54 protein-coding genes (2 of these 54 running past the window's edge) are annotated in these 55,324 nt (G+C 69.3%); 32 read left to right on the top strand and 22 right to left on the bottom strand.

Annotation, left to right across the window (positions count from 1 at the left end):
• A protein-coding gene (locus AC07NB_RS07965; RefSeq protein ID WP_291834778.1) for an NtrZ family periplasmic regulatory protein crosses the window boundary here: on the bottom strand, positions 1–67 show its start. Its footprint begins 329 nt before the window's first position; the window shows 67 of its 396 coding nt (coding positions 1–67); it begins with the start codon at positions 65–67; its stop codon lies off the left edge, out of view.
• Positions 68–404: 337 nt separating this feature from the next.
• Here AC07NB_RS07965 and AC07NB_RS07960 point away from each other — a divergent pair, with 337 nt between their 5' ends.
• The 4 genes from AC07NB_RS07960 (at position 405) to holA (ending at position 5,034) form a co-directional block, all read left to right on the top strand.
• A complete protein-coding gene (locus AC07NB_RS07960; protein WP_492311919.1) occupies positions 405–878 on the top strand; it encodes a DUF3576 domain-containing protein in 474 nt (157 codons plus the stop codon).
• Positions 879–941: 63 nt separating this feature from the next.
• Entirely contained in the window at positions 942–3,494 is a 2,553-nt protein-coding gene (gene leuS, locus AC07NB_RS07955) for a leucine--tRNA ligase (RefSeq protein WP_494570508.1), read from the top strand.
• On the top strand, positions 3,494–3,985 hold the full coding sequence (lptE, locus tag AC07NB_RS07950) for an LPS assembly lipoprotein LptE (protein WP_494570509.1): 492 nt from the start codon (positions 3,494–3,496) through the stop codon (positions 3,983–3,985). The genes leuS and lptE overlap by 1 nt, the downstream gene beginning before the upstream one ends.
• Complete coding sequence (holA, locus tag AC07NB_RS07945) at positions 3,982–5,034, top strand: DNA polymerase III subunit delta (RefSeq protein WP_494570510.1); 1,053 nt, start codon at positions 3,982–3,984, stop codon at positions 5,032–5,034. Before lptE ends, holA begins: the two co-directional genes overlap by 4 nt.
• On the opposite strand, the gene AC07NB_RS07940 is transcribed toward holA, so the two are convergent.
• The 8 genes from AC07NB_RS07940 to AC07NB_RS07905 form a co-directional block, all read right to left on the bottom strand.
• On the bottom strand, positions 5,031–5,216 hold the full coding sequence (locus tag AC07NB_RS07940) for a hypothetical protein (RefSeq protein WP_291834794.1): 186 nt from the start codon (positions 5,214–5,216) through the stop codon (positions 5,031–5,033). The two genes, holA and AC07NB_RS07940, sit on opposite strands and share 4 nt — an antisense overlap.
• 4 nt (positions 5,217–5,220) lie before the next feature.
• Positions 5,221–5,853, bottom strand: a complete 633-nt coding sequence (locus tag AC07NB_RS07935; RefSeq protein WP_492311923.1) for a class I SAM-dependent methyltransferase — start codon at positions 5,851–5,853, stop codon at positions 5,221–5,223.
• 1 nt (position 5,854) lies between these two features.
• Positions 5,855–6,742: a ParB/RepB/Spo0J family partition protein gene (locus AC07NB_RS07930; RefSeq protein WP_492311924.1), complete on the bottom strand. Its 888-nt coding sequence runs from the start codon at positions 6,740–6,742 to the stop codon at positions 5,855–5,857.
• Between the two features lie 26 nt (positions 6,743–6,768).
• A complete protein-coding gene (locus AC07NB_RS07925) occupies positions 6,769–7,584 on the bottom strand; it encodes a ParA family protein (RefSeq protein ID WP_291834803.1) in 816 nt (271 codons plus the stop codon).
• Positions 7,568–8,140: a 16S rRNA (guanine(527)-N(7))-methyltransferase RsmG gene (gene rsmG, locus AC07NB_RS07920; protein WP_494570646.1), complete on the bottom strand. Its 573-nt coding sequence runs from the start codon at positions 8,138–8,140 to the stop codon at positions 7,568–7,570. Before rsmG ends, AC07NB_RS07925 begins: the two co-directional genes overlap by 17 nt.
• Positions 8,141–8,193: 53 nt before the next feature.
• On the bottom strand, positions 8,194–10,062 hold the full coding sequence (gene mnmG / locus AC07NB_RS07915) for a tRNA uridine-5-carboxymethylaminomethyl(34) synthesis enzyme MnmG (RefSeq protein WP_494570511.1): 1,869 nt from the start codon (positions 10,060–10,062) through the stop codon (positions 8,194–8,196).
• 68 nt (positions 10,063–10,130) lie between these two features.
• Positions 10,131–11,438 carry a tRNA uridine-5-carboxymethylaminomethyl(34) synthesis GTPase MnmE gene (gene mnmE / locus AC07NB_RS07910; RefSeq protein ID WP_494570512.1) on the bottom strand — a complete coding sequence of 436 codons (1,308 nt, stop codon included), beginning with the start codon at positions 11,436–11,438 and terminating at the stop codon, positions 10,131–10,133.
• 136 nt (positions 11,439–11,574) lie between these two features.
• Positions 11,575–11,802: a DUF6489 family protein gene (locus AC07NB_RS07905; protein ID WP_494570513.1), complete on the bottom strand. Its 228-nt coding sequence runs from the start codon at positions 11,800–11,802 to the stop codon at positions 11,575–11,577.
• Positions 11,803–11,865: 63 nt separating this feature from the next.
• On the opposite strand from AC07NB_RS07905, the gene AC07NB_RS07900 reads away from it, so the two are divergent.
• A complete protein-coding gene (locus tag AC07NB_RS07900) occupies positions 11,866–12,855 on the top strand; it encodes a quinone oxidoreductase family protein (protein WP_494570514.1) in 990 nt (329 codons plus the stop codon).
• A 58-nt stretch (positions 12,856–12,913) separates the two neighbouring features.
• Here AC07NB_RS07900 and rho read toward each other — a convergent pair whose 3' ends face one another.
• The 4 genes from rho to hemE form a co-directional block, all read right to left on the bottom strand.
• Positions 12,914–14,326 (bottom strand): transcription termination factor Rho, encoded by a 1,413-nt coding sequence (rho, locus tag AC07NB_RS07895; RefSeq protein WP_492311928.1) that lies wholly within the window; start codon positions 14,324–14,326, stop codon positions 12,914–12,916.
• A gap of 216 nt (positions 14,327–14,542) precedes the next feature.
• Complete coding sequence (locus AC07NB_RS07890; RefSeq protein WP_492311929.1) at positions 14,543–15,013, bottom strand: CopD family protein; 471 nt, start codon at positions 15,011–15,013, stop codon at positions 14,543–14,545.
• On the bottom strand, positions 15,010–16,056 hold the full coding sequence (gene hemH / locus AC07NB_RS07885) for a ferrochelatase (protein ID WP_494570515.1): 1,047 nt from the start codon (positions 16,054–16,056) through the stop codon (positions 15,010–15,012). The genes AC07NB_RS07890 and hemH overlap by 4 nt, the downstream gene beginning before the upstream one ends.
• Positions 16,053–17,099, bottom strand: a complete 1,047-nt coding sequence (gene hemE / locus AC07NB_RS07880) for a uroporphyrinogen decarboxylase (RefSeq protein ID WP_494570516.1) — start codon at positions 17,097–17,099, stop codon at positions 16,053–16,055. Before hemE ends, hemH begins: the two co-directional genes overlap by 4 nt.
• 507 nt (positions 17,100–17,606) lie before the next feature.
• On the opposite strand from hemE, the gene AC07NB_RS07875 reads away from it, so the two are divergent.
• The 5 genes from AC07NB_RS07875 to dnaQ are packed head-to-tail and all read left to right on the top strand — an operon-like array spanning position 17,607 to position 21,227.
• The gene (locus AC07NB_RS07875) at positions 17,607–18,476 is read left to right on the top strand and encodes a pyruvate, water dikinase regulatory protein (protein WP_492311932.1); all 870 of its coding nucleotides are present in this window, start codon (positions 17,607–17,609) and stop codon (positions 18,474–18,476) included.
• Positions 18,470–19,066 (top strand): Maf family protein, encoded by a 597-nt coding sequence (locus tag AC07NB_RS07870; RefSeq protein ID WP_494570517.1) that lies wholly within the window; start codon positions 18,470–18,472, stop codon positions 19,064–19,066. The genes AC07NB_RS07875 and AC07NB_RS07870 overlap by 7 nt, the downstream gene beginning before the upstream one ends.
• Positions 19,063–19,860: a shikimate dehydrogenase family protein gene (locus AC07NB_RS07865; protein ID WP_494570518.1), complete on the top strand. Its 798-nt coding sequence runs from the start codon at positions 19,063–19,065 to the stop codon at positions 19,858–19,860. The genes AC07NB_RS07870 and AC07NB_RS07865 overlap by 4 nt, the downstream gene beginning before the upstream one ends.
• Positions 19,857–20,498, top strand: a complete 642-nt coding sequence (gene coaE / locus AC07NB_RS07860; protein ID WP_494570519.1) for a dephospho-CoA kinase — start codon at positions 19,857–19,859, stop codon at positions 20,496–20,498. The genes AC07NB_RS07865 and coaE overlap by 4 nt, the downstream gene beginning before the upstream one ends.
• Before the next feature lie 6 nt (positions 20,499–20,504).
• Positions 20,505–21,227, top strand: a complete 723-nt coding sequence (gene dnaQ / locus AC07NB_RS07855) for a DNA polymerase III subunit epsilon (protein ID WP_494570520.1) — start codon at positions 20,505–20,507, stop codon at positions 21,225–21,227.
• 95 nt (positions 21,228–21,322) lie between these two features.
• Here dnaQ and secB read toward each other — a convergent pair whose 3' ends face one another.
• Positions 21,323–21,832 carry a protein-export chaperone SecB gene (gene secB / locus AC07NB_RS07850; protein ID WP_492311937.1) on the bottom strand — a complete coding sequence of 170 codons (510 nt, stop codon included), beginning with the start codon at positions 21,830–21,832 and terminating at the stop codon, positions 21,323–21,325.
• Positions 21,833–21,981: 149 nt separating this feature from the next.
• On the opposite strand from secB, the gene timA reads away from it, so the two are divergent.
• Both timA and AC07NB_RS07840 read left to right on the top strand, forming a co-directional pair.
• Positions 21,982–22,656, top strand: a complete 675-nt coding sequence (gene timA, locus AC07NB_RS07845) for a TIM44-related membrane protein TimA (protein WP_492311938.1) — start codon at positions 21,982–21,984, stop codon at positions 22,654–22,656.
• A gap of 188 nt (positions 22,657–22,844) precedes the next feature.
• Positions 22,845–23,798: an MltA domain-containing protein gene (locus AC07NB_RS07840; RefSeq protein ID WP_494570521.1), complete on the top strand. Its 954-nt coding sequence runs from the start codon at positions 22,845–22,847 to the stop codon at positions 23,796–23,798.
• Positions 23,799–23,925: 127 nt separating this feature from the next.
• Here the strand turns inward: AC07NB_RS07840 and AC07NB_RS07835 are convergent, their stop codons facing one another.
• Positions 23,926–25,512 carry a helicase HerA-like domain-containing protein gene (locus tag AC07NB_RS07835; protein ID WP_291837977.1) on the bottom strand — a complete coding sequence of 529 codons (1,587 nt, stop codon included), beginning with the start codon at positions 25,510–25,512 and terminating at the stop codon, positions 23,926–23,928.
• Between the two features lie 97 nt (positions 25,513–25,609).
• Here AC07NB_RS07835 and AC07NB_RS07830 point away from each other — a divergent pair, with 97 nt between their 5' ends.
• The 15 genes from AC07NB_RS07830 to AC07NB_RS07760 all read left to right on the top strand — a co-directional run bounded on the left by AC07NB_RS07830 (position 25,610) and on the right by AC07NB_RS07760 (position 42,303).
• Positions 25,610–26,737, top strand: a complete 1,128-nt coding sequence (locus AC07NB_RS07830; RefSeq protein ID WP_492311942.1) for an AI-2E family transporter — start codon at positions 25,610–25,612, stop codon at positions 26,735–26,737.
• Between the two features lie 309 nt (positions 26,738–27,046).
• Positions 27,047–27,886 carry an outer membrane protein gene (locus tag AC07NB_RS07825; RefSeq protein WP_494570522.1) on the top strand — a complete coding sequence of 280 codons (840 nt, stop codon included), beginning with the start codon at positions 27,047–27,049 and terminating at the stop codon, positions 27,884–27,886.
• A 195-nt stretch (positions 27,887–28,081) separates the two neighbouring features.
• Entirely contained in the window at positions 28,082–32,947 is a 4,866-nt protein-coding gene (locus tag AC07NB_RS07820) for an NAD-glutamate dehydrogenase (RefSeq protein ID WP_494570523.1), read from the top strand.
• Between the two features lie 152 nt (positions 32,948–33,099).
• The gene (locus AC07NB_RS07815; RefSeq protein ID WP_291840091.1) at positions 33,100–33,570 is read left to right on the top strand and encodes a universal stress protein; all 471 of its coding nucleotides are present in this window, start codon (positions 33,100–33,102) and stop codon (positions 33,568–33,570) included.
• A 174-nt stretch (positions 33,571–33,744) separates the two neighbouring features.
• Positions 33,745–34,302: a NifU family protein gene (locus AC07NB_RS07810; RefSeq protein WP_291840093.1), complete on the top strand. Its 558-nt coding sequence runs from the start codon at positions 33,745–33,747 to the stop codon at positions 34,300–34,302.
• 92 nt (positions 34,303–34,394) lie between these two features.
• Positions 34,395–34,976, top strand: coding sequence for a helix-turn-helix transcriptional regulator (locus AC07NB_RS07805; RefSeq protein ID WP_494570524.1), 582 nt, complete (start codon positions 34,395–34,397; stop codon positions 34,974–34,976).
• A gap of 66 nt (positions 34,977–35,042) precedes the next feature.
• Positions 35,043–35,423 carry a helix-turn-helix domain-containing protein gene (locus AC07NB_RS07800; protein ID WP_291840097.1) on the top strand — a complete coding sequence of 127 codons (381 nt, stop codon included), beginning with the start codon at positions 35,043–35,045 and terminating at the stop codon, positions 35,421–35,423.
• Between the two features lie 13 nt (positions 35,424–35,436).
• On the top strand, positions 35,437–36,111 hold the full coding sequence (tsaB, locus tag AC07NB_RS07795) for a tRNA (adenosine(37)-N6)-threonylcarbamoyltransferase complex dimerization subunit type 1 TsaB (protein ID WP_494570525.1): 675 nt from the start codon (positions 35,437–35,439) through the stop codon (positions 36,109–36,111).
• A complete protein-coding gene (locus tag AC07NB_RS07790; protein WP_494570526.1) occupies positions 36,108–36,545 on the top strand; it encodes a GNAT family N-acetyltransferase in 438 nt (145 codons plus the stop codon). The genes tsaB and AC07NB_RS07790 overlap by 4 nt, the downstream gene beginning before the upstream one ends.
• 71 nt (positions 36,546–36,616) lie before the next feature.
• Positions 36,617–37,048, top strand: a complete 432-nt coding sequence (locus tag AC07NB_RS07785; protein ID WP_492311948.1) for a Fur family transcriptional regulator — start codon at positions 36,617–36,619, stop codon at positions 37,046–37,048.
• Positions 37,049–37,179: 131 nt separating this feature from the next.
• Positions 37,180–38,682, top strand: coding sequence for a tRNA (N6-isopentenyl adenosine(37)-C2)-methylthiotransferase MiaB (gene miaB, locus AC07NB_RS07780; RefSeq protein WP_492311949.1), 1,503 nt, complete (start codon positions 37,180–37,182; stop codon positions 38,680–38,682).
• Positions 38,672–39,661: a PhoH family protein gene (locus AC07NB_RS07775; protein ID WP_492311950.1), complete on the top strand. Its 990-nt coding sequence runs from the start codon at positions 38,672–38,674 to the stop codon at positions 39,659–39,661. Before miaB ends, AC07NB_RS07775 begins: the two co-directional genes overlap by 11 nt.
• Positions 39,658–40,119, top strand: coding sequence for an rRNA maturation RNase YbeY (ybeY, locus tag AC07NB_RS07770; protein ID WP_494570527.1), 462 nt, complete (start codon positions 39,658–39,660; stop codon positions 40,117–40,119). Before AC07NB_RS07775 ends, ybeY begins: the two co-directional genes overlap by 4 nt.
• Entirely contained in the window at positions 40,094–41,707 is a 1,614-nt protein-coding gene (gene lnt, locus AC07NB_RS07765; protein ID WP_494570528.1) for an apolipoprotein N-acyltransferase, read from the top strand. The genes ybeY and lnt overlap by 26 nt, the downstream gene beginning before the upstream one ends.
• 215 nt (positions 41,708–41,922) lie before the next feature.
• Positions 41,923–42,303 carry a helix-turn-helix domain-containing protein gene (locus AC07NB_RS07760; RefSeq protein ID WP_492311953.1) on the top strand — a complete coding sequence of 127 codons (381 nt, stop codon included), beginning with the start codon at positions 41,923–41,925 and terminating at the stop codon, positions 42,301–42,303.
• Between the two features lie 140 nt (positions 42,304–42,443).
• Here the strand turns inward: AC07NB_RS07760 and AC07NB_RS07755 are convergent, their stop codons facing one another.
• The gene (locus AC07NB_RS07755) at positions 42,444–42,962 is read right to left on the bottom strand and encodes an S-type pyocin family protein (protein WP_291832965.1); all 519 of its coding nucleotides are present in this window, start codon (positions 42,960–42,962) and stop codon (positions 42,444–42,446) included.
• Positions 42,963–43,083: 121 nt separating this feature from the next.
• Here AC07NB_RS07755 and coaBC point away from each other — a divergent pair, with 121 nt between their 5' ends.
• The 3 genes from coaBC to AC07NB_RS07740 all read left to right on the top strand — a co-directional run bounded on the left by coaBC (position 43,084) and on the right by AC07NB_RS07740 (position 45,220).
• On the top strand, positions 43,084–44,310 hold the full coding sequence (coaBC, locus tag AC07NB_RS07750; RefSeq protein ID WP_494570529.1) for a bifunctional phosphopantothenoylcysteine decarboxylase/phosphopantothenate--cysteine ligase CoaBC: 1,227 nt from the start codon (positions 43,084–43,086) through the stop codon (positions 44,308–44,310).
• 14 nt (positions 44,311–44,324) lie between these two features.
• Positions 44,325–44,774 carry a dUTP diphosphatase gene (dut, locus tag AC07NB_RS07745; RefSeq protein WP_494570530.1) on the top strand — a complete coding sequence of 150 codons (450 nt, stop codon included), beginning with the start codon at positions 44,325–44,327 and terminating at the stop codon, positions 44,772–44,774.
• Between the two features lie 83 nt (positions 44,775–44,857).
• Positions 44,858–45,220, top strand: coding sequence for a hypothetical protein (locus tag AC07NB_RS07740; protein ID WP_494570531.1), 363 nt, complete (start codon positions 44,858–44,860; stop codon positions 45,218–45,220).
• A gap of 236 nt (positions 45,221–45,456) precedes the next feature.
• On the opposite strand, the gene dapB is transcribed toward AC07NB_RS07740, so the two are convergent.
• The 3 genes from dapB to dnaK all read right to left on the bottom strand — a co-directional run bounded on the left by dapB (position 45,457) and on the right by dnaK (position 49,561).
• Entirely contained in the window at positions 45,457–46,206 is a 750-nt protein-coding gene (gene dapB / locus AC07NB_RS07735) for a 4-hydroxy-tetrahydrodipicolinate reductase (RefSeq protein WP_291832955.1), read from the bottom strand.
• A 98-nt stretch (positions 46,207–46,304) separates the two neighbouring features.
• On the bottom strand, positions 46,305–47,483 hold the full coding sequence (gene dnaJ, locus AC07NB_RS07730; RefSeq protein WP_492311957.1) for a molecular chaperone DnaJ: 1,179 nt from the start codon (positions 47,481–47,483) through the stop codon (positions 46,305–46,307).
• Positions 47,484–47,650: 167 nt separating this feature from the next.
• On the bottom strand, positions 47,651–49,561 hold the full coding sequence (gene dnaK / locus AC07NB_RS07725; protein ID WP_494570532.1) for a molecular chaperone DnaK: 1,911 nt from the start codon (positions 49,559–49,561) through the stop codon (positions 47,651–47,653).
• A 285-nt stretch (positions 49,562–49,846) separates the two neighbouring features.
• On the opposite strand from dnaK, the gene AC07NB_RS07720 reads away from it, so the two are divergent.
• A complete protein-coding gene (locus AC07NB_RS07720) occupies positions 49,847–50,245 on the top strand; it encodes a hypothetical protein (RefSeq protein ID WP_291832945.1) in 399 nt (132 codons plus the stop codon).
• Positions 50,246–50,305: 60 nt separating this feature from the next.
• Here AC07NB_RS07720 and bioB read toward each other — a convergent pair whose 3' ends face one another.
• Positions 50,306–51,301: a biotin synthase BioB gene (bioB, locus tag AC07NB_RS07715; protein ID WP_291832942.1), complete on the bottom strand. Its 996-nt coding sequence runs from the start codon at positions 51,299–51,301 to the stop codon at positions 50,306–50,308.
• Positions 51,302–51,344: 43 nt separating this feature from the next.
• Positions 51,345–52,679 (bottom strand): metal-dependent hydrolase family protein, encoded by a 1,335-nt coding sequence (locus AC07NB_RS07710; RefSeq protein ID WP_494570533.1) that lies wholly within the window; start codon positions 52,677–52,679, stop codon positions 51,345–51,347.
• Between the two features lie 173 nt (positions 52,680–52,852).
• Here AC07NB_RS07710 and ahcY point away from each other — a divergent pair, with 173 nt between their 5' ends.
• Complete coding sequence (gene ahcY / locus AC07NB_RS07705; RefSeq protein WP_291832937.1) at positions 52,853–54,244, top strand: adenosylhomocysteinase; 1,392 nt, start codon at positions 52,853–52,855, stop codon at positions 54,242–54,244.
• 24 nt (positions 54,245–54,268) lie between these two features.
• On the opposite strand, the gene AC07NB_RS07700 is transcribed toward ahcY, so the two are convergent.
• A protein-coding gene (locus tag AC07NB_RS07700; protein ID WP_291832935.1) for a globin-coupled sensor protein crosses the window boundary here: on the bottom strand, positions 54,269–55,324 show its 3' portion. Its footprint extends 423 nt past the window's final position; only the last 1,056 of its 1,479 coding nucleotides appear in the window; the start codon falls outside the window, past its right edge; it ends in the stop codon at positions 54,269–54,271.

Raw genomic sequence — 55,324 nt, 5'->3', positions numbered from 1 at the left:
CGGCGTCAGCGGCGGCGACGAGGGCGAGCCCCGCGACCAGTCCAGCGATGACGGCGCTCTTGCGCATATCCTGCCCTTCATGTCCCGCCGGGGGTCCCGGCGTGATCTGTATCCGGCAACTAGACACCGCCGGACAGCCCGGTCAACGGAACGGCGACGCTGAACGTCAGTTCCGTACGACTCAGAGGGACTCCTGTGGCGCGAGCGTCACGGCCACCGCCTCCCCCGCCGCGTGCGCGCCGCCTCCCGGACACGATCCGGCGCCGCTTGAAACGTCTTCGCCTTGTCATCGCCCCTTTTCGCCGTGTTATAGAGCCTCGCTTCGGCTCTGACCCGCGTTCGGGCGGCCCGGCGCGTGCGACGGAAGGTCCGGCGTACGCCCTTGATCGAATGGAGAACTCTCGATGGTGCTGGTTCGCGGTGCGACGCTCGCCCTGATCGCCTCGGGCCTGGTGCTGGGCGCCTGCTCTGCCGAACGTCCCTTCGGTCCCACCGTCGGCGACGTCTTCGGCGGCGGAAAGCCCTCGGCCACAGCGGCGCGCGCCGCCCAGACGGGCATCGGCGTGAACGCCTATCTGTGGCGCGCCACCCTGGACACCTTCGCCTTCATGCCGCTGGCCAACGCCGACCCGTGGGGCGGCGTGATCAACTACGACTGGTTCACCGACCCGCAGACGCCGAACGAGCGCTTCAAGGCGACCGTCTTCATCCTCGACACCCGCCTGCGCGCCGACGCCCTGAACGTCACCGTGACCAAGGAAACGCGCGATGCGACGGGCAATTGGGTCGGCGCTCCGGTGGCGGCCCAGACGGAAACCGACCTGGAGAACGCGATCCTGACCAAGGCGCGCCAGCTCAACCTCCAGAACGCCGGCTAACACCCTCTCACGACCACCGCCTCCTTTAGGCCGCGCCCTTCAGGAGCAGCCTCAAGGATTCCCGTGGCCCGCTACGAGCCCAAGACCGCCGAACCCCGCCAGCAGGCCCGCTGGGCGGCCGCCGACGCCTTCCGCACCCCGACCCAAGGCACGGGAAAGCCGAAATACTATGTGCTGGAGATGTTCCCCTATCCGTCGGGGAACATCCACATGGGCCACGCCCGCAACTACGTCATGGGCGACGTGGTCGCGCGCTCCAAACGGGCCCAGGGATTCGACGTCCTGCATCCGATGGGCTGGGACGCCTTCGGCCTGCCCGCCGAGAACGCGGCCATCGAGCGTGGCGTCCATCCCGGCGACTGGACCTGGTCCAACATCGCCGCCATGCGCGAACAGCTGAAGCTGCTGGGCCTCTCGCTGGACTGGTCGCGTGAATTCGCCACCTGCGACCCGGCCTACTACGGCAAGCAGCAGGCCTGGTTCCTGGAGCTGTTCAAGCGCGGCCTGGTCTATCGCAAGGACTCGGTCGTCAACTGGGATCCGGTCGACAACACCGTCCTGGCCAATGAGCAGGTCGTCGACGGCCGCGGCTGGCGCTCGGGCGCGATCGTCGAGAAGCGCAAGCTGAACCAGTGGTTCCTGCGCATCACCGACTACGCCGACGACCTGATCGAGGGCCTGAAGGAACTGGAAGGCCGCTGGCCCGACAAGGTCCGCCTGATGCAGGAGAACTGGATCGGCCGCTCCAAGGGTCTGCAGATGACCTGGGCCTGGGCCGGGGAAGCCCCCGCCGGCGCGCCCGACGGGCTGGAGATCTACACCACCCGCCCGGACACCCTGTTCGGCGCCAGCTTCATGGGCATCGCCGCCGATCATCCGGTCGCCCGCGCCCTGGCCGAGACCAACCCCGACGCCGCCGCCTTCGTCGCCGAATGCCGCAAGGGCGGCTCGACCCAGGCCGAGATCGAACAGGCTGAAAAGATCGGCTTCGACACCGGTCTGAAGGTCCGGCATCCGTTCGACGGCCGCGAGGTCAGCGTCTGGATCGCCAACTTCATCCTGTCCGACTACGGCACCGGCGCCATCTTCGGATGTCCCGCCCATGACCAGCGCGACTTCGAGTTCGCGACCAAATACCGGTTGCCGATCATCCCGGTTGTGAGACCTGATGGCGTCGGTGATGATTTCGTCGTTGGAACAGAGGCTTACACGGGCCCCGGAACCATCTTCCAGTCGGACTTCCTGGACGGCCTGGAAATCGAAGCGGCCAAGGCCGCGGCCATCGCCCGCATTGAGGCGGCCGGCCAGGGCGAGGGCAAGACCATCTATCGCCTGCGCGACTGGGGCGTCAGCCGCCAGCGCTACTGGGGCTGTCCGATCCCCATCGTCCACTGCCCGTCCTGCGGCGCCGTGCCCGCCGCCGACCTGCCCGTGGAGCTGCCCAAGGACGTGACCTTCGACACGCCCGGCAATCCTCTGGACCGCCACCCGACCTGGAAACACGTCAAATGCCCGTCGTGTCACGGTGATGCGACCCGCGAGACAGACACGCTGGACACCTTCGTGGATTCCAGCTGGTATTTCGCCCGCTTCACCGATCCGACGGCGGCCGAGCCGATCTCGCGCAGCGCGGCCGACCACTGGCTGCCGGTCGACCAGTACATCGGCGGCGTCGAGCATGCGGTGCTTCACCTGCTCTACGCCCGCTTCATCAGCCGCGCCCTGAGCGACGCCGGCCTGATGACGGTCAAGGAGCCCTTCGCCGGCCTCTTCACCCAGGGGATGGTGGTCCACGAGACCTACCGCCGCGCCGACGGCGCCTGGGTCGAGCCGACGGACGTCGAGCTGTCCAACGACAACGGGGTCCGCTCGGCCCGCCAGCTCTCGACCGGCGAGACCCTGACCATCGGCGACATCGAGAAGATGTCGAAGTCCAAGAAGAACGTCGTCGCGCCGCAGGAGATCGTCGAGACCTATGGCGTCGACGCCGGACGCCTGTTCGTCCTGTCCGACAGCCCGCCCGAGCGCGACGTGCAATGGACCCCCGGCGGCGTCGAGGGCGCCAGCCGCTTCGTCCAGCGCGTCTGGGCCGAGATCGAGGGCTACGACCCCGCCTTCGCCGGCGAGGCCGGCGCGAACGCCGCCCTGCTGCGCGAGACCCACAAGGCTATCAAGGCCGTGTCGGAAGGCATCACCGGCTTCCGCTTCAACTCGGCCATCGCCAAGCTCTACGCCTTCGTCGCCACCGTGCGCGATCACCAGACGGCGGGCGGCGAGGCCCGGCGCCAGGCCCTGTCCGCCCTGCTGCGTCTGGTCGCTCCGTTCACCCCCCACCTGGCCGAGGAAGGCTGGACGCGGCTGGGCGAAGAGGGGATGATCCTCGACGCGCCCTGGCCGGAATACGATCCGGCGCTGGCGGCCGACGACGAGGTCACCCTGCCCATCCAGGTCAACGGCAAGCGCCGCGGCGAGATCCGCGTCGCCCGTGGACTGGAGCCGGCGGCGGTGGAGGCCATCGTCCTGGCCGATCCGGACGTTCAGGCGCGGCTGGAGGGTCTGACCGTGAGAAAGATCGTCGTGGTCAAGGATCGGATCGTCAACGTGGTGGTCGCCTGATGAGAATGCTCGCACCCCGCGGTTTGGCGTTGGCGCTTGTCGCATCACTGGGACTGGCCGGTTGCGGCTTCACGCCCTTGTATGGCGACGCCGGCGCCGGGACGTCGCTGTCGCGCATCGACGTCACCACCCAGGATGACCGCCTGGGCTACCGCGTCCGCGAGCAGCTCGAGGACGCCCTGGGCCGCGACGGGTCGCAGACGCCCCTGTGGCGTCTCCAGACCACCCTTGAACAGTCGCGCCGCCCCATGGGCCGGCGCATCGACGACACCGCCACCCGCTATGAGCTGACTGTGCGCGGGACCTGGACCCTGACCCCGACGACCGGCGGCGACCCCGTCACCGGCGTCGAGACCGTCACCACCACCTACGCCGCGGCCGACCAGCCCTACGCCGCCATCGCCGCCCAGCAGGACGGTGAGGAGCGTGCGGCGGCCGAACTGGCGCGCCTGATCCGGCTGGACCTCCTCAGGACCCTGTCCGCCCCGTGATCCTGTCGAAGCGGCCCGAGGTCGATCGCTTCCTGAAGTCTCCGGACAAGGGCGTTCGCGCCGCCGTCATCCACGGCAAGGACCGCTCGGGCGTGGCCGAACGGGCCGAGATCCTGTGCAAGGCGATCACCCCGGACCTCAACGACCCCTTCAATGTCACCGTCCTGACGGACAGCGATATCGACGGCGACGAGGTCCGGCTGGATGAGGCCCTGACCGCGCTGAGCATGATCGGCGGCCGCCGGCTGGTGCGGGTGCGTCTGTCGGCCGAGAAGGCCTCGATCGACAAGATGTTGGCGGCGGCGCTGAAATCCCACGCCGCCGGCGATTTCAATCCCGACTGCATGCTGGTCATCGAGGCCGGGGCCCTTGGCCGCGACTCCGCCCTGCGCAAGGCCGCCGAGGCCGATAAGGGCGCCGTGGGCATCGCCTGCTACGAGGACGAGACCGGCGACGTGGCCCGGATGACGCGCGAAGCCCTGGCCGCCGACAAGGTCGGCCTGACCCAGGACGCCCTGGACCGTTTCGTCGCCCGCCTGCCCCGCGAACGCGGCCTGATGCGGCAGGAGATCGAGCGGCTGGTGCTCTACATCGGCCCGGGCAGCGGCCGCAGCATCGACACCGCGGAGCTGGAACTGCATCTGGGAGTCGAACCCGACGCCTCGCTGCAGGACGCCGCCCTGCAGGCCTTCGGCGGACGCCCCGGCCCCGCCCAGTCCGGCCTTCGGCGCGCCCTGGCCGAAGGTGAAAGCCCTGTCATGGCGGTGAGACAAGCGTCGATCCACCTCGGAAAGCTCCGCAGGATCAATGTCTTGCAAACGAACGGGGCGAACGCCAAGGAGGCCGCCAAGGCCGCGGGCGTGTTCTGGAAACAGGAGGCGGAAATGCTCCGCCAGGCCCGCAGCTGGCGTCTGGACGACCTCGACAAGGTCCTGGACAGCGTCAACGCCGCCGACATCGCCACCAAGACCACGGGCTCGCCCGACCAGCTGATCGCCGAACGCCTGCTGCTGGAGATTTCGTCGCGCGCCAGAAGGCTGGGGCTTTAACCCCGCTTCGACGCCTTGCGGAAGGCCGGCTTGTTCGCCGCCGCGCTTTGACGGGCCATGGTCTTTTCGGCGTGCTGGGCGGGTTTGAAACCGCCCGCGGACGGCGCGCCGCCTCCGGCCTTCTTGGCGGCCAGCGCCTTCTTCATCGCTTCAGCGGTCGGATTGGTCGGCTTGTCGGTCATGGCCTCAGTCTGACACGCCGCGCCGCGCCGTCCAAACTCTTGCCCCCTCATCTCGATCAGATGTGAGCGCGACCTCCTCGATCTCGACCAGTCCGGCCTGTTCCAGCCCGGCGCGATACTCCGCAGGCTCCAGACTGGCGTGATACAAGGGCTGATCCATCCATTCTCCCAGGACCACGCCCCGTTCAGGTCCCCCGATGAACATGAGCACGCCGCCGGGCCGCAGGTGTCGGGCGTAGACCGCCGCCATCGCGCCTTGAGCCTCCGCGGTCAGATGAAAGGCGCTGAACCAGGCCAGAACGCCGTCGAACCGGCGGCCCAGGTCCAACCCGCGCATGTCGTCCACCCGCCACTCATGCTCCGGAAAGGCGGCCTGGCAGCGCGCGATCAGACCCGGCGAGGCGTCCACGCCCGTCAGGCGGAAACCGCGCCCGATCAGCCAGTCCGCGATCGGCCGCCCGGAGCCGCACCCCAGATCCAGGACCTCCGCGCCCTCGGGCAGGGCCGCCGCATAGCGTTCCAGATGAGGGCGCTCATCCGCGGTCGGCGGTCCGTCGCGCATCCGGGCCCAGTCGTCGGCGTGCCGGCTGTAGAGGCCGATGATCGCCTCGGCCGCCGCCTCGACCGGATCCGTCATCTCAGCCGCGCATCAGCCGGCGGCACAGGTCGTCCAGCTGTTCCAGCGTGCCGTAGCGGATGGTGATCTCGCCCTTGCCGTCCTTGTCGACCAGCTGGACCTTCAGGCCCAGGGCGTCGGCCAGATCCTGCTCCAGCGCGGCCACGTCGGCCGAGCCTTCGCCCTGGGCGCGTACGGCCTTCGCCTTGACGGGCTTGGGACCCTCGGCGGCGCGGCGCGCCAGCGCCTCGGCCTGACGGACGTTCAGTCCGCCGTTGACGATTTCATTGGCCAGCTCGACCGCATTCGGCGACCCCACCAGGGCCCGGGCGTGGCCGGCGCTCATCTTGCCGTGCCGCACGTACCACAGCACCTCTTCCGGCAGCTGCAGCAGGCGCAGGGTGTTGGCCACATGGCTGCGGCTCTTGCCGACGATACCGGCGACCGCGTCCTGGGTGCGGCCGAAACGCTCCATCAGCTGGCGATAGGCGTCGGCCTCTTCCAGCGGGTTCAGGTCCGCGCGCTGGACGTTCTCGATGATGGCGACCTCGAACACCTCGACGTCGTCCATCTCGCGCACGACGATCGGCACCTCGGTCAGGCGGGCCAGCTGCGAGGCGCGCCAGCGGCGTTCGCCGGCGATGATCTGCCAGACGCCGTCCTCGCCGGGCTGCGAGCGCACCAGGATCGGCTGCAGCACGCCTTTGTCGCGGATCGAGGCGGCCAGTTCCTCGAGGATGTCCGGTGTGAAGATCTTGCGCGGCTGATCCGGATTGGGTTTCAGGCTCTCGATCGGCGCCAGACGCACGCCCGCGGGCGTCGCCGTGCCGTCGACCGGCACGGCTTCGCCGGCCTGTTCTCCCAGAAGGGCCGACAATCCCCGGCCAAGACCGCGCTGACGTTCGCTCAAGATACTGATTCCGTTCTTCTAATTATTCAGGCAGCGACTTGCAGGCGACGTTTGCGCTCGCGCGCCACCACCTCCCGCGCCAGCCGCAGATAGGCCTGACTGCCGGCGCATTTCAGATCGTAGATCAGCGCCGGCTTGCCGAAGGACGGCGCCTCGGCGACCCGCACATTGCGCGGAATGACGGCGTCATAGACCTTTTCGCCGAAGTGGGCGCGCACGTCGTTGGCCACCTGGCCCGACAGCGCGCTGCGGCGGTCGTACATGGTCAGGACCAGCCCCTGGATCTCCAGCGACGGGTTCAGGCTTTGGCGAACCATATCCACCGTCTTCATCAGCTGCGTCAGCCCCTCCAGAGCGAAGAACTCGCACTGCAGCGGCACCAGCACGGCGTCCGCGGCCGCCATAGCGTTCAGCGTCAGCAGGTTCAACGACGGCGGGCAGTCGATCAGGACATAGTCATACCGGGTCTGACCGTCCCTCCCCTGCCCCGCCAGAGCGTCGCGCAGGCGGAAGGAGCGGCGATCGGCCTGGCTCAATTCGATCTCGACGCCCGACATGTCCGCGTCGGCCGGAATGATGTGCAGCCCCGGCACTGAGGTCTGCACGGCGGAATCGTCCACCGAACGGCCGTCTACGATGACGTCGTAGATGGTCACCCGGCGTGTTTCACGTGGAACACCCAGCCCCGTCGACGCATTGCCCTGCGGGTCCATGTCGACGATCAGCACCTTCTCGCCGATCGCGGCCAGGGCCGTACCCAGGTTGATCGCCGTGGTGGTCTTGCCGACGCCGCCCTTCTGGTTGGAAACGGCCAGAACGCGAGTCTTACCAGTTTTTGACACGGCTAATTCCCCGGACGGATACGATACGGCCGCGCGGATCACTGCGCGAGACGGAGAGGTCGCTCTTGAATTGCCAGACCTTGCGGGCCTCGGCCACCTCAACCTCGGCCTTTTCTCCCTTCAGGAACAGCCCACGCGCACCGCGTTGTAGATAAGGCTGTGCATAGCCGAGGAGCTTTTCCATCGGGGCCACCGCGCGAGCCGTGACCACTTCGACGGTGACCGCATTCTCCTCGGCCCGGCCGTTGATCACGGTCGCGCGCAGGGACAGGCCATCGACCACCTCCTGCAGGAAACGGCAGCGTTTGCCGAGACTGTCGATCAGCCAGACGTGGCTCTTCTGCTCAGTCTTCAGCATGATCGCCAGCACCACGCCGGGGAAGCCCGCACCGGCGCCGAGGTCGGCCCACATCTTGGCGCCGGGCGCCAGGTCCAGCAGCTGGGCGGAGTCGCGGATATGCCGGCTCCAGATGTCCGGCAGGGTGTCCGGACCGATCAGGTTCATCACCGTATTGGCCTCGGTCAGCCGATCGATGAACCGCTGCAGATCGCCCATCTGGGCCGGCGTGGCGTTGAACTCCGCCTGGAAGGCGGCCGCATCATAAGTACTCACGCCGCGACTCCGGAAGGCTTCGGCGCCTTCTTCACATGGGACAACAGGGCCGTCAGGGCGCCCGGGGTCATGCCTTCGATCCGGCCCGCCTGCCCGAGGGTGCGCGGCTGGACCATCGACAGCTTCTCGCGGACTTCGTTGGAGAGCCCGCCGATGACGGCGTAGTCGAGGTCCACCGGCAGGGCCAGCGCCTCTTCGCGGCGCAGCGCCTCGGCGTCGGCGGCCTGGCGGTCCAGATAGCCGGCGTAGCCCGCATCGATCTCGATCTGCTCGCGGACCTGCCGGGGCCAGTCGCGGATCTCAGGCCGGACGCCCTCGAAGGTCGCCAGCGTCACATCCGGGAACGACAGCAGGTCGCGGATCGAGCGGCGCTGTCCGTCGGCGTTGACCTTGATCCCCAGCTCCCCCGCTTCCTTGGGCGTGAACCGTGTTTCACGTGAAACAGCCGCCGCCTCGGCCAGCGCCGCCGCCTTCCGCTCGAAGGCCCTCGCCCGGGTCGATCCGACGATCCCCGCCTCGACGCCGATCGGCGTCAGCCGCTGGTCGGCGTTATCGGCGCGCAGGGTCAGCCGATACTCCGCCCGGCTGGTGAACATGCGGTAGGGCTCGGTCACACCCTTGGTGACCAGGTCGTCGATCATCACGCCGATATAGGCCTGATCCCGGCCCAGGATCACCGGATCGGAACCCGCCGCCGCGCGGGCGGCGTTGAGACCGGCGATCAGCCCCTGGGCCCCTGCCTCCTCGTAGCCGGTCGTGCCGTTGATCTGCCCCGCCAGATAAAGGCCGGGTCGCTTCTTGACCTCCAGCGCCGCAGTCAGCTCGCGCGGATCGACATAGTCGTACTCAATGGCGTAGCCGAAGCGGAACACCTCGACCTGCTCCAGCCCGGGAATTGTGCGCAGGAAGGCCAGCTGCGTCGCGTCAGACACCGAGGTCGAGATGCCGTTCGGATAGACGGTCGGATCGTCCAGGCCCTCTGGCTCAAGGAAGATCTGGTGCGAGGTCTTGTCGGCGAAGCGGACCACCTTGTCCTCGATGGACGGGCAATAGCGCGGCCCGCGCCCCGACAGGTGGCCGCCATAGACGGCGCTCTCGCCCAGGTTCTCGGCGATGATCCGGTGGGTTTCCTCGGTCGTGTGGGTCACCCCGCAGGTGATCTGCGGCACGCCGATCCGGTCGGTCAGGAAGCTGAACGGGACAGGGTCTTCATCGGCCGCCTGGCTCTCTAGCCGGTCCCATCCGATGGTCCGGCCGTCCAGGCGCGCCGGGGTGCCGGTCTTCAACCGGCCCATCTGCAAGCCGGCGCCGTACAGGTCCACGGCCAATCCGGTGGACGGCGCCTCGCCGTGGCGGCCCGCCGGAATGCGCTGGTCGCCCTTATGAATCACCCCGTTCAGGAAGGTGCCGGTCGTCAGCACGACCGCGCCCGCCGACAGAACTGCGCCGCCGCCGGTCACCACGCCCGTCACCCGACCGCCGTCAAGGGTCAGACTTTCGGCCGTACCGGCCATCAGGGTCAGGTTCGGGGTCTGGGCCAGCTCGGCCTGCATGGCTTCGCGGTACAGGCGGCGGTCGATCTGGCTGCGGGGCCCCTGCACCGCTGCCCCCTTGGAGCGGTTCAGCAGGCGGAACTGGATGCCGGAGACATCGCCCAGCCGGCCCATGACGCCGTCCAGGGCGTCGATCTCGCGCACCAGGTGGCCCTTGCCCAGACCGCCGATGGCCGGGTTGCACGACATCTCGCCGATGGTCTCGAGCTTCTGGGTCAGCAGCAGGGTCCGCGCGCCGGTGCGCGCGGACGCAGCGGCGGCTTCGCAGCCGGCGTGGCCGCCGCCGATGACGATGACGTCGAAGGAGTTCATCGCGGGGACATAGTCGAAAACGCCCGCTTTCGCCACCGGAGTCGGCGGCGTGTTTCACGTGAAACAGATCACTTCCCGATGCAGAAGGTCGAGAAGACCTCGCCCAGAATGTCCTCGACTCCGATGGCGCCGGTCACCCGGGCCAGGGCGTCCGCCGCCCGGCGCAGGTCGTCGCCCGCCATCTCCGGCGCGATATCCAGGGCGCGTCGCCCGGCCTGCACGTCGGCCAGGGCCTCCTCCAGCCGCCGCCGATGCCGCTCCCGCGTCACCGCCGGGAAGTCCGCGCCGGACAGGTCGCGCGCCAACCGGGCCGCGATCCAGTCGTGCAGCGCCGCCATTCCCTCCCCCGTGGCGGTGCTGACCGCCAGCGCTTCCTGACCGGTGGGGGGAGGCGCGCGCTCGATATCCGCCTTGGTCAGGACCAGCAAATCGCCGGGCCGAACATAGTCCGCCGCCACGCCTGCGGGGTCGCCCGGCGCCCGGACCCACAGTCGCAGCTCGGCCTGTTCCGCCCGCGCCCGCGCCCGGCGCACCCCCTCGGCCTCAACCACGTCCGCGCTGTCGCGTAGTCCGGCCGTATCCGACAGGGTCACGGCGTAGCCGCCGATGATCAGGTCGGCGTCCAGCACGTCGCGCGTGGTCCCGGCGATCGGCGTCACGATCGCCGCCTCGCGCGCCACCAGCGCATTGAACAGCGACGACTTGCCCGCATTGGTCTCGCCGATCAGGACGATGCGATAGCCCTCGCGCACCCGCTCCCCCCGGCCCGAATCCGCCAGGGCGGCCTTCAGGTTAGCGATTAGTCCGTCCAGCACCGGCCCCGCGGTCCGCGCCAGATTGTCCGGCACCTCCTCGTCGGGGAAGTCGATCTCGGCTTCGACCAGGGCCAGGGCTTTCAGCAGATCGCGGCGGAAGCCGGCGTAGGCGGCGCCCAGGGCGCCGTCCAGCTGACCCAACGCCTGCGCCGCCTGGGCCGTGGTCTCGGCGTCGATCAGGTCGGCGACCGCCTCGGCCTGGGCCAGGTCCATCCGCCCGTTCTCGAAGGCCCGGCGGGTGAACTCGCCCGGATCCGCTGGACGCAGACCCAGCGCGACCAGGGCCGCGCTGGCCGCCTCGACCACCGCCCGGCCCCCGTGCAGGTGCAGTTCGGCGCAGTCCTCGCCGGTATAGGAGTTCGGCCCGGGAAAGCGCAGCACCAGCGCCTGATCGATGATCCGCCCCGCGTGCGTCAGCGTCCGCAACGAGGCCATCCGCGCCTTCAGGTCCGGTGCGCCGAGCGCGGCCAGGGCGGCGTCGGTCGCGGGGCCGCTCAACCGCACGATGGCGATGGCGCCCCGTCCCGGCGGGGTGGCTAGGGCGAAGACGGTGTCGGTCATGCCGGAATCTCCTCCCCCTCATGGGGGAGGTGGCGCGGCGCGCGCGCGCCGTGACGGAGGGGGCGACAGCGGCGCGGGACGGACCCCCTCCACCGCTTCGCGGTCCCCCTCCCCCAAGAGGGGGAGGAGACCAGCATCACGGCTTGACCGCGCCTTCCATCAGACGTCGGAACTGGTCCTGGGCCTGCAGGCCGAAGCTGGTCCAGGTCTTCATCAGCTCGTCGGGCTGCATGGCCGAGATGTTGTCGTCCATTCGCTTCTTCATTTCGGCGACCAGATGCTCGTTCAGCGGAGCCACATCCGGCAGCCCCATGAAGGCTCGCGCCTCGGCCGGGGTGCAGTCGATCTCGACATTGATTTTCATGGGATCGCTCCAATCTGAACAGGACCGTTTTAGGCCGATCCGGCCGCGTAAAGGAACCCGCTCATGGCCCTCCCCTCGATCCAGCAGGCCGTCCGCTTCGACCGCACCGGAGGACCGGACGTGCTTGAGCTGGTCGAGGTCCCCGTGCCCTCGCCCGGCCCCGGGGAAATCCTGATCCGCCAAGCCGCCGTGGGATTGAACTTCATCGACATCTATCAGCGCACCGGCCTCTATCCCCTGCCCCTCCCCTCGGGTCTCGGACGGGAGGCGGCGGGCATGGTCGAGGCGGTCGGCGACGGCGTCACCCGCTTCAGGGTGGGCGATCGGGTCGCCACCGCCACCGCCCCGGTCGGCGCCTATGCGCAGTTCCACGTCCTGCCCGAGAGCGCCGCGGTCGCCGTGCCGGATGACGTCAGCCTGGAGACCGCCGCCGCCGTCATGCTCAAGGGGATGACCGCCGAGCTCCTGGTGCGCCGGACGTTTCACGTGAAACAGGGCGACGAGATCCTGCTCCACGCCGCCGCCGGCGGGGTCGGCCTGATCCTGGCCCAATGGGCCAAGTCGCTGGGTGCGACCGTCATCGGTACGGTCGGCTCGGAAGCCAAGGCGGCCCTCGCCCGCACCCACGGCAGCGACCATGTGATCCTTTATGATCGCGAGGACGTCGCCGTTCGGGTAAAGGACCTCACTGACGGTCGGGGCGTCGCCGTCGCCTATGACTCCGTCGGCCAGTCCACCTTTGAGTCTTCCTTGGCCAGCCTGAGGAAGCGCGGGACCCTCGTCCTGTTCGGCAACGCCTCTGGCCCGGTCCCGCCGTTCGACCCCCTGCGCCTGTCGCGCGGCGGCTCGCTCTACGTCACCCGCCCGACCCTGTTCGACTATGTCGCCACCGTCGAGGAGCTCGACGCCAGCGCCGCCGCCCTGTTCGAGGTGATCCGCTCGGGCGCGGTCAAGGTCGAGATCGGCCAGACCTTCCCACTGGCCCATGTGCGCGAGGCGCACGAGGCTTTGGCCGGTCGCCGGACCACCGGCTCGACCCTGCTCATTCCCTGACAGCAAGAAGGCCCCGGATCGCTCCGGGGCCTTTTCGTATCCGTCCGGCAACCGCCGGTCAGGTGTTCATCGACTGGAAGAAGTCGCCGTTGTTCTTGGACTGGCGCAGCTTGTCGAGCAGGAACTCGATCGCGTCCTGCGGGCCCATCGGGTTGAGGATGCGGCGCAGGACATAGGTCTTGGCCAGCTGGTCCTTCGGCGTGATGAGGTCTTCCTTGCGGGTGCCGGACTTGAGCACGTCGATGGCCGGGAAGATGCGCTTGTCGGCGACCTTGCGGTCCAGCACGATTTCCGAGTTGCCGGTGCCCTTGAACTCTTCGAAGATGACCTCGTCCATCCGCGAGCCCGTGTCGATCAGGGCGGTGGCGATGATGGTCAGCGAGCCGCCCTGCTCCACATTGCGCGCCGCGCCGAAGAAGCGTTTCGGCCGCTGCAGGGCGTTGGCGTCGACGCCCCCGGTCAGGACCTTGCCCGACGACGGGACGGTGGCGTTGTAGGCGCGGCCCAGGCGGGTGATCGAGTCCAGCAGGATGACCACGTCCTTCTTGTGCTCGACCAGGCGCTTGGCCTTTTCGATCACCATCTCGGCGACGGCGACGTGGCGGGTGGCCGGCTCATCGAAGGTCGAGGCGATGACCTCGCCCTTCACCGTGCGCTGCATGTCGGTGACTTCTTCCGGACGCTCGTCGATCAGCAGGACGATCAGGAAGACTTCCGGGTGGTTGCGCTCGATCGACTTGGCGATGTTCTGCAGCATGACCGTCTTGCCGACGCGCGGCGGGGCGACGATCAGGCAGCGCTGGCCCTTGCCGAGCGGGGCGACGATGTCGATCACCCGGCCCGAACGGTCCTTCAGGGTCGGGTCCTGGATTTCCATGTGGATCCGCTCTTCGGGATACAGCGGGGTCAGGTTGTCGAAGAGGACCTTGGTCTTCACCATCTCGGGGTCTTCGAGATTGATGGTGTCGACCTTCAGCAGGGCGAAGTAGCGCTCGCCCTCGCGCGGGCCGCGGACGGCGCCGTGGATGGTGTCGCCCGAGCGCAGGCCGAACCGGCGGATCTGCGACGGTGAAACATAGATATCGTCCGGACCCGGAAGATAGTTGGCGTCCGGGCTGCGCAGGAAGCCGAAGCCGTCGGGCAGGATTTCGAGCACGCCGTCGGCGATGATCTCGACTTCCTCGTCGGCCAGGGCCTTCAGGATGGCGAACAGCAGGTCCTGCTTGCGCAGGTTCGAGGCGTTCTCGACCTCCAGCCCCTCGGCGAAGGCGACCAGGTCGGCCGGCGTCTTCTCGTTGAGCTCGGCCAGGGTGATGCGGCCGTTGGGAACGATCGGCTCGCCGTCGTCATCGTCGTCCTCGTCGGCCTCCTGATCGACCATCGGCAGGTCGGCGGCGGAGACCTCGTTCGACGGCTCGTCGAAGGTTTCGGTCTCGGGCGAGGTCGGATCGGTGTCGCGGACGTCGGTCATGGGATTTCGTCTTCTGGCATGCGCGCCCGGGCGCTCGCCGGGGCGAGGTCGGGTCAGGCTGGCGATGTCTGGCCTTGCGGCCGGCAGGAAGGGCGATGGAGTCCCGCAGGGTCGATCCGGCAGGCATCGCTTTGAGAGAGGGACCGTCCGGCGAAACGCCAGGATCGGTTCGCGACCAGCGAAACCATGGTTCCGGGGGTCAGGTCAAGCGGGGCCTCAGCCCAGCGTCCACTCCGTCGTCACCGACAGCACCATGATGATGGCCAGGAGGAAGGGGATTTCATTGGTCATGCGCCAGAACCGGCCCGAATATTTCGAGGTCCCGGCCGCGATCTTCTTCCTCTGTCCGGCCAGGAAGCCGTGCCAGCCGGCCAGCAGGAAGACCCCGACAAGCTTGGTGATCATCCACGGCTGGTGGACGAAGCTCCAGTCCGCGCCCTCGCCGCTGCGCAGCCACAGCAGCCAGCCGCCGAAGACGAAGGCCAGCCCCATGGCCGGGTTGACGATGATGCGCAGCAGCCGGGTCTGCCACAGACGCAGCAGGGCCTGCATCTCGCTTTTCAGCGGCTCCGGCTTGCCGTTCTGTTCGGCGTCATAGGCATAGAGGCGGGGCAGGAACAGCATGCCCGCCATCCAGGCGATCACCGCCAGGATATGCAGGCCGCGGGCCAGGTCGTACCAGTTCACGCCGCTCTCCGGTCGCAGGTGCGCGGACAGGCCTTCCAGTCCGCGCGGCAGCCGGGACCGTGCGGCGCGACGCCGGTTCGCGCAAGCGCGCCCACGGCCGCCTCGGCCAAACCGTCGATGAAGCCCTCGTTCACCCCGACCGCCGGAACCCGCAGATAGGGGACCACGCCCAGCTTGTGGGCCAGTTCGCCGTATTCGATGTCCAGCTCGACCAGGGTCTCGACGTGTTCAGAGACGAAGGCGATGGGCGCGACCACCGCGCCGACGCCGTCCTTCGCCGCCTGTTCCAGCGCCTCGATGGTCGACGGGCCCAGCCATTTCATCGGCCCGACCCGGCTTTGATAGCAGACGGACCAGTCGGTCAGACCCGCCGCGGCCGCCACGGCGGCGCAGGTCGATTCCACCTGCTCCTGATAGGGATCACCCTTCTTCTCGACCAGGCTCTCCGGAATGCCGTGGGCCGAGAACAGCACCCGGACCGGCTGGTCGCCCGCCTCGCCCAGCTTGCCGCGGATCGCCTCGGCCTGGGCCTCGACCCAGCCGCTGGCCTGGGGCCAGCAGCAGACGGTGCGCGCCACGCCCGATCCGGCGTAGGCGGCGTTCCAGGCCTTCAGCGAGCTCTCGCTCGTCGTGGTCGAGAACTGCGGATAGAGCGGCAGCAGCACGATCTCGTCCGGCCCGAACACCGCCACGTCCGCGGCGGTCTCCTCGGTCAGCGGAGACCAGTAGCGCATGGCGATGAAGGCCCGGACCTCATCCCGCGGCAGGCGGCGGCCTAGGGCGGCCTCCAGCGCATCGGCCTGTTTCCGGGTCTCGGGCAGCAGGGGCGAACCGCCGCCCATCAGGGCGTAATTGGCCTGGGCCGTCTTCTCGCGCCGGCTGGAGATCAACTTGGCCAGCGGCGTGCGCGCGAAGCCCGGCAGGCCGATGATGGCCGGGTCGTTGAACAGGTTGAACAGGAAAGGCTTCACCGAAGCCTGATCGTCCGGCCCGCCCAGATTGAACAGGACGACGGCGATGCGGCGGCCCTTCATCTGCGTCATTGCGCGCCGATCCGCTTCAGCACCTGCTCGACGTGGGCGACCGGCACGTCCGGCATGATCCCGTGGCCGAGGTTGAAGATCCAAGGCCCCTGCCCCCAGGCCTCCATCAGCTGATCGACCCGCCTGTCCAACAGCGGCCCGCCGGCGCGCAGCAGCAGGGGATCCAGCGCGCCCTGAATGGTCTTGATCTTCTGGACGCGTTGTCCGACCGGCAGAGGACAGGCGGTGTCCAGCGCCACGCCCTGCACCGCGACCTCGCGCGCATAGCGTTCCGCCAGCGCCGCCGAGCCCCTCGGGAACCCGATCAGGGGCGTGGTCACGCCCAGTTCGCGCACCCGCTTCACCAGCTTGATGTGCGGCTGCAGGACCAGGGTCTCGAACAGATCGTCCGGCAGGCCCTCGGCCCAGCTCTCGAAGATCTTCAGGGTCTGGGCCCCGGCATCCGCCTGCATCTTCAGATAATGGGCGGTGGCCTCGACCAGCACGTCCAGGACGCCCGCGACCTTTTCCGGCTCGGCGTAGGCGTAGGTCCGGGCCTGGGCGCGCTCGCCCTTTCCGATCGTCCGGGCCTCCCCGTCCAGCATATAGGTCGCCACCGTCCACGGCGCGCCCGCGAAGCCGATCAAGGCCTTCGACGGATCCAGCTGTTCGCGGACCAGGCTCAGGGTCTGTCCGATGGACTTCAGAGCCTCGCCCGCGCCTTCGGCCCTGCCCCGCATGGCCTCGACCGACGGCATGGCGCCCAGTCGCGGACCCTCGCCCGCTTCGAACCACACGTCCTGGCCCAGGGCCCGGGGGATCAGCAGGATGTCGGCGAACACGATGGCGGCGTCGAAGCCGAACCGGCGCATCGGCTGCAGGGTCGCCTCGGCGGCCTTCTCCGGATCGTGGCAGAACTCGATGAAGCCCGGGGTCGTCGCTCTCAGCGCCCGGTACTCCGGCAGGTATCGTCCGGCCTGACGCATGAACCACACGGGCGGACGAGACGTCGTCTCGCCGGCGAGGGCCCTGAGGAACAGCGGGGTGTCGGAAGAGGTCGTCATGTGACCGTCGGCTTACCGGGGGGCGAGGACAGGCTCAAGCCCGACCCGTGTCGCACCCCTCCCCTTCTTATAAATCGAATTGATTTAAGGGTTGAAGGAAGTGGCTAGGGCCCGGGATGGCGGGGACAAGTGGGTGAAATGCACCGTTTCCGGAGCGGTTGTCCGCATTCGGTCACAGGCTGATCGACAGACCGAGTCTGCCCTGTCGATACCGGGGATAACCCTTAACAAGACCTTAACATCGGGACTTTTCGGGCACTTGGGCGAGCGGGGGGGCCTGGGCGCCGGTTCGGGAGACTCCGGTTCCTCCACAAGCGAACCTTCGGAGCGGCCGGCGCGGTGGAGAACCCGGCGCACGACCAGGGCGCCGGTCCACCGTCATCCCCGCTCGCGACCCTCGCCGGGGAAAGCTATAGAGATCGGCGCCCGGGCCGCACGGAACGGCGCCCCGTCCCGTCCACAGGAGTCCGCGCGCCATGGACCCGTTATCCCAGTGAGTCCTGTCCGATGAATCCGGGCCGTCCCGCCGGCGCCTCGCGCCTGGCCACCTATTTCCACGTCCACCTGGTCTCGGACTCCACCGGCGAGACCCTGAACGCCATGGCCAAGGCCGTGGTGGCGCGGTTCGACGGCGTCATCCCCATCGAGCACATCTACGCCCTGGTCCGCTCGGACCGGCAGATGGAGCGGGTGCTGGAAGAGATCGCCGCCGCGCCCGGCGTGGTCCTGCACACCCTGGTCGACCGCGAGCTGCGCGAACAGCTGGAGGAGGGCTGCCGCCGTCTCGACATGCCCCAGATCGCGGCCCTGGATCCGCTGGAAACCGTTCTGTCGCGCTACCTCGGCGCGGCTCTGGCGCCCCGCGTCGGCGCCCAGCACGCCCTGAGCTCCGAATATTTCGACCGTATCGCCGCGCTGGACTTCGCCATGGCCCACGACGACGGCCAGGGCGCCACCGAACAGCTCGAGACCGCCGATGTGGTCCTGTGCGGCGTCAGCCGGACCTCCAAGACCCCGACCTGCATCTATCTGGCCCACCGGGGCATCCGCGCGGCCAATGTGCCCCTGGTGCCGGGCCAGGAGGACGGGGAACGCCTCGTCGCCCTGAAGAATCCGCTGGTCATCGGCCTGACCGTCTCGCCCGACCGGCTGGTGCAGATCCGCCGCAACCGCCTGGACGGGCTGAACGCCAACCACGCCACGGCCTATATCGACCACGACGCCGTGCGCGAGGAGACGGTCAAGGCCCGGCGCGCCTTCGAACGCCGCGGCTGGCCGGTCATCGACGTGACCCGCCGCTCGGTCGAGGAGACCGCGGCCGCCATCATCAACGTCCTGAATGAACGCCGCACCCGGCGCGTGGGCGCCGCATGGTAGGCGAACGACTGGTTTTGGCCTCCAAGAGCGCCGCCCGCCGCGCCATGCTGGAAGGCGCCGGGGTGACCTTCTCCGTCCACGTCGCGGATGTGGACGAGGATGCGGTCAAGGCGGTGCATGACCCGGCCGACGCCGCCGGCCTGGCGGTCGAGCTGGCGCGGGTCAAGGCGCTGGCCGTCTCCCGCCACGATCCCGACGCCTGGGTTCTGGGCGCCGATCAGACCCTGGCCTTCGACGGCGGCCTGATCTCCAAGGCCCGCTCGCTGGACGAAGCCCGCGCCCGCCTGTCGGCCATGCGCGGCAAGCCCCATGCGCTCCATTCCGGCGCGGCCCTGGCCCACAACGGACAGATCGTCTGGTCCGGCGTCGATACGGCCCTGATGCAGGTCCGCGCTTTCTCGGACGCCTTCCTCGACGCCTATCTGGACCGTGAGGGCGAAAGCCTCCTGTCCAGCGTGGGCTCGTACAAGCTTGAAGGCATGGGGTCCCAGCTCTTCGACCGCATCGACGGCGACTATTTCACCGTCCTGGGCCTGCCCCTGTGGCCGGTCCTGACCGAGCTGCGCCGCGCCGGGGTGCTGATCCCATGACGGTGCGGGCCGGCGTCGCGGGCCAGCCGATCGCCCACTCCCTCAGCCCTCTGATCCACGGCTTGTGGATCAAGGCCGCCGGGCTGGATGCGACCTATGAAGCCTTCGGCCCCGCTGATGCGGCCGGGTTCGACGCCCTGATCGCCGAAGGCCGGGCCGGACGCCTGCGCGGCCTCAACGTGACCGCGCCGTTCAAGGAGCAGGCCCTGGCGGCGGCCGATCTCGTCAGTCCCATGGCCCGCGCCTGCGGCGCGGCCAATCTGCTGGTGTTCAGCGACGGCGGCCTCTCCGCCGACAGCACCGACGGCGAGGGCCTGATGTCGGCGCTGCATGAGCAGGCCCCGGCCCTCGCCCTGCCCGGCGCGCCGGTGGTGGTGCTGGGCGCCGGCGGGGCCGCACGGGCGGCGGCCGCGGCGCTCAAGGCCGACGGGGCCCGGGTTTCGGTCCTCAACCGCACCCGCGCCCGGGCCGAGGCTCTGGCCGCCGACATCGGCGTCTCCGTCGCCGATCCCGAAGCCCTTGGAGAGGCCGCCCTGGTCGTCAATGCGCTCAGCGTCCCCCCGGAGATCGACATCCCCGCATTGCGGGACGGCGCAGTGCTGATGGACATGACCTACAAGCCCCTGATCACCCCCTTCCTCGCCGCGGGCCGGGCGCGGGGGCTCACGGTGGTCGATGGGCTGGCCATGCTGATCGGCCAGGCGAAGCCGTCGTTCGAAGCCCTGTTCGGCGTCCCGGTCCCGTCCGTCGATGTCCGCGCCGTCGTCCTGCGTCATCTGGGAGAGGCCGAATGATCGTGCTCGGCCTCACCGGCTCCATCGGCATGGGCAAGTCGACGACGACGGCCATGTTCGCCGATCACGGCGCCCTGATCTGGAACGCCGACGAGGCCGTGCACCGGCTTTACGCCCGGGGCGGAGCGGCGGTCGCGCCTGTCGATGAGGCCTTTCCCGGGGTGGTGGTGGACGGCGCCGTCGATCGGGTCCGGCTGGCCGAGGCGCTGGGCCGGGACGATCAGGCTTTCCGCCGGCTCGAAGCCATCGTCCATCCCCTGGTGCTGAAGGGCCGGCTCGAGGACCTGGAGGCCGCCGAGGCCCGAGGCGTGAAGCTGGCCGTGCTGGACATCCCCCTGCTGTTCGAGACTGGCGGAGACGCCGCCGTCGACGCGGTGGTGGTGGTCTCCGCCCCCGCCTCGGTTCAGGCCGAACGGGTGCTGGCCCGCCCCGGCATGACGCGCGAACGGTTCGAGGCCATCCTGTCGCGCCAGATGCCGGACGCCGAGAAACGTCGCCGCGCCGACTTCGTGGTCGACACCGGCGAGGGGCTGGAGGCGGCGCGGGCCCGGGTCGACGAAATCGTGGGGATGGTTCTGTCCGAAGACTGGACCCCGCCCCGTCGCGGTCTTCCGAAAGCCGCCGAACGCCCCCATTAAGGGACCATGTCCCGCGAAATCGTTCTCGACACCGAAACCACCGGCTTTGACCCGAGGACGGGCGACCGGCTGATCGAGGTCGGCTGCATCGAGATCATGGACCTGCTGCCGACGGGGCGGACCTACCACACCCTGGTGAACCCCGAACGGCTGATCCCGCCGGATGCGATCCGGGTGCACGGCATCACCGACGACAAGGTCAAGGACGCGCCCAAATTCGCCGAGATCGTCGCCGATCTGGCCGCCTTCATCGGCGACGCCCCGGTGATCGCCCACAACGCCCAGTTCGACCGCAACTTCATCGACCACGAGTACAATCGCTGTGGCCATCCGCTGATCGACGGCGAGCGCTGGATCGACACCCTCCAGCTGGCCCAGAAGAAATTCCCGGGCATGCCCAACTCGCTGGACGCCCTGTGCAAGCGCTTCAAGGTCAGTCTGGCCGACCGGACGTTCCACGGCGCGCTGATCGACGCCCGCCTGCTGGCCGAGGTCTATCTGGAGCTGCGTGGAGGCAAGGAGCGTCGGCTGGACCTGTCGTCGGCCCGGATCACCGTCGCCGGCGGACCGGTGGTCGCCGCCGCCCACGGCGCCCGCCCCCGCCCGCTGGCGCCGCGCTCTACGCCTGAGGAACGCGCTGCCCACCTGGCCTTCCTCCAGGCGACCCTGAAGGATCAGTCCCTGTGGGAAGCCTATGGACTGGACATGGAAAAGGCGTCCGCCGCCTGACGGACGCCTTCTCTATTTCTGGAGCCCTGTCGCAGGCGATGGGGTCGCCTGCTGCCTGAGGGCGGGACGGCCCCGCCGCTCTTTCCGGGTCTGTCTTACGCCTGGCCGCTGTCGGCGGGGCCGCGGGCGATCTGTTGCTGGCGGGCGACGTAGATGGACGCGAAATCGATCGGGTCCAGCATGAAGGGCGGATAGAAGCCGCCGTCCGAGGTCGCGCGGGCGATGATCTCGCGGGCGTACGGGAACAGGTAGCGCGGGCATTCGATCAGCAGCAGCGGCTCGATGTCCTGCTCGGCCACGCCCTGCAGGGCGAACAGGCCGCCGTACTGCAGCTCGACATGGAAGACCGTCATGGTGTCGGTGGTGGCCTTGATCGACAGGCGCAGCTCGACTTCGAACAGGCCGTCCTGGCGGCCCTGGGCGTTCATCTCGACGCCCATGTCGATCGCCGGCTTGCCGTCGATGCGCAGGCTGTCCGGCGCCTTGGGGTTCTCGAAGGACAGATCCTTCACATACTGGGCGACGATGCGGAAGCCCGGGCCCATGGGCGGCTGGCCGTCGGTCGCGGCGGGGTTGGCGTCGGCGGGCGGAGCGGCGTCGGTCATGGGTGGAAGTTCTGTCTGGAAGGTGGGTCGGACGACTGTCCGGAAGGCGCGGCGACTAGCATGAGAGCCCCCCTGCGGCAACGACGCTCGCCCAACCGGGAGGGCGGTGCGCCTTGCGCGCCCCTATATGACCCCCTAATCGTCGTTTCATGCGCCCGTCCCCCCGCGGCGCCCTTCAAGGATTGCCCGTGCCGCCGGTTCAGGTCCAGATCGTCATCTTCGCCGTCATCGCGGCCTTCGTGCTGTTCCAGCTCTACAATGTGCTGGGCAAGAAGGTCGGCCGTCAGCCGGAAGAAGACGCCCGCGCCCAGCCGCCGGCGCCCGCCGCGCCCCAGGCCGATGCGGGCTCGAACCGTCCGGGCGTGCTGGACGCCGTGACCCTGGCCTCCATCGCCGGTCTCAAGGCCCGTGATCCGGCCTTTGATCCCGTCCGCTTCCTCGAAGGCGCCCGTCAGGCGCACGAGACCATCGTGCGCGCCTACGCGGCCGGCGACCGCGACACCCTCAAGCCCCTGCTGACCGCCAAGGTCATGGAATCCTTCGAGGCCGGCATCGCCGCCCGCGAAGCTCGGGGCGAGACCGCGACGGTCGAGTTCCTCCACCCCGCCCGCGCCGATCTGGAACTGGCCACCGCCGAGGACAATCGCGCCATCGCCAAGGTCCGCTTCCTGGCCGAGCTTCGCGACACCGTGAAGTCCGCCGACGCCTCCGCCGAACCCCAGGTCGAGGAGCGCCGCGTCGCCGAGCTCTGGACCTTCGAACGCACCCTCGGCGCCAGCGACCCCAACTGGGTGCTGGCCCGCAACGAAGCCGCCTCGGCCTGACTGTGGGCCGCGCGCGCGCCGTGCGGATCCAGGGCGTCGCCGCCGCGCTGCTCCTGTCCCTGCTCGCGGCGTGCGCGACCCGTCCGCCCGTCGTCACGCCTGGGCCTTCGCCCGACGGCGGCCCCGCGCCGTCCCGGCCCCGACCGCCTGAACCCCGGCCGACGCCGCGTCCGGAGCCGCCGCGCGGCGTGAGTCCCGCGACCCTGCCCGGTTGGAACGAGGAGGACCATCTGTCGGCCTTCAACGCCTGGGCCGATGGGTGCCGCGCCGCCCGGGATGCCGCCGCCCGCGTCCAGTGCGACCGGGCCATGCACATCCGCCAGACCTCGCGGCCGGTGACGCCGTCCATGGCCCGCGCCTTCTTCGAGACCGGCTTCACCGTCGTTCCGGCCGAAACCGCCGACGGGCGTCCGGGCCTGCTGACCTCCTATTTCGCCCCGGAATACGCCGCCCGCCATGCGCGGGACGCCGACTTCGACATGCCGGTCCTGGCCGCGCCCGCCGGTTGGCGCCGGGGCCAGACCCTGCCGCCCCGCGTCGAGATCGAGGCCGCGCCGCCGACGCAGACCCTGGCCTGGATGCGGGCCGAGGACCTGTTCTTCATGCAGATCCAGGGCTCGGGCTATCTGACCTTCGAGGATGGATCCAAGGCTCGCGCCGCCTACGCCGCCGACAACGGGCAGACCTTCGTCGGCATCGCCCGTCCGATGGCGCAGCAAGGCCTGCTGCCGCAGAACGGAACCTCGGGCGAGGCCATCCGCGCCTGGCTGGCCGCCCATCGCGGGCCCGAGGCCCAGGCGGTGATGGCGCTGAACCCGCGCTACATCTTCTTCAAGCTGGACCCGGATGACGGCGGCGGTCCCGCCGGGGCCGCGGGCATCCCCCTGCCGGCCCGCCGCGCCATCGCGGTCGATCCGTCCCACTGGCGCTATGGCGACCTGGTCTGGATCAGCGCCGACGGCGGCAACCTGCCCGGCGCGCGCGGCAGCTATCAGGGGTTGGTGGTGGCGCTGGACACCGGCTCGGCCATCCGCGGCCCGGTCCGCGCCGACCTCTACATGGGCCGGGGCGACGCGGCCGGCGCGGAAGCTGGCGCGGTCAGGCATCCGCTCCGGATGTGGCGGCTGGTTCCGAGGGGCTGAAGGCAACTCTCCCTCCCCTTCATGGGGAGGGTGGTCGCGCAGCGACCGGGTGGGGAACGCTTTACATGCCCCACCCTGTCGTCGCGTCGCGCCGACATCCCTCCCCACTTCGGGGGAGGGAGAAAGATCACCGCCGCTTCAGCCCACCCAGCAGGCCGCGAAGCAGCTCCCGCGTGATCGTGCTCCCCGCCGTGCGCAGCACCGACTTGGTGGCCGCCTCGATCGGGGTCTCTCGCGTCGAGCGTCGAGCCGGGGCCCGCGACCGGGCGGCTTCGCGCTCATACTGCGCCTGCTGGCGGGCCTGTTCCTTCTCGCGGGCGGCGGCGGCCTTTTCCGCGTCCTTCGCGGCGATGGCGTCGGCCTTTGCCTGGGCTTGGGCGCGGGCTTCGGCCAGCTTGGCTTCGGCCGCGGCATGGTCGGCCTCGCCCCGGCGCGCGGCCAGGATCTCCTCGGCGGACTCGCGGTCCACCACCGTCTCGTACAGGCCCCGCACCGGACTGGCGGCCATGACCTGCGCCCGTTCGGCGTCGGTGGCCGGTCCCAGGCGGCTGTCCGGCGGACGGATGGCGGTGCGCCCGACGATGTTCGGCGCGCCCTTCTCGTCCAGGGTCGAGACCAGGGCCTCGCCCACGCCCAGACCCTGGATGGCCTCGGCGGTGTCGAAGGCGGGATTGGGCCGGAAGCTCTCGGAAGCGGCCTTCAGCCCCCTCTGCTCGGACGGGGTGTAGGCGCGCAGCGCATGCTGGATGCGGTTGCCCAGCTGGGCCAGCACGCTGTCGGGAATATCGGCCGGGTTCTGGGTGACGAAATAGACGCCCACGCCCTTCGAGCGGATCAGGCGCACGACCTGTTCGACCTTCTCGCGCAGGGCGTCCGGCGTGTCGTTGAACAGCAGGTGGGCCTCGTCGAAGAAGAAGACCAGCCGCGGTTTCTCCGGATCGCCGACCTCGGGGAGCTGCTCGAACAGCTCGGACAGCAGCCACAGCAGGAAGGCCGCGTACAGGCGCGGGCTGTTCATCAGCTTGGTCGCGTCCAGCACATTGACCTGACCCCGGCCGTCCAGGCCGGTGCGCATCATGTCCTCCAGCTTCAGCGCGGGCTCGCCGAAGAAGGCCTTGCCGCCCTGTTGCTCCAGCTGCAGCAGGGCGCGCTGGATGGAGGCGATGGAGGTCGGGGCCACATTGCCGACCTCGCGTCCGATCCGCTCGGCGTTCTCGCCGACATAGACCAGCATCGCGCGAAGGTCGTCCAGGTCCAGCAGCAGCAGGCCTTCGGCGTCGGCGACGTGGAACACCACCGACAGCACGCCTTCCTGCACCTCATTGAGGTTCAGCATGCGCGCCAGCAGCAGCGGCCCGATCTCGCTGACGGTGGTGCGGATCGGGTGGCCCTTCTGGCCGTACAGGTCCCAAAAGACCACCGGAGCGGCCTTCGGGGTGAGCGTCAGCCCCATGCCCTGGGCCCGGGCCAGCAGCTTCTCGTTCGGCGACCCGGGCAGGGCGATGCCAGACAGGTCGCCCTTCACATCGGCGCAGAAGACCGGCACCCCGGCGTCGGAAAAGCCCTGGGCCATGATCTGCAGGGTCACCGTCTTGCCGGTGCCGGTGGCGCCGGCCACCACCCCGTGCCGGTTGGCGCGGCCATACAGCAGGATTTCGGGCTTGTCGGTCCCGTCCTGCGAGGACTGGCCGAGGAAGACGCCGGTATCGGTCATGGGAACTCCGGGGTGAGGGCGGCGCTCATGCTCCACCGGCAAGGCCGCCGGTTCAAGGGCGATTGACGCCGCCTCGCGAGACCTTGACCATATGCCGATGAAGCCGCCGATCACCCTTCCGACCTCGACCGTGGCGCGCAACGCCCTCGTGGCCCTCGCCGTGGTCGCCGTGGGCGCGGCGGTCTACTGGCTGGCCGACATCCTCACGCCGCTGGCCATGGCCATCTTCCTGCTGATCATGATCGACGGGGTGAAGCGGACCATCGAGAAGCGGACCCGACTGCCTTCGCACGTGGCAGGCATCTCGGCCCTGCTGGTCGTCGTCCTGGGTTTCGTCGCCTCCATCGCCTTCATCGTGAACGGCGCCTACGGATTCTTCAGCGACGCATCGGGGGTTTCGGCCAACATCGGGCCGCGCCTCGACCAGATCCTGGAGGACGGTTCCCGCCTGGTCGGCGTGACCACCCCGCCGACCACCACCGACCTGATCGCCCAGATAGACGTGCGCGGCTACCTCATGGCCATCGCCGGCCAGGCCCAGGGCGTCGTCGGCGGCGCCGTCTTCGTGATGATCTACCTGGGCTTCCTGCTGGCTTCACAGAGCGGCTTCCGCCGCAAGCTGGTCGGTCTGTTCCCCGACCGCACCGCCCGTGGCGAGGCGCTGGAGGTGTTCCAGCGCGTCCGCGGCGGGGTCGAGGGCTATCTTTGGGTCCAGGCCGTCACCGGGGTGATGATCTGCGCCGCGGCCTGGATCCTGATGCGCATCGTGGGTCTTCAGAATGCGGAGTTCTGGACCTTCGTGATCTTCATCGTCGGTTTCATTCCGGTGCTGGGCGGCGCCATCGCGGGCCTGGTCCCGCCGCTGTTCGCCCTGGTGCAGTTCGAGACCTACTGGCAGGCCACGGTCCTGCTGGGCGGACTGCAGGCGATCCTGTTCATCAGCGGCAACTTCATCCAGCCGCGCATGCAGGGCGACAACCAGAACATCGACCCGGTGGTCGTCCTGCTGGCCCTGGCCTTCTGGGGCAAGGTCTGGGGCGTGGTCGGCATGTTCCTGTCCACCCCGCTGGCGGTCATGGCCATGGCCATCCTGGCCGAGTTCCGGGGGTCGCGCTGGATGGCCATCCTGCTGTCCGGCGACGGCGAGCCCTATGCGGAGAAGGAAACGGCCGCGAGCAAGCCGAAACGGCGCCGCGTCAACCCGCCGCAGTTAAAGGACGAATGACGGACTTGGGCGCCCTTGATTGGTCACAAGCGGCGCCTATCTCCCCTCTGTCGCCGCGGGCCCCCCCTCCCCCCCAAGCCCGCGGTTGAAGCGATCGGCGCCAACCCTCCCCCTCCTGGGCGCCGGTCCGAAGCAGGCCGCCGAACGCAAGTTCGGCGGCCTTGTCGTTTCCGCCAGGGCGTTCCTGTTTTCGCGTCATTCCGGCCACAGCTGATCCGCAACCCGGAAACGGGATCGGAACAGGGGTGCGCCGGTGCCGTTCAACCCCCCGTCGGCGGGCCTACAGTTCTGAACGCGAAAGACTATTCCATGAAACACCTCCTCCCCGTCGCCTCCCTGTCCCTTCTGATGGCGGGGGTCGCTGCGCCGGCCCTCGCCCAGTCATCCCCCGACTGGAGCGGCCCCTACATCGGCGTCTACGGCGGCGCTCTCGACAACAAGCAAGACGACGGCGAGACCCTTGTCTTCGACCGCAATCTGGACGGGGTGTTCGGTGAAACCGTCACCACCGCGGCCGCGGCGAATGCGTTCGCCCCCGGCTTCTGTGATGGCGGCGCCTCGGGTGATGCGGCCGCCAGCGGTTGCAACAGCGACAACACGGGCGTCGAAGGGTCGGTCCGGGCCGGCTATGACTGGCAGTTCGGCTCCATCGTCGCCGGCCTGGCGGCCGAATGGAGCGCGACGGACGTCTCCGACACCGTCACCGGCTTCAGCAGCACTCCGGCCAGCTACGTCTTCAAGCGTGAGCTGACCGACATGGCCGCCCTGCGCGCCCGCCTCGGCTACGCCACGGGTCCGGCCCTGGTCTACGTCACCGGCGGCGCGGCCCGCGGCAGCATCGAGAACAGCTTCCGCACCACCAACACCGCCAACAGCTTCGTGACGCAGAAGGACGAGGACAAGGCGGATGGCTGGCAGGCCGGCGCGGGTCTGGAATGGCGCTTGGCGCCCAATCTGTCGGTGACCGGCGAGTACCTGTACACCTCGCTGTCGACGGACGACTATGTCGTGCGCGCCGGCAACACCGGCACGACCCCGGCCACCAACCCCTTCATCCTGGCGCCCAATACGACGGGCACGGACATCGCGCGCAGCAGCGACGAAATGAAGCTGCACGCCTTCCGGATCGGCATGAACGTCCGCTTCTGATCCGTTCCTGACTGATCACCGATAACCGGCGCCGGCCCCCGCAAAGGGCCGGCGCCGCCGTTTTTGGGGGTTCACGCTGCGGTCAGGCTGGCCTAGGACCCCCCGACTGACCGGACCTTGCCCCCGCGCGGGAGCGGTCTAGTCTGCCTTCTGAAACCGGCGGCCCGCCCGGGCCGCGCCATACGAGACCTGTCCATGTCCGGCGCCACCGCCCCCACGCTCCCTCAGGCGATCAACCTGGAGGCGCTGGAGGCGAATTTCGCAGCCGCGAACGGCCACCCGCCCGGCCCGGCCGAGAAGGCCTACCTGTCCCAGGTGCTGGAGGACTACGCCGCCGACGAGACGCCGGAGCTGGACGGCGCGGACCTCGCCGCCCTGTTGGCCACGGTTTGGCGTTCGGTCGCCGAACACGATCCCGCGGCGCCGGCCCGCATCAGCGTCGGGCCGCACACCGGCGCGACGGGCGCGGCCTCCGGCTATGACGTCCTGACGATCGTCCAGAACGACAAGCCCTTCCTGGTCGACAGCGTCATGGGCGAGCTGGCCGAGGCCGGCGTCACCGTCCGTTCGATGTTCCACCCGATCGTCGAGGGGCCGACCGGCCGCGTCTCGGTGATCATCGTCGTCATCGACGCCCTGCCCCAGGAGCGCCGCGACGCTCTGGGCGAGGCCATGGCCCAGACCCTGGCCGATGTCCGCTCGGCCGTGACCGACCACGGCGCCATGAACGACCTGATCAGCCGTTCGATCGCCCACCTCGAAACCTCGCCTCCGGGCGTCGACGCCGAGGTTCTGGCCGAGAACCTGGAATTCCTGCGCTGGCTGGCGTCGGATCACTTCGTCTTCCTCGGCGCCCGCGACTACGACTATCCGCGCGGCAAGAACGGCGAGTACGAGGCCGAGGCGCCCCTGTCGCAGTCCGGCGTCGGCGTGGGCGTTCTGGCGGATCCCGAGCGCACCGTGCTGCGCCGCGCCTCCGAACCGGCGGTCCTGACCAAGCAGATGAAGCGCCAGCTGGACCTGTCCGAGCCGGTCACCGTCGCCAAGGCCAACGTCCGCTCGCGCGTCCACCGCCGGGCCTACATGGACTATGTCGGGGTCAAGCGTTTCGGGGCCGACGGGCGCCCCTCGGGCGAGACCCGCTTCGTCGGCCTGTTCACCGCCGAGGCCTATGACAAGGCCGCGTCAGAAGTGCCGCTGATCCGCCGCAAGGTGGCCAACGCCCTGGCACGCGCCGGCAAGCTGGAAGGCACCCACAGCTACAAGCGCCTGAAGAACATCCTCGAGAATTATCCGCGCGACGAGCTCTTCCAGATCACCGAGGACGAGTTGCTCGACATCGCCTTGGGCATCCTGCACCTGCACGACCGCCCGCGGATCAAGACCTTCACCCGCAAGGATCCGTTCGACCGTTTCGTCTCGATCCTGGCCTTCATCCCGCGCGAGCGCTTCGACGCCTCGGTCCGTGAACGGATCGGCGCCATCCTGGCCCGCGCCTGGGGCGGCCGGATGTCGGCCTGGTATCCGCAGCTGTCGGACCAGCCGCTGGTCCGCATCCACTATATCATCGGCGTGACCCCGGGGGATCATCCGTGCCCGGATCAGGCCGCGCTGGATGCCGAAGTCGCGGAGGCCGGCCGCAGCTGGATCGACCGTTTCGAAAGCGCCCTGCGCGCCGCCGACGTGGAAGAGGTCTCGGTCGGACCGGTCAGCGCCCGCTGGGCCGACGCCTTCGGGGCCGGCTATCGCGACCGCTATGACGCGGCCGAGGCCGTCGCCGACTACCAGGCCATCGACACGCTGAACGCCTCGGGCGAGGTCGGCGCCGGGGAGCCGGTGGCCGTGCGCGCCTTCCGCAACGCGTCCGACGGCCCGCTGAACTTCCGCTTCAAGCTGTACCGTCGCGGCTCGGCCGTGCCGCTGTCCGACGTCCTGCCGATCCTGGCGGACATGGGGCTGAAGACGCTCGAGGAATGGGGCCACGCCCTGAAACCCGCGGGCGACGCCGAAATCCACGTCCACGAATTCCTGCTCGAGGACCCGCGCGGCGGCGACCTCAGCTTCGGCACGGTCAAGGACCCGTTCGAGGCCGCCTTCGCCGCCGTCTGGAACGGCCGCACGGAAAGCGACGGCTTCAACCGCCTGGTGCTCGAACTGGGCGTGGGCTGGCGTGACGCGGCCCTGATCCGCACCCTGGCCCGCTACCGCCAGCAGACCGGCCTGGATCCGTCCCAGGCGGTCCAGGAAGAGGCGCTGCGCGACTATCCGGCCGTGGCCCGCGCCATCCTGGCCCTGTTCGACGCCAAATTCAGCCCGGCCGCCGGTGGTGATGCGGCGGCGCGCGAGGCGGCGGTCGCCGATCTGGCCGGCCACATCAACGACCTGCTGCAGGACGTGAAGAGCCTCGACCACGACAAGGCGCTGCGCCGCCTGTCCCTGCTGGTCCAGGCGATCAAGCGGACCAACTACTATCAGCCGGGTCCGGACGGTCAGTCCAAGCCCTACATCTCGATCAAGATCGCCTCGCGCGAACTGGTCGACCTGCCCCTGCCCAAGCCGTTCCGCGAGATCTTCGTCTGGGCGCCCTACATCGAGGGCGTGCACCTGCGCTTCGGCCCGGTCGCCCGCGGCGGCCTGCGCTGGTCGGACCGCCGTGACGACTTCCGCACCGAGGTGCTCGGCCTGGTGAAGGCCCAGCAGGTCAAGAACGCCGTCATCGTGCCCGTCGGCTCCAAGGGCGGCTTCTTCCCGAAGAAGCTGGCCGAGATCGTCCGCGCCGGCGGCGACCGCGACGCCCAGCAGGGGGAGGCCATCCGCGCCTACAAGACCTTCCTGTCCGGCCTGCTCGACGTCACTGACAACATCGCCAAGGACGGCTCCGTCGTCCCGCCGGCCGCCGTGGTGCGCTGGGAAGGCGACGATCCCTATCTGGTCGTGGCCGCCGACAAGGGCACGGCGACCTTCTCCGACATCGCCAACGGCGTCTCGGCCTCGTACGGCTTCTGGCTGGACGACGCCTTCGCCTCAGGCGGGTCGGTCGGCTACGACCACAAGGTCATGGGCATCACCGCCCGCGGCGCCTGGGAGGCCGTGAAGCGGCACTTCCGCGAGGAGGGCAAGGACATCCAGTCCGAACCCTTCACCGTGGTCGGCGTCGGCGACATGTCGGGCGACGTGTTCGGCAACGGCATGCTGCTGTCCAAGGCGATCAAGCTGGTCGCCGCCTTCGACCACCGCGACATCTTCATCGATCCTACCCCGGATCCGGCGACGTCGTGGGTCGAGCGCGACCGCATGTTCAAGGTCCCGCGCTCGTCCTGGCAGGACTACGACAAGTCCAAGATCTCGGCCGGCGGCGGCGTCTTCCCGCGCTCGGCCAAGTCGATCGAACTGACCCCCGAGATCAAGGCGGCGCTCGACATCCAGGAAGACGTCCTGGATCCGGCGGCCCTGATGAAGGCCATCCTCAAGGCTCCGGCCGAACTGCTCTACTTCGGCGGCATCGGCACCTATGTGAAGGCGCCGAACGAGACCGACGCCCAGGTCGGAGACAAGGCCAATGACGCCATCCGCGTCGACGGCGCCGAGGTGCGGGCCAAGGTCATCGGCGAAGGCGCCAACCTGGGCCTGACCCAGGCGGGCCGCATCGCCTTCGCGCGCAGCGGGGGCCGGATCAACACCGACGCCATCGACAACTCGGCCGGCGTCGACAGCTCCGACCACGAGGTCAACATCAAGATCCTGACCGGGGCCGCCATCGCCTCGGGCGCGCTGAAGTCGGAGGACCGCAACGCCCTCCTGGCCTCGATGACCGAGGAGGTCGGCCTCAAGGTGCTGGTCCACAACTACGACCAGACCCTGGCCCTGACCCTGCAGCAGGCCGAAGGCGCCGGCGCGCTGGATTCCCAGCAGCGCTTCATGCAGTGGCTGGGCTCCAAGGGTAAGCTGGACCGCAAGGTCGAAGGCCTGCCTGACGATCTCAAGCTCGCCGAGATGAAGGCCTCCGGCCAGCCGCTGTCGCGGCCGGAACTGGCGGTGCTGACCGCCTATTCCAAGCTGGAGCTGTTCGACGAGATCGTCGCCTCGGGCGCGCCCGACGACGCCTTCTTCAAACAGACCCTGGTCCGCTACTTCCCCGGTCCGCTGGCGAAGTTCGAGGCCGACATGCAGCGGCACCGCCTGAAGCGCGAGATCATCTCGACCATCCTGTCGAACGAGATCGTCAACATGTGCGGCCCGACCTTCCCGGAACGCCTGCGTCTGTCGGCCCAGTGCGACACCGGGGCCATGGTCATCGCCTTCGAGGCGGCGCGCCAGATCTTCCGCCTCGACCAGGCGTGGGACGCGGTTTCGGCGCTGGACGGCAAGATCCCGGCCGAGGCCCAGACCGCCCTCTATCAGGAAATCTCCACCGTCCTGCGCCGCCAGACCTTCTGGCTGGCCAAGCGGGCGGCGCGCGAGGGCGCGACCGTGGACGGCTTGATCGCCGCCTACCGTCCGGCCGCCGACGCCCTGCGTTCGGCCGGCGGCTCCGTCCTCAGCCGCTTCGAGGAAGGCCGTCTGGAGGCCCGGGTGCAAAGCTTCGTGGGTCTGGGCGCCTCCGAGGAAATGGCCCGCGACTTCGCCATGCTGCGTCCGCTGGTCGCCACCGCCGACATCGGCGACCTGGCCCGCGAGGCCGGCTGGCCGGAACCGGCCATGGCCATGCTCTACCACCAGGTGGGCGCGGCCTTCGATTTCGACCGCCTGCGCGCGGCGGCCGGAAACGTGCCGTCGGCGGACCACTTCGACCGGCTGGCCGTGCGCCGTCTGATCGAGGATCTGATGGCCGAGCAGATGACCCTGACCCGCGCCGTGGCCAAGGCCTCGAACGTCTCGGTCGGCGCCAGCGAGGCGGCGGCGGAGAAGGCGGTCGATGACTGGGTCGGCCCGCGCCAGGGCGCCGTCGAAGGCGTCCGCGCCTCCGTCGACGAGATCGAGGCCTCGGGCTCCGGCTGGACCTTCGCCAAGCTGACCATCGCCAATTCGGTCATCCGCGAGATCGCTTCGTCAGCAACCTGAAGAAGCGATTTGGGCGCCGCCCGCGCGCCGCGCGGCGGCTCGCTGCTTGAGCGCGCGCGGCATTCCCCTCCGGCTGGTCCGGAGGGGGTTTTGCGGCGCGTAGGCATTGGGGCGCCTCATCTGCTAGCGTGACGGGCTGAGGGAGAGGGCTGATGCCACGTAAGTTCCTGGTCGTCGTCGACGACAGCCCCGAATTCGAGGCGGCCCTGCGCTATGCGGCGCGGCGGGCCCGCTCGACCGGCGGCCGCGTCGTCATGCTGCGCGTCATCCCGCCCGCGGCCTCGGACGCCCATTGGGCCGGGGTGCGCGACGAGATCGAACGTCAGACCCGCGCGGAGGCCGAGGCCTCGCTGAACCGCTGGGCCGGGGAGGCCGCAGAACGCTCGGGCGCCACGCCGGTGCTGGTGATTGAACGCGGCGAACCGCAGGCCTGCATCCGCAAGGTCGTCGGCGAGGACGCGGACATCAAGATCCTCGTCCTTGCGGCGGGGGAGGGCGGTCGCGGCCCCGGTCCGCTGGTCGCCGCCGTGGTCAAGCAGGGCGCCGCCTTCACCGGCCGCAAACTGCCCGTCACCATCGTCCCCGGCGAACTGACCGAGAACGACATCGAGGACCTGGCTTGAAAATCTCCCTCCCCCTGGTGGGGAGGGATGTCGGCGCGTCAGCGACGACAGGGTGGGGCTCGTGTCCGAGCGCTCGGTTCCCCAGCCGTCCCGCTTCGCGGTCCACCCTCCCCAGAAGGGGAGGGAGAAGGCCCGGCCCTTGAACCGCCGCCCCGGCGAGCGCACTTACGCCCCATGTTCATCCAGACCGAACCGACGCCGAACCCCAACGTCCTGAAATTCCTGCCGGGCCGCGACGTATCGAGTGATCCGCGCGACTTCGTGAACCGGGAAGAGGCCGCCGCCTCGCCCCTGGCCGAAGCCCTGTTCGAGCTCGACGGCGTGACCGGGGTCTTCTTCGGCTACGACTATGTCTCCGTGACCCGCGAGGCGCAGGGGCTGGAGTGGGCGCAGATGAAGGCGCCGATCCTGGCCGCCATCATGGATCACTTCGTTTCGGGCGCGCCCCTGCTGCGCGGCGGAGCCTTCTCCAGCGCCGATCCCGACGGCGAGGACACCGAGATCATCGCCGAGATCAAGCAGCTGCTGGACAGCCGCATCCGCCCGGCCGTGGCTCAGGACGGCGGCGACATCCTGTTCGACGCCTTCGACGAGGAGACCGGGGTCCTGTCCCTGCGCATGCGCGGCGCCTGCGCCGGCTGCCCCTCGTCCTCGGCCACGCTCAAGGCCGGGGTCGAGCAGATGATGAAGCACTATGTGCCCGAGGTGACCCGCGTCGAGCAGGTGATCTAGGCGGCTGTCAACGCGAGAGCCTTCGCTACCCTGAAGGCGACAAAACCGTTTTATTTCTCGTCACACGCGACACTCTCCGGCATTCTGATGCGATGCCCCGGTTTGAAAGCGACCATGACGCCCGACGTCTCGGCGAGGCCCTCGCGGCCCTGCGCCGCGCGCGCGGTCTGAGCCAGGCCGAGGCCGGTGCGCGCGTCGGCATCACCAGCCAGGGCTGGGGCCTGTACGAGGCGGGCAAGCGGCCGGGCCTGTTCCGCCCCGACGTCCAGCGCCGCCTCACCGCCGCCGTCGACTCCACCCCCGAGGCCTTGGCGCTCAATCTCGCCGCGGCGGCGTCTGACGACCCGGCGGCTTCAGGGGTCGAAAGCCGCGTCCGCGCCTTCGTGGACGCCGCCCCCGCCGAGACCCGCCGCCTTCAGCTGTCGAGCGACGACCTCGCCCCATGGGCCGCCTCGGGCGTGACTCTGGAGTATGCGCCGGGCCGCTGGCCACGCCGTGACCAGGGCTGTGTGATCGACATGGCCGACGGCCGCCGCCTGGTTCGCCTCTACGAGCGGGCCGAGGGAGAGATGCTGGTGGTGCGCGGCGGACCGGGCGGCCTGTCGGCGGAGGAGCGCATTCCGCGGGCCGACACCCGCGCCGTGTCCGCGGTGGTCGCGCGGCTGGACCAGTAATGAAACTTTTTGATTGCAACTTGGGCGTGTCGATGAAACTGTTCGGTATAGAACAGGAGACTCGCCATGGCCCGAACCGCCGCCCCGGATCATATCGACGCCTATGTGGGCGCGCGGATCGGCCTCAGGCGCTCGGCCCTGGGCCTGTCGCAGGCGGCGTTGGCCCAGCGCATCGGGGTCAGCTTCCAGCAGGTGCAGAAATACGAGACCGGGCTGAACCGGATCTCGGCGTCGCGGCTGCACCGGGTGGCGGTGGTGCTGCGCTCGCCGGTCGACGCCTTCTTCCCGCCGATCGACGGTCATCCGTCCGGCGAGATCGATGTGCTCCGCACCCTGAGCGCGACCGTCGATGGACGAACGGTCGCGAACGATTTTCCGCGCATCGCCGATCGGGCCGTGCGGCAGGCGGTGGCGCGCATCGTGGCGGCGCTGGCGCCCGCCTCCTGACCGGAGCGGCGGCGTGAGGGTCCTCGTCATCGATACGGCGTTGGGCCTGTGCACCGCCGGGGTGTTCGAGGTGGGCGACACGGTGCGGACGCTGGGCCTGCGTTCGGAGGTCATGCTCAAGGGTCATTCCGAACGGCTGGGCGGCCTGGCCCGCGATGCGGTCGCCGAGGCCGGCGGCTTCGACGTCGTCGACTGGATCGGCGTGACAGTGGGCCCGGGCTCCTTCACCGGCCTGCGCGTCGGCCTCGCCTTCGCGCAAGGACTGGGCGCGGCGTTGAACCGTCCTGTGGTCGGGGTCTCGACCCTTGATGCATTGGCGGCGTCCGCGTGCGCGCCCGACATCGCCGCCCTGATCGACGCCCGCCGGGGGCAGGTCTACGCTCGCATCTGGCGCGACGGCGTCGCGGAAGGCCCGCCCGAGGCCCTGTCGCTGGAACAGGCCGCCGAACGGGTAAGCGGCCTCGCCGCCGGCGCCGTCCTGGTCGGATCCGGCGCGGTCCTGATCGCCGACGCCGCGCCGGGCGCGGCCGTTCTCGACCTGGCCGGCCCCTCGCCCGAAGCCCTGGCCCGGTTGGCCGCCCGGCTCGATCCAGCGGCCGCGCCGCCAAAGCCGCTCTATCTGCGCGCGCCCGACGCCACCCCGCCCACCCGTCTGCCGGGCCAGCCGCGCGTCCAGACCCCCGCATGACCCGCGACCCGGACGCCCAGGCGGACCGGCTGGCGGCGCTCCACGCCACGGCCTTCGATGCGCCGTGGGACGCCGCCGCCTTCGCCGTCCTGCTGGAGCAGGCGGGCGTCTTCGCCGCCGAGACGGCGCAGGGTTTCATCCTCATGCGCGTGGTCGCCGACGAGGCCGAGATCCTGACCCTGGCGGTCCATCCCGAGGCGCGCGGGCGAGGGCAGGGGGCTCGACTGGTGGCCGAGGGCGTCGCCGCCGCCGGCGCGAGGGGCGCGGATCGGATCTTCCTGGAAGTGGCCGATGACAACGCTTCCGCGCGCGCCGTTTACGCCCGCGCGGGCTTCGTCGAGGCCGGCCGGCGCCCGGCCTATTATTCGCGCCCGGACGGTTCGCGCGCCGACGCCCTGCTTTTGTCGCTCAACTTGCCGGTTCGACTTCCCTAGGCCGCCGACGCCGCCTATTCTCGTCTCCCATGGACCGGATCGAAAAACTCTGCGCCGACCGCGGCATGCGAATGACCGAGCAACGCCGCGTGATCGCGCGGGTGCTCTCCGCCGCCGCCGACCACCCCGACGTCGAGGAGCTGTACCGCCGCGCCTCGGCCATCGATCCGCACATCTCGATCGCCACGGTCTACCGCACCGTGCGGCTGTTCGAGGAAGCGGGTGTCGTCGAGAAGCACGATTTCGGCGATGGTCGCAGCCGCTATGAAGAGGCCGGCGACGATCACCACGACCACCTGATCGACACCCGCTCGGGCGAGGTCATTGAATTCTTCGACGCCGAGATTGAGCGCCTGAAGACCGAGATCGCCGAACGCCTCGGCTTTAAGCTGATCGGCCACAAGCTGGAGCTCTACGGCACGCCCATCGAAGGCGCCGAGCCGTCGAACCGCGAAGGTCTGATCTTCACCCGCCACGCCCACCGCGACGAACCCGAAGCTTGATAAGGTCCGGCGCCGCGCGATCGACACGCGGCCCCGGAATCGTCCGCGCTCTGGTAGAGCGAAGGGCGGTAGCGCCCTAAATCGTCCGCGCTCAAGTAGCGCGAAGCGCGGTAGCGCCCTAAAATGCCTTCATGACTGAAACCCTCGTCCCGCCGTCGGGGAAGCAGGCCGCGCCCAAGCGCCTGTTCATCAAGACCTACGGCTGCCAGATGAACGTCTATGACTCCGAGCGCATGGCCGACGTGCTGCGCCCGCTCGGCTATGCGTCGACCGACACCGCCGAGGACGCCGACTTCGTCATCCTGAACACCTGCCACATCCGCGAGAAGGCCGCCGAGAAGGTCTATTCCGAGCTCGGCAAGATGCGCGAGCTGAAGGACGCCAAGGCCCAGGCCGGTCGCGGCGCCATGACCATCGCCGTCGCCGGCTGCGTCGCCCAGGCTGAGGGCGAGGAGATCATGAAGCGCCAGCCGGCGGTCGACCTCGTCGTCGGTCCGCAGGCCTATCACCAGCTGCCCGAACTGCTGACCCGCACCGCCCGGGCGCGCGGCGAACGCATCGGCGCCGACTTCGCCCCCGATGAGAAGTTCGACGCCCTCCCGGCCGAGCGCGGGGTCGAGGGCTTCACCGCCTTCCTGACCGTGCAGGAGGGCTGCGACAAATTCTGCACCTTCTGCGTCGTGCCCTACACCCGCGGCGCCGAATGGTCTCGCCCGGTGGCGGCGATCCTGGCCGAGGCGCGCGAGCTGGCGGCCAAGGGCGTGCGCGAGGTCACCCTGCTGGGCCAGAACGTCAACGCCTATGACGGCGAGGGCCTGGACGGAAAGCCGTCCACCCTGGCGCGGCTGGCCTGGCTGCTGGCCGAGATCCCCGGCCTGGACCGCATCCGCTATACGACCAGCCATCCCAACGACATGTCGGACGACCTGATCGAGGCGCACCGTCAGCTCGATGTCCTGATGCCGTGGCTCCATCTGCCGGTGCAGTCGGGCTCGGACCGCATACTGCGCCTGATGAACCGCAAGCACGGGCGTCAGAAATATTTCGACCTGATCGAACGCATCCGCGAGGCGCGGCCCGACATGGCCATGTCCGGCGACTTCATCGTCGGCTTCCCGGGCGAGAGCGATCGGGACTTCGAGGACACCATGGATCTGGTCCGTCGCGTGACCTACGCCTCGGCCTTCTCCTTCATGTACTCGCCCCGCCCCGGCACCCCCGCCTCGACCATGGCGGCCCAGGTCCCCGAGGCGGTGTCGCGTGAGCGGCTGCAGGCGCTGCAGGCCCTGCTGTTCGAACAGCAGACGGCCTTCAACGTCTCCCGCGTCGGCCTGACCATCCCGGTCCTGTTCGAGCGCCCGGGCAAGTTCGACGGCCACGTCACCGGCCGGTCGCCCTGGCTGCAGCCGGTCTATGTCGATGGCGTCGCGGATCAACTGATCGGCCAGATCGTTCCGGTGACGATCGAAACCGGCGGCCTGAAATCCCTTAGCGGCCGTCTGACGGAAACTCCCGTCGCTCAGGCAGCGAGGCTCCGCGAGCCGAGCGCTGGCGACCCCCAGAACGTCGCTCAAGCAGCGAGCGTCCGCGACGCGAGCGTTAGCGACCTAGAGAAAGCCCTTCATGGCGCGTGAGAGTGAGTTCCTGGCCCTGGACGACGTCGCCCTGCGCGCCGTCATCGGGCCGAACAGTCGCCACCTGGCCCTGATCGAGGACCGCTTCAAGGTCCTGGTCGAGACCCCCGGCGGGGGCGTCTCCATCAATGGTTCGGCCCGCGACCGGGCCCAGGCCAAGCGGGTCATCGAGGTCCTGGCCGACCGCGCCGACACCGGCGCCGAGATCACCGAGGCCGACGTGCGCACCGCCCTGGGCGCAGCGGTGGCCCAGCCGCGCGCCGGCCAGGGCTCCGTCGCCCCCGACGCCGCGGCCCTGCCGGTCGGCCGCCGCGGCGCCATCGCGCCCAAGACGGCCGCGCAGGCCCGGTATCTGGAACTGCTGTCACGCTGCGAGCTGAGCTTCGGGGTCGGACCGGCGGGCACCGGCAAGACCTTCCTCGCCGCCGCCTACGGCGCCTCCCTGCTGCGCCGGGGTCAGGTGGACCGGCTGGTCATCACCCGCCCGGCGGTCGAGGCGGGCGAGAAGCTGGGCTTCCTGCCGGGCGATCTGAACGAGAAGGTCGACCCCTATCTGGCCCCCATCTGGGAAGCGCTGAACGACATCCTCGGCGCCGACGACGTGCGCCGTCGCCGCGACAAGGGCGAGATCGAGGCCGCTCCCATCGCCTTCATGCGCGGCCGCACCCTGGCCCACGCCTTCATCATCGTGGACGAGGCGCAGAACCTGACCCGTCTGCAGATGAAGATGGTCCTGACCCGTCTGGGGGAGGGGGCCCGGATGGTGGTCACCGGCGATCCTTCGCAGATCGACCTGCTGAACCGCCGGGACTCGGGCCTGTCGCACGCCCTGCGCATCCTCGACGGGGTTCAGGGCGTGGGCGTGCTGAAGTTCGAGGCCCAGGACGTGGTGCGCCACGCCATGGTCGAGCGGATCGTGCGCGCCTACGACGCCGACGCGGCGGCCCCGCCGCCCGACCTGGAAGAGCCCCGCCGGTGATCGAGATCGAGATCGAGGACGACGCCTGGTCCGCCGCCCTGCCGGAGGTCGAGGCGGTGGTCGAGCGCGCGGCGAAGGCGGCGCTGGGTGTGATCCAGGGCGACGTGGTCGTCCTGCTGACCGACGACGAGAGCGTGCGCGAGATCAACGCCCGCTTCCGCGACCGCGACCGGCCGACCAACGTCCTCTCCTTCCCGGCGGCGGAAAGCGCCTTTCCCCATCTCGGCGACCTGACGCTGGCCTATGGCGTCTGTTCGCGAGAGGCCGTGGAACAGGGCAAGACCCTGTCCGACCATCTGTCGCACCTGACCGTCCATGGCGTCCTGCACCTGCTCGGCCGGGACCACGAGGAAGACGCCGAGGCCGAGGCGATGGAGGACGAGGAGCGATCCATCCTTGCCAGCCTGGGCGTGGCCGACCCATACACGGCGGATGACCATTCTCGCGGCGACGCCTGAAACCGACAGCCCGCGCGCGCGGCTGATCCTCCGCTTCGGCCGGATCGGCCTGGCGCTGGCCGCCGGCGCGGCGGCGGCCCTGGCCCATCCGCCCTTCGGCGTCCTGCCCGGCCTGCTCGGCTATGCGCTGCTGATGTTCCTCAGCGAGCGGTCGACGAGCGTGCGCGGCGGCTTCTGGATGGGCTGGCTGGCCGGTTTCGCCTATTTCTTCATCAGCTGCTGGTGGGTGGCCGAGGCCTTCCTGGTCAATCCGGCGCAGGCGTGGATGGCGCCCTTCGCTGCCTCGGCCCTGCCGGCCGGCCTGGGCCTGTTCTGGGGAACGGCGACGGCCCTGTACCGCCGCTTCCTGCCCTCCGGGATGAAGCGGGTCCTGTTCTTCGCCGCCCTGTTCTGCCTGCTGGAATGGCTGCGCGGCCATGTGCTGACCGGTTTCCCGTGGAATCCGGCGGGCGCCAGCTGGAAGGCCGGCTCGGCGGCCTCCCAGTTCGCCTCGATCGCCGGCGTCTATGGCCTCGGCTTCGTCACCGTCGCGGCCTCGGCGGCCTTCGGCCCCCTGCTCGGCGAGGGCGCGCGCAAGGCCCGCATCGTCACCGCCGCCCTCGGCGCCCTGGCCTTGGCGGTCCTGGTGATCTCGGGCGCGATGCGGCTGTCGTCGGCGCGGCTGGAGCTGACCCCGACCCTGGTCCGTATCGTCCAGGCCGACGTGCCGCAGGCGTCCAAATGGACCCCCGAGGCCTATCAGGGGATCGTCGACCGCTATGTGAACCTGACCGCCCGCCCCGGCGCGGCCACGCCCGACCTGATCATCTGGCCCGAGGGCGCCCTGCCGGCCACGGCCAATGAAGTCTTCGCCCAGGGCTCGCCGGACGCCGCCGCCATCGCCCGCGCGGTCCAGCCGGGCCAGAGCCTGATCATCGGCCTGGGCCGCGGCGTCGCCGATCCTTCGGTTCCTGAGGGCGGCCGCTACTTCAACAGCCTGTTCGTCCTCACCGATGAGGGCGGCGACGGCCTGCGCATCGCGACGGTCTACGACAAATACCGGCTGGTGCCGTTCGGCGAATTCCTGCCGGCGGGCGGACTGATGGGGGCGCTGGGCGTGCGCGCCCTGACCCATATGCCGCTGGACTTCAGCCCCGGCCCGCGTCCTGCGCCCGTCGATATTCCCGGCGCGCCCCGCGCCCAGCCGCTGATCTGTTACGAGAGCCTTTATCCCGGCTTCACCCCGGGATCGGCCGGGCGTCCAGGGTGGATCGTCAACATCTCCAACGACGCCTGGTTCGGCCGTACCTCCGGCCCGCTGCAGCACCTGAACCTGGCCAGCTATCGCGCCATCGAGACCGGGCTGCCGGTGGTCCGGGCGACGCCGACGGGAACCTCGGCGATGATCGATCCCTGGGGTCGGGTGGTCGATGGTCAGCGGCTGGACGCGGGCGAAAGCGGCGTCATCGACGCCCGCCTGCCGCAGCCCACCGGCGTCACCCTGTATGGCCGTATCGGAGACCTCCTGTTCTGGCTGGCGGTCGTGGCGGGCCTGCTTGTCGCGGCGCCGTGGCGCCGGGTGATTCGTTCCAAGACCGTTGTTCCGTAAGACGGATTCCCTTCTCGGTCGCTACCCGGATGACGGGATTCGCGCTGTGCGGGAAAGGGGGCGAATTCATGGCCAAGAAGCCTCTCCACACGCCCTGAATTGTGCATTTTTTGATGACAGAGGCCTGCGGGCGGCGCATTCAGGCTTAGCTGAATGGGCGACTTGAAGGGCGTGTCACGATGGCGAGAGGCAAGGGCGAGGATGGTCCTCATCCCGTGGACCGGCATGTTGGCCGGCGAGTCTGCGAGAAGAGGCTGGCCCTCGGCTATAATCAGAGCGATCTCGGTCGTGCCCTGGGTCTGACGTTCCAGCAGATCCAGAAGTACGAGAAGGGCGCCAACCGCATCTCCGCGTCGAAGCTCTGGGATATCGCCCGCTTCTTCAAGGTGGATATCGGCTACTTCTTCGAAGGTCTGACCGGCGCGCAGCTGGCGGGGATGGCCGAGGGCGAAACCGCCTTCGAGCACGACTTCCCGGCCACGCGCTACACCATCGAGATCAGCCGTCTGGCGCCGCAGCTGTCGACCCGGCAGCAGAAGCTGGCGCTCGAGCTGATCCGCGACATGGCCGACCGCAAGGAGACGGACGAGGACTAGAGCGAAATCGGTTGAGTTGGACCGTCGTCCAACCCGGCTCAGATTTCGCTCCAGTATGACTCCGGAGCCTGATTCACGGCATCAGCGGAATCGCGAAGCGATTCCACTTCAGCCGATCAGGCTCCAGGTCCTCGCCCCGTTCAGCCTTCCCGATTCTCCGATGACCGCCGCTGGCCGAAGGTCGGCGCGCGCGCCTTCTGCTCGGCCCAGTAGGCCGCGCCGTCGCGCGGCTTGAACATGGTCTTGGCAACGCCGTCGCGCGACACGACCGCGAAGGTGTTGGTCGAGGCCTGGTAAAGCAGCACGTCGCCGTTCGGCCGCTCCACCCGCTCGGCGTCCGCCGGCGGCCGGGTGGTGAAGGCCTGGACCCTGGCCAGATAGTCTTCCGCCGTCCGCGCCCCGAAGTCCGCCCCGTTGCGCTCGAACAGCCGCGCGATCTTGGCGTCCACGGTCTCCTGCCGATTGGCGGTCAGCGCCGGTTTCGCCTTCACGGGCGCCGCCTCCGCCGCCTCGACCGGACCGCCCGCCGCCGAGGTCAGCACGGCCTGCGCGCCTTCCGCCGCCCGGTCCCGCGTCTCGACCGCGGAGCCCCCGTCACCGCAGGCCGCCAGCCCCAGCAGGGCGGCGCCGACGGCCGCGATTGTCGCTGATTTTCTCATCACACCCTCCTACGTTGAACCCATCGGAAGAAAGCCTAACCATAGGTTAACAGTTCTTGCAATGTTCCGTTTTGTCGAACCGTCACTCGACTGGGGCGGATCGCGTCGCTAGATCAGCGGGATGACCACGACATCGCTGTACGGACGCAAAATCCTGCTGATCGTCGGCGGCGGCATCGCCGCCTACAAGGCGCTGGAACTTACGCGCCTGCTGAAGAAGTCCGGGGCGGAGGTGATGAGCCTGCTCACCGCCGCGGGCGCGGAGTTCGTCACCCCCATGTCGCTGGCGGCCCTGACCGGTCATCCGGTGCGCCAGGCCCTGTTCATGCCCGAGGACGAGACGGCCATGGGCCATATCGAACTCTCGCGCTGGGCCGATCTGGTGGTCGTGGCTCCGGCCACCGCGGGTCTGATCGCCAAGGCGGCCAATGGCCTGGCGGACGATCTGGCCTCCACCACGCTTCTGGCCACCGACAAGAAGGTGCTGCTGGCCCCGGCCATGAACGTGCGGATGTGGCTGCACCCGGCGGTGCAGGCCAATGTCGAACGGCTCAAGGGCTTCGACGGCTTCCACGGCGTCGCGGTGGTCGGCCCCGACGAGGGCGAAATGGCCTGCGGCGAGTTCGGTCCCGGCCGCATGGCGGAGCCGGCGGCCATCCTGTCGGCCATCCAGGGCCTGCTGGCCGGTCCCGACGGACGGCCTCTGAGGGGTCGTACGGCGGTGGTCACCGCCGGCCCCACCTTCGAGCCCATCGACCCCGTGCGCGGCCTGACCAACCGGTCCAGCGGCAAGCAGGGCTATGCGATCGCCCAGGCCCTGGCCGAGCTGGGCGCGACCGTGACCCTGATCTCCGGCCCCGTGGCGCTGGAGGCCCCGGTCGGGGTCGAGCGCGTCTGGGTCGAGGCCGCGACCGAGATGCAGGCCGCCGTCGAAGCGCGCCTGCCAGCCGACATCGCGGTGATGAGCGCGGCGGTCGCCGACTGGCGCGTCGACGGCGTCGCCTCGGGCAAGATCAAGAAGGCCCCGGGCGGCCCGCCCTCGCTGGCCCTGATCGAGAACCCCGACATCCTCGCCGGCGTCTCCAAGCCCGGCAAGGCGCGTCCGAAACTGGTCATCGGCTTCGCCGCCGAGACCTCGGACCTGGAGGCCAACGCCCGGGCCAAGCTGTCCCGCAAGGGCTGCGACTGGATCGTCGGCAACGACGTGTCCGACGACGTCTTCGGGGCCGACGGCAACGCCGTCACCCTGTTCACCAGGGACGGCGCCGCCGAAAGCTGGCCGCGCCAGTCCAAGACCGAGGTGGCGAGAAAGCTCGCCGCCCGCATCGCCGATCAGTTCAAGGCCTGAGAGAGACACCGCCCATGACGACCGTTCGCGTCGAACGCCTGCCGCACGCCCAGGGCCTGCCGCTTCCGGCCTATGAGACTGCCGGGTCGGCCGGCATGGACCTGCGCGCGGCGGTGCCCGAGGGCGAGCCGCTGACCCTGGCGCCGGGCGCTCGGGCGCTGGTGAAGACGGGCCTGAAGATCGCGCTGGAGCCCGGCTATGAAGCCCAGGTGCGCCCCCGATCGGGCCTGGCCCTCAAGCATGGGATCACCTGCCTGAACTCGCCCGGCACCGTCGACAGCGATTATCGCGGCGAGGTCGGGGTCATCCTGATCAACCACGGTCAGGAGCCCTTCGTGATCCAGCGCGGCGAACGCATCGCCCAGCTCGTTATCGCAAGGCATGAGCAGGCGACGATGATCGAGGTCGAAACGCTCGACGAGACGGCGCGCGGCGCGGGCGGTTTCGGCTCCACGGGCCGTTAAGCCTGGCGGGAGCGATTCCGCGAGACCGGCGTTAACCCTGCGAAGCGGTCAGGCTTGGCCGTATGCAGATGGAGACGACCGGTATGGAATCCCTGATCGATTCAATCACCGCATTCCTGTCGGCGCTGTTCGGCCTGGCCCAGGGCGGTTTCGACGGCGTCAATCAGGTCATGGGCCTGCTGATCGCGGTCATCGCCGCGCTGCTGATGCCGGCCTGGAACCGGTTGTGGGCCACGGCGCTCGGCGCGGCCTTCGTGCATATCCTGATCGGCGTGGTGCGCCCGGCGCTGGACGGTGGATCGCTGACCCTGCCGCCGCTGCTGACGCTCAGTTTCTGGATGACGGTGCTGGCCCTGTTCCTGGGCTATGCGATCGTCATCGCGGTGTTCTTCTTCATCAAGTCGCTGTTCACGGGCGGTCATGGTCGCCGGGCCCACGTGCACTGACCGCGCGGGTTAAAGCGCCATCAGCTGCAACCAGACGCGCAGGCCAAGGCAGATGGTGGCGAAGGCAGCCAGACCGTAGGCGGACAGTTCGAAGACCAGAGCTGTGCGCCCGCCTCGCGGAAGAAGCGCGGGCCGCCTGTTGAGGGTCACGAGAGCAAATAGTCCCAGCAGGACGACCGTCGCGATAGCGTATGCCCAGCCTGAGATTTCCACTTCACGTGTCCTGACGGTTCTGACTACGCCTGTCTGAAACCGAGCACGTCCTGCATGTCGTACAGCCCCGGCTTGCGGTTGCGCACCCAGGCGGCGGCCGCCACCGCCCCGCGCGCGAACAATGAGCGGTCGACGGCCGAGTGGCTGAGGGTCAGGACTTCGTCGTCCGAGGCGAACAGGACGGTGTGGTCGCCGATGATCCCGCCGGCGCGGATTGACGAGAAGCCGATCTTGCCGCTCTCGCGCGGTCCGGTGATGCCGTCCCAGGGCGCGGCGCGCACGGCGTCCAGGTCTTCATTGCGGCCGCTGGCGGCGGCTTCGCCCAGCATCAGGGCGGTGCCCGAGGGCGCGTCCACCTTGCGGCGGTGATGGGCCTCGGTGATCTCGATATCCCAGTCGCGCGCGTCCAGCCGCAGGGCGGCGTGTTCGACCAGTCCGATCAAGATGTTGACCCCCAGCGAGAAATTGCCGCTGCGCACGATGGCCACCGTCTCGGCGGCCTTGAGGATCTCGGCGTCCTGTTCGGGCGACAGGCCGGTCGAGCCGATCACCAGGGCCGGGCCGCCGCGCGCGGCGCAGGCCTGGGCCAGTTCCACCGAGGCGTCGGGGGTCGAGAAGTCGATGATCACGTCGCACAGCGACAGGTCGGGCGTTTCGCCCCGGTCGAAGCGGGCGGCGACCACCACGTCGTCACGGGCGTCCAGAACGGCCGAGACGGCCCGGCCCATCCGCCCTCGGGCGCCCGAAATACCGGCGTGGAAGATGGCGCTCAAATCAGACCCCCGAACGTTTCGGCCGCATACTGACGGCATTCTCTGCGACCGTCATCCTCGGGCTCGACCCGGGGATCAGGCATGGACGGCTCGGGCGACTACTGCGCCGTCTCGCCAAGGATGTCGGCCCAGAAGCGTTTGGCCTTGCCCGCGAAGGACGAGTTGCGCGGCGTTTGGGTCTCGCCCAGCGAAGCCGCCAGCTCTTCCAGAAGCTCCTTCTGACGCGGGGTCAGGTCGGTCGGGGTCTCCACGAACAGCTCGACCACCAGATCGCCGCGCTGGCGGCCGTTCAGGTGGGGCATGCCCTTGCCCTTGATGCGGACCGTCTTGCCGGTCTGCGAGCCGGCGGGAACGTCCACGGCGGCGCGGCAGCGGCCGTCGCAGGCGTCGGAGACCAGGCAGGGCGCATCGACCTCGCCGCCCAGGGCCGCGGTGGTCATCGGCACCGGCACCGTGACCAGCAGGTCTAGGTTATCGCGTTCGAACAGCTCGTGCGGGGTCACAGACAGGAAGACGTACAGGTCGCCGCGCGGACCGCCGCGCTGGCCGGCGTCGCCCTCGCCCGACAGGCGGATGCGCGAGCCGTCGTCGACCCCGGCCGGGACCTTCAGCTGCAGCTTGCGGTTCTTCCGCACCTGACCGTGCCCGTGGCAGGTGGTGCAGGGCTCGGCGATCATCTGGCCGTTGCCGCCGCAGCGGGGGCAGGTGCGCTCGACCTGGAAGAAGCCGTTGGCGGACCGGACACGGCCCGCGCCCTGGCAGGTGGAGCAGGTGGTCGGCTTGGTGCCCGCCTTGGCGCCCGAGCCCTCGCAGGTCTCGCAGGAGGCCGTGGTCGGCACCGCGATCTCGACGTCGGCGCCCTTGTAGGCCTGCTCCAGCGTGATCTCGAGGTCGTAGCGCAGGTCCGAGCCGCGGCGCGGTCCGCCCTGTCGTCCGCCGCCCTGTCGTCCGCCGAAGGCCTCGCCGAACGCGTCGCCGAAGACCTGGGAGAAGATGTCGTTGATGTCGTGGAAGCCCTGGCCGCCGCCGGCGCCGAAGGGATTGCCGCCGCCGCCGTTCACGCCCGCGTGGCCGAACCGGTCGTAGGCGGCGCGCTTCTGGTCGTCGGACAGGACGGTGTAGGCCTCGGAGATCTCCTTGAACATCGCCATGGAGTCTTCCGAACCGCCGTTGCGGTCAGGGTGATGCTGCATCGCCAGCTTGCGATACGCCGCCTTCAGACCGGGCGCGTCGATCGTCCGCTCGACCCCCAGAACCTCGTAATAGTCTCGCGCCATCCGGCGTTCGTCCTCTTACTCTCGCCCCCGCCCTGCACCTGTTCCCGGTGCTCGAGCGAAGCGGTGACCGGGCTGACATGGGCGCCCGATCCTGTGATGCAAGTTTGATGAAAGGAGCCCCCGCCTGCGGATGCAAGCGGGGGCCCGATTTATGCGCCCGGTGTGTCCTAGGCGCTCTTCTTGTCGTCGGAATCCGAGACTTCCTCGAACTCCGCGTCGACCACGCCGTCGTCGGCCGGCTTCTCAGCCTCGCCCTCTTCGGCGCTTGCGGCGTTCTGGGCCGCGTACATGGCCTCGCCCAGCTTCATCGAGGCCTGGGCCAGGGTGTTGGTCTTCTCGCGGATGGCTTCCGGATCGCTGCTGTCCTTGGCGGCCTTCAGGTCCGCCAGGGCGGTCTCGATGGCGGCCTTGCCGTCGGCGTCGATCTTGTCGCCGTGTTCCGACATCGCCTTCTCGGTCGAGTGGATCAGGCTGTCGGCGCCGTTGACGGCCTCGACCAGCTCCTTGCGGGCCTTGTCGGCCGCGGCGTTGGCTTCGGCTTCCTTGACCATCTTGTCGATGTCCGCGTCCGACAGGCCGCCGTTGGCCTGGATGCGGATCGACTGCTCCTTGTTGGTCGCCTTGTCCTTGGCGGTGACGTGCACGATGCCGTTGGCGTCGATGTCGAAGGCGACCTCGATCTGCGGCATGCCGCGCGGCGCCGGCGGAATGCCCATCAGGTCGAACTGACCCAGCACCTTGTTGTCGGCCGCCATCGGGCGCTCGCCCTGGAAGACCCGGATCGTCACGGCCGACTGGTTGTCGTCGGCGGTCGAGAAGGTCTGGCTCTTCTTGGTCGGGATCGTGGTGTTGCGTTCGATCAGCGGGGTGAAGACGCCGCCCAGGGTCTCGATGCCGAGGGTCAGCGGGGTCACGTCCAGCAGCAGCACGTCCTTGACGTCGCCCTGCAGCACGCCGGCCTGAACGGCCGCGCCCAGAGCCACGACTTCATCCGGGTTCACGCCCTTGTGCGGCTCCTTGCCGAAGAAGGCCTTCACGGCCTCCTGCACCTTGGGCATGCGGGTCATGCCGCCGACCAGCACCACTTCATCGATGTCCGAGGCCTTGAGGCCCGCGTCCTTCAGCGCCTTGGCGCAGGGCTCGATGGTGCGCTGGACCAGATCCTCGACGAGGGCCTCCAGCTTGGCGCGCGACAGCTTGATGTTCAGGTGCAGCGGGCCCGAGGCGTTCATGGTGATGAACGGCAGGTTGACCTCGTACTGGGTCGTGGAGCTCAGCTCCTTCTTGGCCTTTTCGGCCTCTTCCTTCAGGCGCTGCAGGGCCAGCTTGTCGGTCCGCAGGTCAACGCCCTGCTCCTTCTTGAACTCGTCGGCCAGATAGTCGACCAGGCGCAGGTCGAAGTCCTCGCCGCCCAGGAAGGTGTCGCCGTTGGTCGACTTCACCTCGAAGACGCCGTCGCCGATCTCCAGGATCGAGACGTCGAAGGTGCCGCCGCCGAGGTCATAGACGGCGATCTTCTGGCCATCGTTCTTGTCCAGGCCGTAGGCCAGGGCGGCCGCGGTCGGCTCGTTGATGATGCGCAGGACTTCCAGGCCGGCGATCTTGCCGGCGTCCTTGGTCGCCTGACGCTGGGCGTCGTTGAAATAGGCGGGAACGGTGATGACGGCCTGGGTGACGGTCTCGCCCAGGTAGGCCTCCGCGGCCTCCTTCATCTTGCCCAGGGTGTAGGCCGAGACCTGCTGGGGCGAATAATCCTTGCCATGGGCCTTCACCCAGGCGTCGCCGGTCGGGCCCTTGACGATCTCATAGGGCACCATGTCCTTGTCCTTCGCCACCACGGGATCCGTGAAGGAGCGGCCGATCAGGCGCTTGATGGCGAAGAAGGTGTTGGTCGGGTTGGTCACGGCCTGGCGCTTGGCGGGCTGGCCGACAAGGACCTCGCCGCTTTCCTGGATCGCCACGACGGACGGGGTCGTGCGGTTGCCTTCCGCGTTCTCGATGACCTTGGGGTTCTTGCCGTCCATGACGGCGACGCACGAATTGGTCGTACCCAGGTCGATGCCGATGATCTTGGCCATGCTTAGTCTTTCACTCCATCTCGGCGGGCGGTGCGGCGGCCTTTTAAAGCGAAGCGCCGCGCGTGACTGCCCCCGATTTCAGGGTTGGTTCGATTTGTACGGTTACGGGCGGAAAGCCCCACGCTTTGCGGGGTTTTCCAGGGACTGACGCCGATATGGGAAACACCCCCCCGCCTGCAAGGCCTTATGCAGATTCAGTCGTCAGGCCTCGTCAGGCGACAAGCGCGAAAAGAGGGTGCATTACGGTGTTATCGGAGAGCCGGGAGGCGGCTCGGGGAGGAAGACATGAAGAAGGCCATCAACATCATCGCCGGCGCCGCCCTGCTCGCGGCCGCTCTTGGAACGGTTTCGACCGCGACGGCCGGCGAACCGCGTCTCGGCGCCGAACCGGCGGCCACCATCCTGGTTCAGTCGCGCGACGGCCAGAACCGCCGGGTCCGCATCCATAACCAGACCGGCTGGACCATGACCCACTTCTTCGCCTCGGATTCGCGTGTCGATGACTGGGAAGAAGACATGCTGGGTTCGGGCGTGCTCGCCAACGGCGCCAGCATCACCATGAACATCGACGACGGCTCGGGCGCCTGCCTGTACGACTTCAAGGCCCGCTTCACCAACGGGCAGGAGCTGACGCGCATGCGCATCAACGTCTGCGAGATCGCGGACTATTATTACACCCGCTGATTTTTCAATCAGTTAGCTGACGGGCCGCCTCCCAGCTCACGCGGGGAGGCGGTTCGCGTTTCAGGCGGCGGCTTCGGCCGCCGCCGGCTGCAGGGGGCGCAGGTCCAGCAGGGCGAACAGGCGGGCGTCCTCGTCCTGCTCGGGGTTCGGCGTGGTCAGCAGCTTGCCGCCCACGAAGATGGAGTTGGCGCCGGCCAGGAAGCACAGGGCCTGCATTTCCGGGCTCATGGTCTCGCGGCCCGCTGACAGCCGCACCATGGCCTTGGGACAGACGATGCGGGCCACGGCGACGGTGCGGACGAATTCGATCGGATCGATCTCGCCCTCCTTCTTCACCCGGTCGCCCAGCGGGGTGCCGGTGACGGGCACCAGCGCATTGACCGGCAGGCTGTCGGGATGGACCGGCAGGGTCGCCAGGGCGTGCAGCAGACCCGCCCGGTCGCGCCGCGCCTCGCCCATGCCGACGATCCCGCCGCAGCAGGTCGACATGCCGGCGTCCCGCACATGCTCCAGGGTGTCCAGCCGGTCCTGGTAGGTCCGCGTGGTCACGACATCGGCATAGTAGTCCGGGCCGGTGTCGAGGTTGTGGTTATAATAATCCAGGCCCGCGGCCTTCAGCTGCCTGGCCTGATCGGCGGTCAGCATGCCCAGGGTCGCGCAGGTCTCCAGTCCCAGGGCCTTCACGCCCGAGATCATGGCCGCCAGTTTCGGGGTGTCGCGGTCCTTGAGCTCGCGCCAGGCCGCGCCCATGCAGAAGCGCGAGGCCCCGCCCGCCTTGGCCGCCATGGCCTCGGCCAGCACGGTGGAGGTCTCCATCAGCTTCTCGGCCTTCAGCCCGGTCTTGAAGCTGGCCGACTGCGAGCAGTAGCCGCAGTTTTCGGCGCAGCCGCCGGTCTTGATCGACAGCAGCTGGCTCTTCTGCACTTCCGACGGGTCGAACCAGGTCCGGTGCACCGTGGCGGCGTCATAGACCAGCTCCATGAACGGGCGGGCAAACAACGCCTCCACCTCTTCGAGCGTCCAGTCCTGGCGGGGGGCGGCGAGGTCACGGGTCATGGGACGGGTTCCTAACCCCGCCCGGGGCGCCCGCCAAGCTGGTTCAGTCCTCGCTGCGGTAGACCCGGCCGTCCCGCATGACGAAGTCCACATCGGTCAGGACGGTCACGTCGGTCAGGGGATCGCCGTCGACCGCGATCACATCGGCGCGCTTGCCCGGCTCCAGGGTCCCGACCTCGGCGGACAGGCCCAGCAGGTCGGCGGCGTTCACCGTCGCCGCCTCGATCGCCGTCATCGGCGTCATGCCGTTCTGCACCATCAGGGCGAATTCATCGGCGTTGCGGCCATGCTTGGACACCCCCGCGTCGGTTCCGAAGGCGATACGCACGCCCGCCGGGACGGCGCGCCGCAGCGACTGGCCGGTGATCTCGATGCGCCAGCGGATCTTCGGCAGGACCTCGGGCGGATAGGCGTTCGGATCCGCCGCCAGCCGCTCGATGTAGCCGTTCACGGTCGACAGGGTGGGCACATAGTAGGCGCCGCTTTCGCGGAACAGCCGGATCGTCTCGTCGTTGAAGATCGTGCCGTGCTCGATGGAGTCCGCGCCGAGGCGCAGCGCCATATTGATCCCGTCGGCGCCGTGGGCGTGGACCGCGACCTTCAGGCCGTACAGGTGGGCCGTCTCGATCAGGGCGCGCGCCTCGTCATCGAACATCTGCGCCCCGACGCCGACGCCGATGCGGCTGTTCACGCCGCCGGTGGTGGCGATCTTGATCACGTCGGCGCCGCGACCGACCTGGATGCGCACCGCCTCGCGGCAGCTTTCGACACCGTTGCAGACGTTCTCGTGGGGGACGACCTCCCGGAAGTCGTCGTTGAAGCCCAGCCGCCCGTCCATATGGCCCGAGGTGGTCGAGATGCTGTTCCCCGCATCCACTATACGGGGCCCCGGGAGCCGGTGGGCCGCCGTCTCGTCCGCCAGCGCCAGCGTCACCCCGCCCTCGTCCCCGAGGTTCCGCACCGTGGTGAAGCCGGCCATCAGGGTCTTCTCGGCGTTCTCCGCCGCCCGGTAGGCATGGACGGGGAGGTTCTCGGTCACGCCGGAGAGGAAGCCCGCCTGGCCGCCGAGGTCCGACACCAGGTGCACATGGCTGTCGATCAGGCCCGGCAGGACGAAGCGCCCGCGCTGGTCGATGACGACGGCGCCGGGGAAGGCCGAGGCGTCGACGAAGCCGTCGCGGATCTCGACGATCCGCCCGTCACGAACCACCAGGGTCGAGGGGCCGCGCGGCGCCCGGCCGGGCCGGTCCAGCAGGCGGCCCGCCTGGATCAGCGTCACCGGGCCTTCTGCCGCCGGAGCCGCCTCCTGCGCCCATGTCGCTCCGGCGACCAGCGCCGACGCCGCCACACCCAGAGCGCTCGCAGCCAGACGGTTCATGCCCGATCCCCCAATGAACAGGCGGGCACTAGAGCCCAGATCGGCGGCCTTCGCCAGCGACGCCCGTCAACGGCCCCGGCGTCCAAACACATAAGGATATCTTTATGGGTTTCTTGCCGGATCGGCGGCTTCGGGCTATAGGCCCGCGCGAACATCCGACCGGAACAGACCCCATGACCGACTATATCGTCCGCGACATCTCGCTTGCCGACTACGGCAACAAGGAAATCGCCATCGCCGAGACCGAGATGCCCGGCCTGATGGCGCTGCGCTCCGAGTTCGGCAAGGACAAGCCGCTGAAGGGCGCCCGCATCGCCGGCAGCCTGCACATGACCATCCAGACCGCCGTGCTGATCCAGACGCTGGAAGCGCTGGGCGCCGAGGTCCGCTGGGCCTCGTGCAACATCTTCTCGACCCAGGACCACGCCGCGGCCGCCATCGCCGCCTCGGGCACCCCGGTCTTCGCCACCAAGGGCGAGACCCTGGTCGAGTACTGGGACTACGCCCACAAGATCTTCGAATGGGCCGACGGCGGCTATCCGAACCTGATCCTGGACGACGGCGGCGACGCCACCCTGCTGTGCGTGCTCGGCCCCAAGGCCGAGAAGGACATCTCGGTCCTGTCGAACCCGCAGAATGAGGAAGAAGAAGCCCTCTTCTCGGTCATGAAGCGCTACATCGCCGAGAAGCCCGGCTTCTACTCGGCCATCCGCGACGCCATCGGCGGCGTGTCGGAGGAAACCACCACCGGCGTCCACCGCCTGTATCAGATGGCCGAGAAGGGCGAGCTGCCGTTCCCCGCCATCAACGTCAATGACAGCGTCACCAAGTCCAAGTTCGACAACCTGTACGGCTGCCGTGAATCCCTGGTCGACGCCATCCGCCGCGGCACCGACGTCATGCTGTCGGGCAAGGTCGCCGTGGTCTGCGGCTACGGCGACGTGGGCAAGGGCTCGGCCGCCTCGCTGCGCCAGGGCGGCGCCCGCGTGAAGGTCACCGAGGTCGACCCGATCTGCGCCCTGCAGGCCGCCATGGAAGGCTATGAGGTCGTGACCCTGGAAGACGCGGCCGCCGACGCCGACATCTTCGTCACCGCCACCGGCAACAAGGACGTCATCACCGTCGAGAACATGCGGGCGATGAAGAACAACGCCATCGTCTGCAACATCGGCCACTTCGACAGCGAAATTCAGGTCGCTGGCCTGAAGAACTTCAAGTGGGACGAGATCAAGCCGCAGGTCCACCACATCGAGTTCCCGGACGGCAAGAAGATCATCCTGCTGTCGGAAGGCCGCCTGGTGAACCTGGGCAACGCCACCGGCCACCCCTCGTTCGTGATGTCGGCGTCCTTCACCAACCAGACCCTGGCCCAGATCGAACTGTGGACCAACGCGGCCAAGTACGAGAACAAGGTCTACACCCTGCCCAAGCACCTGGACGAGAAGGTCGCCTTCCTCCACCTGGCCAAGCTGGGCGCCAAGCTGACCACCCTGAAGACCGAGCAGGCCGACTACATCGGCGTGCCGCAGCAGGGTCCGTTCAAGCCGGACCACTACCGCTATTGATGCGAAGGCGGCCTGGCCGGCGGATCAGCCGGCCAGCCGCAGAGGCGGGGCCTCGTTGCGCTCCAGCCTGAAGCCGGCGACCTGCCGGCTCAGGGTCTGGGCTTCCTGCGCCAGCTGACGCGCCGCCGCGGTCGCCTGTTCGGTCATGGCGGCGTTCTGCTGGGTGATGTCGTCCATCTCGCCCATCGTCCGGCGCACGCGGGCCAGGCCGTCGGCCTGTTCGCGCGCCGCCTCGGCGATGCCGCCGGCCAGGGCGTCGATCGACAGGACCCGCGAGCGAATCCGCTCCAGCGCCTCGCCGGTCCGGGCGGTCAGTTCGACGCCGCGCGCCACCTGGGCCGAGGAGGTGGCGATCAGCTGCCGGATTTCCCCCGACGCCGCCGACGAGCGCTGGGCCAGGGCCCGGACCTCGGACGCCACGACCGCGAAACCGCGTCCGGCCTCGCCAGCGCGCGCGGCCTCGACCCCGGCGTTCAGGGCCAGCAGGTTGGTCTGGAAGGCGATCTCGTCGATCAGGCTGGTGAAGCGGCCGATCTCGCCCGAGGATTCCGCGATGGCGTGAATGGCGGCCACGGTCTGGCCGGCGACGTCGCCGCCTTCCTCGATATCGGCCCGGGCCGAGACCAGGGCCTGGGCGGTCTGCCGCGCGCCGTCGGCGGTGCTGGCCACGGCCAGGGCGATGGCGTCCGCTTCGGCGACGGTCCGTTCCAGGCTGGCGGCCTGCCGCTCGGTGCGGACCGCCAGGTCCTCGGCCGCGCTGGCCAGTTCGCCGGCGCCCGCGTCCAGGCTGCCGACGCTGTCGGCCATCGACCCGACGGCGGCCCGCAGGGCGCTGGTGGCGGCCTGGAAGTCGGTGTGCAGCGCCTGGTATTCCTCGGGGAAGGCCCCGCCCAGCGACACCGACAGGTCGTTCTCGGCCAGGGCGTGCAGGGCGTCGCCCAGGCGGCGCACCACCAGCGACTGGCGCGCCTCCGCCGCCGCCTGCACCGCCTGAGCCTGATCCCGCTCGACCTGCAGGATTTCGAGATAGATCGAGATGGCCAGATCCATGTCCAGCATCACCCGGCGGGTCAGCTCGCC

Source organism: Brevundimonas sp. GW821-FHT09G01, assembly GCF_059416065.1.
Note: the sequence above shows the minus strand (reverse complement) of the source record. Positions and strands in the feature narration are given on the sequence as shown.

Excerpts from the sequence above, each read along its gene's own strand:
- AC07NB_RS07960 (WP_492311919.1), top strand. The coding sequence starts at position 405 with ATGGTGCTGGTTCGCGGTGCGACGCTCGCCCTGATCGCCTCGGGCCTG.
- lptE (WP_494570509.1), top strand. The coding sequence starts at position 3,494 with ATGAGAATGCTCGCACCCCGCGGTTTGGCGTTGGCGCTTGTCGCATCA.
- AC07NB_RS07940 (WP_291834794.1), bottom strand. The coding sequence starts at position 5,216 with ATGACCGACAAGCCGACCAATCCGACCGCTGAAGCGATGAAGAAGGCG.
- AC07NB_RS07935 (WP_492311923.1), bottom strand. The coding sequence starts at position 5,853 with ATGACGGATCCGGTCGAGGCGGCGGCCGAGGCGATCATCGGCCTCTAC.
- rsmG (WP_494570646.1), bottom strand. The coding sequence starts at position 8,140 with ATGGGCGATCTGCAGCGGTTCATCGATCGGCTGACCGAGGCCAATACG.
- mnmG (WP_494570511.1), bottom strand. The coding sequence starts at position 10,062 with ATGAACTCCTTCGACGTCATCGTCATCGGCGGCGGCCACGCCGGCTGC.
- mnmE (WP_494570512.1), bottom strand. The coding sequence starts at position 11,438 with ATGACCGACACCGTCTTCGCCCTAGCCACCCCGCCGGGACGGGGCGCC.
- AC07NB_RS07905 (WP_494570513.1), bottom strand. The coding sequence starts at position 11,802 with ATGAAAATCAATGTCGAGATCGACTGCACCCCGGCCGAGGCGCGAGCC.
- AC07NB_RS07900 (WP_494570514.1), top strand. The coding sequence starts at position 11,866 with ATGGCCCTCCCCTCGATCCAGCAGGCCGTCCGCTTCGACCGCACCGGA.
- rho (WP_492311928.1), bottom strand. The coding sequence starts at position 14,326 with ATGACCGACGTCCGCGACACCGATCCGACCTCGCCCGAGACCGAAACC.
- hemH (WP_494570515.1), bottom strand. The coding sequence starts at position 16,056 with ATGACGCAGATGAAGGGCCGCCGCATCGCCGTCGTCCTGTTCAATCTG.
- hemE (WP_494570516.1), bottom strand. The coding sequence starts at position 17,099 with ATGACGACCTCTTCCGACACCCCGCTGTTCCTCAGGGCCCTCGCCGGC.
- AC07NB_RS07875 (WP_492311932.1), top strand. The coding sequence starts at position 17,607 with ATGAATCCGGGCCGTCCCGCCGGCGCCTCGCGCCTGGCCACCTATTTC.
- AC07NB_RS07870 (WP_494570517.1), top strand. The coding sequence starts at position 18,470 with ATGGTAGGCGAACGACTGGTTTTGGCCTCCAAGAGCGCCGCCCGCCGC.
- AC07NB_RS07865 (WP_494570518.1), top strand. The coding sequence starts at position 19,063 with ATGACGGTGCGGGCCGGCGTCGCGGGCCAGCCGATCGCCCACTCCCTC.
- coaE (WP_494570519.1), top strand. The coding sequence starts at position 19,857 with ATGATCGTGCTCGGCCTCACCGGCTCCATCGGCATGGGCAAGTCGACG.
- dnaQ (WP_494570520.1), top strand. The coding sequence starts at position 20,505 with ATGTCCCGCGAAATCGTTCTCGACACCGAAACCACCGGCTTTGACCCG.
- secB (WP_492311937.1), bottom strand. The coding sequence starts at position 21,832 with ATGACCGACGCCGCTCCGCCCGCCGACGCCAACCCCGCCGCGACCGAC.
- timA (WP_492311938.1), top strand. The coding sequence starts at position 21,982 with ATGCGCCCGTCCCCCCGCGGCGCCCTTCAAGGATTGCCCGTGCCGCCG.
- AC07NB_RS07835 (WP_291837977.1), bottom strand. The coding sequence starts at position 25,512 with ATGACCGATACCGGCGTCTTCCTCGGCCAGTCCTCGCAGGACGGGACC.
- AC07NB_RS07830 (WP_492311942.1), top strand. The coding sequence starts at position 25,610 with ATGAAGCCGCCGATCACCCTTCCGACCTCGACCGTGGCGCGCAACGCC.
- AC07NB_RS07825 (WP_494570522.1), top strand. The coding sequence starts at position 27,047 with ATGAAACACCTCCTCCCCGTCGCCTCCCTGTCCCTTCTGATGGCGGGG.
- AC07NB_RS07820 (WP_494570523.1), top strand. The coding sequence starts at position 28,082 with ATGTCCGGCGCCACCGCCCCCACGCTCCCTCAGGCGATCAACCTGGAG.
- AC07NB_RS07815 (WP_291840091.1), top strand. The coding sequence starts at position 33,100 with ATGCCACGTAAGTTCCTGGTCGTCGTCGACGACAGCCCCGAATTCGAG.
- AC07NB_RS07810 (WP_291840093.1), top strand. The coding sequence starts at position 33,745 with ATGTTCATCCAGACCGAACCGACGCCGAACCCCAACGTCCTGAAATTC.
- AC07NB_RS07805 (WP_494570524.1), top strand. The coding sequence starts at position 34,395 with ATGCCCCGGTTTGAAAGCGACCATGACGCCCGACGTCTCGGCGAGGCC.
- AC07NB_RS07800 (WP_291840097.1), top strand. The coding sequence starts at position 35,043 with ATGGCCCGAACCGCCGCCCCGGATCATATCGACGCCTATGTGGGCGCG.
- AC07NB_RS07790 (WP_494570526.1), top strand. The coding sequence starts at position 36,108 with ATGACCCGCGACCCGGACGCCCAGGCGGACCGGCTGGCGGCGCTCCAC.
- AC07NB_RS07785 (WP_492311948.1), top strand. The coding sequence starts at position 36,617 with ATGACCGAGCAACGCCGCGTGATCGCGCGGGTGCTCTCCGCCGCCGCC.
- miaB (WP_492311949.1), top strand. The coding sequence starts at position 37,180 with ATGACTGAAACCCTCGTCCCGCCGTCGGGGAAGCAGGCCGCGCCCAAG.
- AC07NB_RS07775 (WP_492311950.1), top strand. The coding sequence starts at position 38,672 with ATGGCGCGTGAGAGTGAGTTCCTGGCCCTGGACGACGTCGCCCTGCGC.
- lnt (WP_494570528.1), top strand. The coding sequence starts at position 40,094 with ATGACCATTCTCGCGGCGACGCCTGAAACCGACAGCCCGCGCGCGCGG.
- AC07NB_RS07755 (WP_291832965.1), bottom strand. The coding sequence starts at position 42,962 with ATGAGAAAATCAGCGACAATCGCGGCCGTCGGCGCCGCCCTGCTGGGG.
- coaBC (WP_494570529.1), top strand. The coding sequence starts at position 43,084 with ATGACCACGACATCGCTGTACGGACGCAAAATCCTGCTGATCGTCGGC.
- dut (WP_494570530.1), top strand. The coding sequence starts at position 44,325 with ATGACGACCGTTCGCGTCGAACGCCTGCCGCACGCCCAGGGCCTGCCG.
- AC07NB_RS07740 (WP_494570531.1), top strand. The coding sequence starts at position 44,858 with ATGGAATCCCTGATCGATTCAATCACCGCATTCCTGTCGGCGCTGTTC.
- dnaJ (WP_492311957.1), bottom strand. The coding sequence starts at position 47,483 with ATGGCGCGAGACTATTACGAGGTTCTGGGGGTCGAGCGGACGATCGAC.
- dnaK (WP_494570532.1), bottom strand. The coding sequence starts at position 49,561 with ATGGCCAAGATCATCGGCATCGACCTGGGTACGACCAATTCGTGCGTC.
- AC07NB_RS07720 (WP_291832945.1), top strand. The coding sequence starts at position 49,847 with ATGAAGAAGGCCATCAACATCATCGCCGGCGCCGCCCTGCTCGCGGCC.
- bioB (WP_291832942.1), bottom strand. The coding sequence starts at position 51,301 with ATGACCCGTGACCTCGCCGCCCCCCGCCAGGACTGGACGCTCGAAGAG.
- AC07NB_RS07710 (WP_494570533.1), bottom strand. The coding sequence starts at position 52,679 with ATGAACCGTCTGGCTGCGAGCGCTCTGGGTGTGGCGGCGTCGGCGCTG.
- ahcY (WP_291832937.1), top strand. The coding sequence starts at position 52,853 with ATGACCGACTATATCGTCCGCGACATCTCGCTTGCCGACTACGGCAAC.